Origin of the sequence: Variovorax ginsengisoli, assembly GCF_030811835.1 — a bacterium.
Lineage (GTDB): Bacteria > Pseudomonadota > Gammaproteobacteria > Burkholderiales > Burkholderiaceae_C > Variovorax > Variovorax ginsengisoli_C.
Map to the genome: position 1 here is coordinate 1 of NZ_JAUSRO010000006.1, position 55,922 is coordinate 55,922.

General features: G+C 65.1%; 55 protein-coding genes and 1 tRNA gene (1 of these 56 running past the window's edge). 37 read left to right on the forward strand and 19 right to left on the reverse strand.

Going from position 1 to position 55,922, the window contains the following annotated elements; translation table 11 throughout:
* The coding region (gene bamA, locus J2W36_RS10170) for an outer membrane protein assembly factor BamA (protein WP_307689614.1) at positions 1–1,197 on the forward strand (1,197 nt) is incomplete at its 5' end.
* Positions 1,198–1,258: 61 nt separating this feature from the next.
* Here the strand turns inward: bamA and katG are convergent.
* Positions 1,259–3,511, reverse strand: coding sequence for a catalase/peroxidase HPI (gene katG / locus J2W36_RS10175; RefSeq protein WP_307689615.1), 2,253 nt, complete (start codon positions 3,509–3,511; stop codon positions 1,259–1,261).
* A gap of 230 nt (positions 3,512–3,741) precedes the next feature.
* Between katG and J2W36_RS10180 the strand changes: the two genes are divergently transcribed.
* From J2W36_RS10180 to J2W36_RS10195, 4 genes are all read left to right on the forward strand, one after another.
* Positions 3,742–4,296: an RNA polymerase sigma factor gene (locus J2W36_RS10180; protein WP_307689616.1), complete on the forward strand. Its 555-nt coding sequence runs from the start codon at positions 3,742–3,744 to the stop codon at positions 4,294–4,296.
* A gap of 79 nt (positions 4,297–4,375) precedes the next feature.
* Positions 4,376–5,407 carry a FecR family protein gene (locus J2W36_RS10185; protein ID WP_307689617.1) on the forward strand — a complete coding sequence of 344 codons (1,032 nt, stop codon included), beginning with the start codon at positions 4,376–4,378 and terminating at the stop codon, positions 5,405–5,407.
* A 138-nt stretch (positions 5,408–5,545) separates the two neighbouring features.
* On the forward strand, positions 5,546–7,984 hold the full coding sequence (locus J2W36_RS10190; RefSeq protein ID WP_307689618.1) for a TonB-dependent siderophore receptor: 2,439 nt from the start codon (positions 5,546–5,548) through the stop codon (positions 7,982–7,984).
* Positions 7,985–8,000: 16 nt separating this feature from the next.
* On the forward strand, positions 8,001–9,911 hold the full coding sequence (locus tag J2W36_RS10195) for a PepSY-associated TM helix domain-containing protein (RefSeq protein ID WP_307689619.1): 1,911 nt from the start codon (positions 8,001–8,003) through the stop codon (positions 9,909–9,911).
* Between the two features lie 86 nt (positions 9,912–9,997).
* On the opposite strand, the gene J2W36_RS10200 is transcribed toward J2W36_RS10195, so the two are convergent.
* A tRNA-Asn gene (locus J2W36_RS10200) sits at positions 9,998–10,073 on the reverse strand.
* Positions 10,074–10,324: 251 nt separating this feature from the next.
* Between J2W36_RS10200 and J2W36_RS10205 the strand changes: the two genes are divergently transcribed.
* From J2W36_RS10205 to aspS, 11 genes are all read left to right on the forward strand, one after another.
* The gene (locus J2W36_RS10205; RefSeq protein WP_307689620.1) at positions 10,325–14,227 is read left to right on the forward strand and encodes a DUF3683 domain-containing protein; all 3,903 of its coding nucleotides are present in this window, start codon (positions 10,325–10,327) and stop codon (positions 14,225–14,227) included.
* Positions 14,224–14,664 carry an HIT family protein gene (locus J2W36_RS10210; protein ID WP_307689621.1) on the forward strand — a complete coding sequence of 147 codons (441 nt, stop codon included), beginning with the start codon at positions 14,224–14,226 and terminating at the stop codon, positions 14,662–14,664. Before J2W36_RS10205 ends, J2W36_RS10210 begins: the two co-directional genes overlap by 4 nt.
* Positions 14,664–15,077: a gamma-butyrobetaine hydroxylase family protein gene (locus tag J2W36_RS10215; protein WP_307689622.1), complete on the forward strand. Its 414-nt coding sequence runs from the start codon at positions 14,664–14,666 to the stop codon at positions 15,075–15,077. Before J2W36_RS10210 ends, J2W36_RS10215 begins: the two co-directional genes overlap by 1 nt.
* An 83-nt stretch (positions 15,078–15,160) precedes the next feature.
* Positions 15,161–15,892 (forward strand): bifunctional demethylmenaquinone methyltransferase/2-methoxy-6-polyprenyl-1,4-benzoquinol methylase UbiE, encoded by a 732-nt coding sequence (gene ubiE / locus J2W36_RS10220; protein WP_307689623.1) that lies wholly within the window; start codon positions 15,161–15,163, stop codon positions 15,890–15,892.
* Positions 15,893–15,921: 29 nt separating this feature from the next.
* Positions 15,922–16,959: a Tim44 domain-containing protein gene (locus J2W36_RS10225; protein ID WP_307689624.1), complete on the forward strand. Its 1,038-nt coding sequence runs from the start codon at positions 15,922–15,924 to the stop codon at positions 16,957–16,959.
* A gap of 48 nt (positions 16,960–17,007) precedes the next feature.
* Complete coding sequence (locus J2W36_RS10230) at positions 17,008–17,574, forward strand: ubiquinone biosynthesis accessory factor UbiJ (protein ID WP_307689625.1); 567 nt, start codon at positions 17,008–17,010, stop codon at positions 17,572–17,574.
* Positions 17,571–19,136: a ubiquinone biosynthesis regulatory protein kinase UbiB gene (gene ubiB / locus J2W36_RS10235; protein ID WP_307689626.1), complete on the forward strand. Its 1,566-nt coding sequence runs from the start codon at positions 17,571–17,573 to the stop codon at positions 19,134–19,136. The genes J2W36_RS10230 and ubiB overlap by 4 nt, the downstream gene beginning before the upstream one ends.
* A 13-nt stretch (positions 19,137–19,149) precedes the next feature.
* Positions 19,150–20,592 (forward strand): high affinity choline transporter 1, encoded by a 1,443-nt coding sequence (locus J2W36_RS10240; RefSeq protein WP_307689627.1) that lies wholly within the window; start codon positions 19,150–19,152, stop codon positions 20,590–20,592.
* 97 nt (positions 20,593–20,689) lie between these two features.
* On the forward strand, positions 20,690–21,055 hold the full coding sequence (locus tag J2W36_RS10245) for an FmdB family zinc ribbon protein (RefSeq protein WP_307689628.1): 366 nt from the start codon (positions 20,690–20,692) through the stop codon (positions 21,053–21,055).
* Positions 21,056–21,064: 9 nt separating this feature from the next.
* Entirely contained in the window at positions 21,065–21,685 is a 621-nt protein-coding gene (locus J2W36_RS10250; protein WP_307689630.1) for a DUF502 domain-containing protein, read from the forward strand.
* Positions 21,686–21,723: 38 nt separating this feature from the next.
* Positions 21,724–23,529 carry an aspartate--tRNA ligase gene (aspS, locus tag J2W36_RS10255; protein WP_307689631.1) on the forward strand — a complete coding sequence of 602 codons (1,806 nt, stop codon included), beginning with the start codon at positions 21,724–21,726 and terminating at the stop codon, positions 23,527–23,529.
* 115 nt (positions 23,530–23,644) lie between these two features.
* Here aspS and mqo read toward each other — a convergent pair whose 3' ends face one another.
* Entirely contained in the window at positions 23,645–25,324 is a 1,680-nt protein-coding gene (gene mqo, locus J2W36_RS10260) for a malate dehydrogenase (quinone) (protein ID WP_307689939.1), read from the reverse strand.
* Positions 25,325–25,517: 193 nt separating this feature from the next.
* Here mqo and nudB point away from each other — a divergent pair, with 193 nt between their 5' ends.
* From nudB to J2W36_RS10295, 7 genes are all read left to right on the forward strand, one after another.
* Entirely contained in the window at positions 25,518–25,982 is a 465-nt protein-coding gene (nudB, locus tag J2W36_RS10265; RefSeq protein ID WP_307689632.1) for a dihydroneopterin triphosphate diphosphatase, read from the forward strand.
* A complete protein-coding gene (locus tag J2W36_RS10270; RefSeq protein WP_307689633.1) occupies positions 25,979–26,737 on the forward strand; it encodes an endonuclease/exonuclease/phosphatase family protein in 759 nt (252 codons plus the stop codon). Before nudB ends, J2W36_RS10270 begins: the two co-directional genes overlap by 4 nt.
* A gap of 66 nt (positions 26,738–26,803) precedes the next feature.
* The gene (folE, locus tag J2W36_RS10275) at positions 26,804–27,535 is read left to right on the forward strand and encodes a GTP cyclohydrolase I (RefSeq protein ID WP_370869296.1); all 732 of its coding nucleotides are present in this window, start codon (positions 26,804–26,806) and stop codon (positions 27,533–27,535) included.
* A gap of 4 nt (positions 27,536–27,539) precedes the next feature.
* Positions 27,540–27,962, forward strand: a complete 423-nt coding sequence (locus J2W36_RS10280) for a BLUF domain-containing protein (RefSeq protein WP_307689635.1) — start codon at positions 27,540–27,542, stop codon at positions 27,960–27,962.
* A 9-nt stretch (positions 27,963–27,971) separates the two neighbouring features.
* Positions 27,972–28,805 carry a DUF429 domain-containing protein gene (locus J2W36_RS10285; RefSeq protein WP_307689636.1) on the forward strand — a complete coding sequence of 278 codons (834 nt, stop codon included), beginning with the start codon at positions 27,972–27,974 and terminating at the stop codon, positions 28,803–28,805.
* A gap of 120 nt (positions 28,806–28,925) precedes the next feature.
* Positions 28,926–29,123 (forward strand): CsbD family protein, encoded by a 198-nt coding sequence (locus tag J2W36_RS10290; protein ID WP_307689637.1) that lies wholly within the window; start codon positions 28,926–28,928, stop codon positions 29,121–29,123.
* Between the two features lie 82 nt (positions 29,124–29,205).
* Entirely contained in the window at positions 29,206–29,697 is a 492-nt protein-coding gene (locus J2W36_RS10295) for a BON domain-containing protein (protein WP_307689638.1), read from the forward strand.
* A gap of 133 nt (positions 29,698–29,830) precedes the next feature.
* On the opposite strand, the gene J2W36_RS10300 is transcribed toward J2W36_RS10295, so the two are convergent.
* From J2W36_RS10300 to J2W36_RS10320, 5 genes are all read right to left on the reverse strand, one after another.
* Positions 29,831–30,376, reverse strand: coding sequence for a ferritin-like domain-containing protein (locus J2W36_RS10300; protein ID WP_307689639.1), 546 nt, complete (start codon positions 30,374–30,376; stop codon positions 29,831–29,833).
* Complete coding sequence (locus tag J2W36_RS10305; protein WP_307689640.1) at positions 30,373–30,855, reverse strand: glycine zipper domain-containing protein; 483 nt, start codon at positions 30,853–30,855, stop codon at positions 30,373–30,375. Before J2W36_RS10305 ends, J2W36_RS10300 begins: the two co-directional genes overlap by 4 nt.
* Positions 30,845–31,225, reverse strand: coding sequence for a phage holin family protein (locus tag J2W36_RS10310; protein WP_307689641.1), 381 nt, complete (start codon positions 31,223–31,225; stop codon positions 30,845–30,847). Before J2W36_RS10310 ends, J2W36_RS10305 begins: the two co-directional genes overlap by 11 nt.
* 49 nt (positions 31,226–31,274) lie before the next feature.
* Positions 31,275–31,649 (reverse strand): hypothetical protein, encoded by a 375-nt coding sequence (locus tag J2W36_RS10315; protein WP_307689642.1) that lies wholly within the window; start codon positions 31,647–31,649, stop codon positions 31,275–31,277.
* Between the two features lie 190 nt (positions 31,650–31,839).
* The gene (locus tag J2W36_RS10320; protein ID WP_307689643.1) at positions 31,840–33,156 is read right to left on the reverse strand and encodes a CHASE3 domain-containing protein; all 1,317 of its coding nucleotides are present in this window, start codon (positions 33,154–33,156) and stop codon (positions 31,840–31,842) included.
* A gap of 128 nt (positions 33,157–33,284) precedes the next feature.
* On the opposite strand from J2W36_RS10320, the gene J2W36_RS10325 reads away from it, so the two are divergent.
* Complete coding sequence (locus tag J2W36_RS10325; RefSeq protein WP_257861680.1) at positions 33,285–33,917, forward strand: response regulator; 633 nt, start codon at positions 33,285–33,287, stop codon at positions 33,915–33,917.
* A 79-nt stretch (positions 33,918–33,996) separates the two neighbouring features.
* Here J2W36_RS10325 and J2W36_RS10330 read toward each other — a convergent pair whose 3' ends face one another.
* Entirely contained in the window at positions 33,997–34,449 is a 453-nt protein-coding gene (locus tag J2W36_RS10330; RefSeq protein ID WP_307689644.1) for a response regulator, read from the reverse strand.
* A 250-nt stretch (positions 34,450–34,699) separates the two neighbouring features.
* Between J2W36_RS10330 and J2W36_RS10335 the strand changes: the two genes are divergently transcribed.
* Positions 34,700–36,706: an AsmA family protein gene (locus J2W36_RS10335; protein WP_307689940.1), complete on the forward strand. Its 2,007-nt coding sequence runs from the start codon at positions 34,700–34,702 to the stop codon at positions 36,704–36,706.
* Between the two features lie 20 nt (positions 36,707–36,726).
* Here J2W36_RS10335 and J2W36_RS10340 read toward each other — a convergent pair whose 3' ends face one another.
* The 3 genes from J2W36_RS10340 to gpmA form a co-directional block, all read right to left on the reverse strand.
* Entirely contained in the window at positions 36,727–37,509 is a 783-nt protein-coding gene (locus J2W36_RS10340; protein ID WP_307689645.1) for a HesA/MoeB/ThiF family protein, read from the reverse strand.
* Between the two features lie 29 nt (positions 37,510–37,538).
* Entirely contained in the window at positions 37,539–38,981 is a 1,443-nt protein-coding gene (locus J2W36_RS10345; protein ID WP_307689646.1) for a S41 family peptidase, read from the reverse strand.
* 112 nt (positions 38,982–39,093) lie between these two features.
* Complete coding sequence (gene gpmA, locus J2W36_RS10350) at positions 39,094–39,837, reverse strand: 2,3-diphosphoglycerate-dependent phosphoglycerate mutase (protein WP_307689647.1); 744 nt, start codon at positions 39,835–39,837, stop codon at positions 39,094–39,096.
* A gap of 93 nt (positions 39,838–39,930) precedes the next feature.
* Here gpmA and J2W36_RS10355 point away from each other — a divergent pair, with 93 nt between their 5' ends.
* The 4 genes from J2W36_RS10355 (at position 39,931) to J2W36_RS10370 (ending at position 42,205) form a co-directional block, all read left to right on the forward strand.
* Positions 39,931–40,338 (forward strand): rhodanese-like domain-containing protein, encoded by a 408-nt coding sequence (locus J2W36_RS10355; protein WP_307689648.1) that lies wholly within the window; start codon positions 39,931–39,933, stop codon positions 40,336–40,338.
* A gap of 24 nt (positions 40,339–40,362) precedes the next feature.
* Positions 40,363–40,620, forward strand: a complete 258-nt coding sequence (grxC, locus tag J2W36_RS10360) for a glutaredoxin 3 (RefSeq protein ID WP_307689649.1) — start codon at positions 40,363–40,365, stop codon at positions 40,618–40,620.
* 106 nt (positions 40,621–40,726) lie between these two features.
* The gene (gene secB, locus J2W36_RS10365; protein WP_307689651.1) at positions 40,727–41,182 is read left to right on the forward strand and encodes a protein-export chaperone SecB; all 456 of its coding nucleotides are present in this window, start codon (positions 40,727–40,729) and stop codon (positions 41,180–41,182) included.
* A gap of 24 nt (positions 41,183–41,206) precedes the next feature.
* Positions 41,207–42,205 (forward strand): NAD(P)H-dependent glycerol-3-phosphate dehydrogenase, encoded by a 999-nt coding sequence (locus J2W36_RS10370; RefSeq protein WP_307689652.1) that lies wholly within the window; start codon positions 41,207–41,209, stop codon positions 42,203–42,205.
* A gap of 48 nt (positions 42,206–42,253) precedes the next feature.
* Here the strand turns inward: J2W36_RS10370 and J2W36_RS10375 are convergent, their stop codons facing one another.
* The 4 genes from J2W36_RS10375 to J2W36_RS10390 form a co-directional block, all read right to left on the reverse strand.
* Positions 42,254–42,622 (reverse strand): 6-carboxytetrahydropterin synthase, encoded by a 369-nt coding sequence (locus tag J2W36_RS10375; protein WP_307689653.1) that lies wholly within the window; start codon positions 42,620–42,622, stop codon positions 42,254–42,256.
* 33 nt (positions 42,623–42,655) lie between these two features.
* Entirely contained in the window at positions 42,656–43,294 is a 639-nt protein-coding gene (gene queE, locus J2W36_RS10380; protein WP_307689655.1) for a 7-carboxy-7-deazaguanine synthase, read from the reverse strand.
* 153 nt (positions 43,295–43,447) lie between these two features.
* Positions 43,448–44,284 (reverse strand): segregation and condensation protein A, encoded by an 837-nt coding sequence (locus J2W36_RS10385; RefSeq protein ID WP_307689941.1) that lies wholly within the window; start codon positions 44,282–44,284, stop codon positions 43,448–43,450.
* Positions 44,285–44,302: 18 nt separating this feature from the next.
* Entirely contained in the window at positions 44,303–44,509 is a 207-nt protein-coding gene (locus tag J2W36_RS10390; RefSeq protein WP_307689656.1) for a DUF3460 family protein, read from the reverse strand.
* 72 nt (positions 44,510–44,581) lie between these two features.
* Here J2W36_RS10390 and J2W36_RS10395 point away from each other — a divergent pair, with 72 nt between their 5' ends.
* On the forward strand, positions 44,582–45,049 hold the full coding sequence (locus tag J2W36_RS10395; RefSeq protein WP_307689657.1) for an outer membrane protein assembly factor BamE: 468 nt from the start codon (positions 44,582–44,584) through the stop codon (positions 45,047–45,049).
* A gap of 9 nt (positions 45,050–45,058) precedes the next feature.
* Here J2W36_RS10395 and J2W36_RS10400 read toward each other — a convergent pair whose 3' ends face one another.
* Positions 45,059–45,325: a hypothetical protein gene (locus tag J2W36_RS10400; protein ID WP_307689658.1), complete on the reverse strand. Its 267-nt coding sequence runs from the start codon at positions 45,323–45,325 to the stop codon at positions 45,059–45,061.
* Positions 45,326–45,383: 58 nt separating this feature from the next.
* Positions 45,384–47,495, reverse strand: coding sequence for a methionine--tRNA ligase (gene metG, locus J2W36_RS10405; RefSeq protein ID WP_307689659.1), 2,112 nt, complete (start codon positions 47,493–47,495; stop codon positions 45,384–45,386).
* Between the two features lie 149 nt (positions 47,496–47,644).
* On the opposite strand from metG, the gene J2W36_RS10410 reads away from it, so the two are divergent.
* From J2W36_RS10410 to J2W36_RS10420, 3 genes are read left to right on the forward strand one after another with little or no spacing between them, the layout of a single operon-like run.
* On the forward strand, positions 47,645–48,172 hold the full coding sequence (locus tag J2W36_RS10410; RefSeq protein ID WP_307689660.1) for a gamma-glutamylcyclotransferase family protein: 528 nt from the start codon (positions 47,645–47,647) through the stop codon (positions 48,170–48,172).
* Positions 48,173–48,212: 40 nt separating this feature from the next.
* On the forward strand, positions 48,213–49,244 hold the full coding sequence (locus J2W36_RS10415) for an isocitrate/isopropylmalate dehydrogenase family protein (protein WP_307689661.1): 1,032 nt from the start codon (positions 48,213–48,215) through the stop codon (positions 49,242–49,244).
* 8 nt (positions 49,245–49,252) lie between these two features.
* Positions 49,253–49,972, forward strand: a complete 720-nt coding sequence (locus J2W36_RS10420) for a YceH family protein (RefSeq protein ID WP_307689662.1) — start codon at positions 49,253–49,255, stop codon at positions 49,970–49,972.
* On the opposite strand, the gene J2W36_RS10425 is transcribed toward J2W36_RS10420, so the two are convergent.
* The gene (locus tag J2W36_RS10425) at positions 49,969–51,204 is read right to left on the reverse strand and encodes a patatin-like phospholipase family protein (protein WP_307689663.1); all 1,236 of its coding nucleotides are present in this window, start codon (positions 51,202–51,204) and stop codon (positions 49,969–49,971) included. The two genes, J2W36_RS10420 and J2W36_RS10425, sit on opposite strands and share 4 nt — an antisense overlap.
* 128 nt (positions 51,205–51,332) lie before the next feature.
* Here J2W36_RS10425 and apbC point away from each other — a divergent pair, with 128 nt between their 5' ends.
* The 4 genes from apbC to J2W36_RS10445 form a co-directional block, all read left to right on the forward strand.
* A complete protein-coding gene (gene apbC, locus J2W36_RS10430) occupies positions 51,333–52,424 on the forward strand; it encodes an iron-sulfur cluster carrier protein ApbC (RefSeq protein WP_307689664.1) in 1,092 nt (363 codons plus the stop codon).
* A 37-nt stretch (positions 52,425–52,461) separates the two neighbouring features.
* Complete coding sequence (locus J2W36_RS10435) at positions 52,462–53,412, forward strand: LysR family transcriptional regulator (protein ID WP_307689665.1); 951 nt, start codon at positions 52,462–52,464, stop codon at positions 53,410–53,412.
* A gap of 203 nt (positions 53,413–53,615) precedes the next feature.
* Complete coding sequence (locus J2W36_RS10440) at positions 53,616–54,728, forward strand: BMP family ABC transporter substrate-binding protein (protein WP_307689666.1); 1,113 nt, start codon at positions 53,616–53,618, stop codon at positions 54,726–54,728.
* Positions 54,729–54,790: 62 nt separating this feature from the next.
* A protein-coding gene (locus J2W36_RS10445) for an acyl-CoA synthetase (protein WP_307689667.1) crosses the window boundary here: on the forward strand, positions 54,791–55,922 show its 5' portion. 803 nt of this gene lie beyond the right edge of the window; the window shows 1,132 of its 1,935 coding nt (coding positions 1–1,132); its start codon is at positions 54,791–54,793; the stop codon falls past the right edge of the window.

Genomic DNA, 55,922 nt, shown 5'->3' on the forward strand with positions numbered 1-55,922 from the left:
GAGACGCAGGAAGTGGCGGGCTCGCCCGACCAGGTCGACCTGACGGTGGAGGTCAAGGAAAAGCCCACGGGCAGCCTGCAACTGGGCGCGGGGTATTCGAACACCGACAAGGTGTCTCTGACCTTCGGCGTGACTCAAGAGAACGTCTTCGGCTCGGGCAACTACCTCGGGCTGTCGGTAAGCACCAGCTCGTACAACAAGTCGATTTCCCTGACGGCGACCGATCCGTACTTCACGCAGGACGGCATCTCACGCACGGCCTCCGTGTACTACACCACCAGCCGGCCCTATTACGAGGTCGACGGCAACTACAAGCTCGAACACGTGGGCGGATCGATCAAGTTCGGTGTGCCCTTCTCGGAGGTGGACCGGGTCTACTTCGGTGTCGGCCTGGAGAAGTACCGGTTTGACCCAGGCTCCAACGGCACCACCACGACGGTCGACGGCACCACCTACGACACCGGTGTGCCGCAGGCCTACAGCGATTATTTTGGCTGCGTGCGCAATTCCAGCGGCGTGGTCTCCAATTGCGCCAATGCGGAGGTCTGGGGTGTGCCGCTGACGGTCGGCTGGTCGCGCGACGATCGCGACAGTGCCTTGATACCCACCAAGGGTCGGCTGCAGTCGGCCAACCTCGAAGTCGGTGCGGGCGGCGACATGCGCTATTTGAAGACCGACTACCAGTACCAGCAGTACTTCCCGATCAACAAGCAGTACACGCTGGCGATCAATGGGCAGCTCGGTTACGCCAAGGCGCTCGCCGGGCAGACCTACCCGGTCTTCAAGAACTTCTATGCCGGCGGCCTGGGTTCGATCCGCGGCTTCGAGAGCAATTCGCTGGGTCCGCAGGACAACGTGACTGACGGCGCACTCGGCGGTACCAAGAAAGCGATTTTCAACATGGAGCTGAGCACGCCGTTCCCGGGTGCCGGCAACGACAAGACGCTGAGGCTCTATACGTTCTTCGATGCGGGCAATGTGTTTGCTGAGCGCACCTCGACCCAGACCAATGCCCAATGGGATGCGCAGAACAAACTGCGCGCTTCCGTGGGGCTGGGTATCAGCTGGATCTCGCCGCTCGGGCCGCTGCGCCTGGCCTACGCAGTGCCTATCAAGTACCAGAAGCTCGACGAGGCCAACAACATCGCGGCCGACCGGACCCAGCGCTTCCAGTTCCAGATCGGCACGTCCTTCTGATGTCTGCCTCGGGAGCCTGGGCAGTGCCTGGGCTCCCGAGAGGCAGGTCAAAGGCGTCTGATCACGCGAGATCGAAACGGTCGAGGTTCATTACCTTGGTCCAGGCCGCCACGAAGTCGGTGACGAATTTCGCCTGGCTGTCGGCGCTCGCATAGACCTCGGCAACGGCGCGCAGTTGCGCGTTCGAGCCGAAGACCAGGTCGGCACGCGTTGCGGTCCACTGGCGTTCGCCCGTCTTGCGGTTGCGCCCCTCGTACTGCTGCTCCGTGCTGCCGGCGACCGGCTTCCATTCCGTGCCCATGTCGAGCAGATGGACGAAGAAGTCGTTGCTCAGCTTGCCGGGTGTCCGGGTGAGGACGCCGTGACGGGACTGGCCCACGTTGACGTCGAGCACGCGCAGGCCACCGACGAGCACCGTCATCTCGGGCGCCGTGAGGGTGAGCAATTGAGCCCGATCGACGAGCAGCACTTCGGCCGGCACGCTGTAGCGCGCCTTCACGTAGTTGCGAAAGCCATCGGCTGCTGGCTCCAGAGGAGCGAAGGACGCCACGTCGGTCTGTTCCTGCGAGGCGTCGGTGCGGCCTGGGGTGAAAGGCACCTGGGTGCCGCCGCCCGCGGCTTTCTCCACACCCACGCCACCGGCCAGCACGATCAGGTCGGCGAGCGAGAGCCTTTTGCCGCCGGTCTGCGCAGCGTTGAATTCGCTGCGGATGCCTTCCAGCGTCGCCAGCACCTGCGCAAGCTGCGCCGGTTCGTTGACTTCCCAATCCTTCTGTGGGGCCAGCCGGATTCGTGCACCATTGGCCCCGCCGCGCATGTCCGAGCCACGGAAGGTCGACGCCGACGCCCAGGCGGTCGACACCAGTTGCGCCGTCGTGAGGCCGGACGCCAACACCTTCTGCTTCAACGACTCGACATCCTGTGCGTCGACCAGGGGATGGTCGAGTGCGGGTACCGGGTCTTGCCACACCAGCACCTCGGCCGGCACTTCGGGGCCAAGGTAGCGGGCACGCGGGCCCATGTCGCGGTGCGTGAGCTTGAACCAAGCCCGCGCGAAGGCGTCTGCAAACTGGTCGGGGTTCTCGAAGAAGCGGCGTGAGATCTTTTCGTACGCCGGGTCCATGCGCAGCGCCAGGTCGGTCGTGAGCATCGTTGGTGCCAGGCGCTTGCTGCTGTCGTGGGCGTGCGGAATGGTGCCTGCGCCCGCGCCGTCCTTGGCCACCCACTGGTGCGCGCCAGCCGGGCTTTTTGTCAGTTCCCACTCGAAGCCGAACAGGTTCTCGAAGAAGTTGTTGCTCCACTGGGTGGGCGTGCTGGTCCAGGTGACCTCCAGGCCACTGGTGATGGTGTCGGCACCCTTGCCGGTGCCAAAGCTGTTGCTCCAGCCGAAGCCCTGGTGCTCGATGTCGGCGGCCTCGGGTTCGTGCGAGACATGGTCGGCGGGGCCTGCGCCATGGGTCTTGCCGAAGGTGTGGCCGCCTGCGATCAGCGCCACGGTTTCTTCGTCGTCCATCGCCATGCGCGCGAAGGTGTCGCGGATGTCACGGGCCGCGGCGATCGGGTCGGGTTTGCCGTCCGGCCCCTCGGGGTTCACGTAGATCAAACCCATCTGCACGGCGGCCAGCGGGTTTTCCAGGTCGCGGGTGTGCGCCACCTTGCTGTCGTCGTCCTTCACGAGCACGCCGTGCGCTTCATCGACACCCGGCGAACCCTGCGTATAGCGCACGTCGCCACCGAGCCACTTGTCCTCGCGACCCCAGTAAACGTCCTGGTCGGGTTCCCACACGTCGGCACGGCCACCGGCAAAGCCGAAGGTCTTGAAGCCCATGGTTTCCAGCGCCACGTTCCCCGTGAGGATCATCAGGTCGGCCCAGGAGATCTTCTGGCCGTACTTCTGCTTGATGGGCCAGAGCAGGCGACGTGCCTTGTCCAGGCTGACGTTGTCAGGCCAGCTGTTGAGAGGTGCGAAGCGTTGCTGGCCGCGACCCGCACCGCCACGGCCGTCACCGATGCGGTAGGTGCCCGCACTGTGCCAGGCCATGCGCACGAAGAGCGGACCGTAGTGGCCGAAGTCGGCGGGCCACCAGTCCTGCGAGTCGGTCATCAGGGCGGCGAGATCCGCCTTCAGCGCGGCGAGGTCCAGTGTCTTGAATGCCGCGGCGTAGTCGAAATCACGGGACATTGGATCGGACTTGGACGAGTGCTGGTGAAGCAGGTCGATGCGCAACTGCTTGGGCCACCAGTCCCGGTTGGTTCTGCCTGCGCCTGCCGCCTGGCTGAAGGGGCACTTTGCTTCATTCTTTTCGTTCGCCATGTGGGCTCCTGTGATCGTCGATGGGAAGCTGAAATTCTGTCTCACAAGCGGCGTGCGCGCGAATAGAACCATTCAATGCGTGCGATAGGACGGCGGTGATTCGCGTACCTGACCGATAATTCGGCCGCAGTTCCAGACCGTCGGGACTGTGCCGGGTCAGCCACGCTACGTCGAAGCCAACCTTTGTCTCGAGGACTTCGACTTACCCCTTTTCCGGCCGTGGCCTGCTCGTGTTCGAACGCTATTACCGCGAACTGCTGAACTTTCTTGCGCGAAGTGTGCGAGACCGCGAAACTGCCGCTGAGCTGGCGCAGGAGAGCTTTGCGCGCGTGTACGCCGCGCAGCGAGAAGGCACCACGGTTCGCGATGCGCGCGCGCTGCTCTACAAGATCGCCCGCAACCTGGTCACCGATGGCCATCGCCGTGCACAAGCCCACGGTCAGCCGGCCCCATGCGACATATCGGACGATTCGGCCTCGTTCGATGCGCAGGCCGGCTCCGAATCGCTGGAGCCCGACGTTGCGCTGGCGTCGCGGCAGCGCTTCGAGGCCATCGCTTCGGTCGTCGACACACTTCCGCCGCGCTGCCGGGAAGCGTTCATGCTCGTCAAGTTCGATGGCTTGACCCATGCGGAGACTGCGGCGCGCATGGGCATTGCAGTCAAAACGGTGGAGATGCAGGTCCAGATCGCGCTTGAGCTGTGCTGGACGCGGCTCGAGGCATTCGACGGGATCGCGACCGGCGCGCACCCGTCCCGCACACCCCGGCGCCGCTCCGGACAATGACGAGGGCTGCTCATCTTTGCCGCGCCGCCTACAGGGTGCCACGCCGCGGCCGCGTCTACATCTCCAAGAGAATCCCCCCATGTCCGCCACCGCTCCCCCATTGAAGGACGCTGCCACCGTGCGCCAGCAGGCGCTGGGCTGGTTCGTGCGCCGCCAGGATGCCGCCTGGCGCGGCGAGGATGAGCATGCCTTTCAGGACTGGCTGGCCGCAAGCCCGACGCATGGCGAGATCTATGCGCAGTGTGCCGCGCAATGGCAGGCTTTCGATGGCATGCCGGCCGATCTGGTGGCGGGCATGCGTCGCCAACTGGCGCATGACAAGAAGGCCACGCAGGTGCGGGCCGAGCCTGCGCGACGACGCTTTCTCAAGCCCGCCTTTGCGCTGGGCGCAGCTTTCGCCATGGGTGGCGCAGGCTACGTCGCCTGGCAGCAGATGCTGGCGCAGCCGGTGTGGGTCGAGGCCTTTGCCACCGACCGCGGGCAACAGAAGGAAGTGGCTTTGCCGGACGGTAGCCGGTTGCGGCTCGATACCACCACGCGCGTCGAAGTCCGGTACTTTCGCGACCGCCGCGAAGTCCATCTGGTGGCAGGCCAGGCTGTGTTCGCCGTGCAGTCCGATACAAACCGGCCCTTCGATGTGCTCGCCGGCCCCCTGCGCGTCACCGTGGTGGGCACGCGCTTCTCGGTTCGCCACACGCCGGGTCAGCCGGGTCGCGATGGGGTAAGCGTGGCGGTGGAGGAGGGCAAGGTCAGGGTGGCGCGTGCCGATTCGGCTGCCTATGGTGCGGTTTATCTCATCGCGGGTCAGCGCGTCGGAAGCGATCCCGCGGGCGTGCTCGGCCCGGTTCATCCGGTTTCGGTCGAAGGCATCGCTCCCTGGCGTGAGCAGCGCATCAGCTTCGTCGATGTCCGGCTGGACCAAGCGTTGGCCGAACTGGCGCGCTATGGCGACACCGGGCTTGTGATCCACGACGCCGATGTGGCGGCGTTGCGCCTGAGCGGCACCTTCGATCCATTGAACCGGGCCACGCTTCGGCTGGCGCTTCCGCGCGTGCTGCCCGTGCGCCTGGTCGACCAGGGTGCCATGACCGAGGTGCGGCCCGCACATTGAGCCGCGCGCGCAGTGCTCGCCTCTGGGAATCTGCCGCGATTCTGGGTAAACGATTCTTTTTCGTAAGAACTACAGGGTCACGGGTGTTTTCTGCGTCTTCCCAAGTAGTACCTGTTTTGCTATTTGGAGAATCCCTGAATGAATCGCCTTCTGATGCGACCTGCACCCGTCGCTCTGGCACTGGCCATCGCCTTCTGCACACCCTTGGTTCACGCCCAAACCGGCAGCGCGGCCACCTCGATGCCGATCCACATTGCTGCCCAGCCGCTGGCACAGGCGCTCAACGACTGGGCCCGGCAAACGCGCATCCAGTTGGCTGTCCAGCAGGATGCGGTGGCCGGCAAGGCCGCACCCGCGGTATCGGGACATCTGAGCCCTCGCCAGGCGCTCGATCGCCTGCTCGTGGGAAGCGGACTCATCGGGCGCTTCGAGGGCAATCTGGTGACGGTCGAGCGCGTGCCCGATGGCGACGCCAGGTCGTCCAAGGAAACACTGTCGGAAGTCACCGTCACTGCGGCTGCCGAACGCGGCACCGGCACGGAGGGCACGGGCTCTTACACGACGCATGCGGTCACGGTCGGGAAGGGCGAGCAGGCGCTCAAAGACATCCCGCAATCGATCAGCGTTGTGACGCGTCAGCTGATGGACGAACAGCGGTTGAGCACCGTCTACGAAACTCTGGCGAGCACGACCGGCATCACGCTCGCGCAGAGCCCGCAGGGCGGCAAGTACATCTATTCACGCGGCTTCGACCTGACGACAGTGCAGTTCGACGGCGTGCCCCTGAACCGGGGCATGTACGGTCGTGCCAGCAACTTTGGCGCGAACATGGCCATCTACGACCGTGCCGAAGTGCTGCGCGGTGCGGCCGGCCTGCTGCAGGGCGAAGGCAATCCGGGCGGTGCCGTGAACCTGGTGCGCAAGCGCCCTCTCGCGACGCCCGAGGTCAGCATGGAGATGCGCGCTGGTTCGTGGGATCGCTATGGTGTCCAGTTGGACGCCAGCGGCGCGCTCAACGCTGAGGGCACGCTGCGCGGCCGGGCGCTGGTCGACGTCGACGATCAGCACTCCTTCATCGACCAGGTGAACAGCCACAACAGCACCTTCTACGGCACGCTGGAATACGACGTGTCTGCGGCTACCAAAGTGAGCATCGGCGCCAGTTCGGAAGAGGTGAAGGGCCGACCCTTCCTGAACGGCCTGCCGCGCTACAGCACGGGTGACGACCTGCAACTGCCCCGTTCGACCTATTTCGGCTCGACCTGGAGCCGCCAGGACAGCACCAACCGAGGTCTGTATTTCGACCTGGCGCATGCGTTCAACGACGACTGGAAGCTCAAGCTCACGGCCGTGCACGTCGCCGAAGACCACAACCTGAAGTACGCCGGCGTCAACCGTGCTGTGAACCCGGCCCTGATGCAGAGCGCGAACATCGTCGCGCGTTCGATCGCCGACATCGATGCCTCGGGCATCGATGCGCAGCTCACGGGCCAGTTCGATGCAGGGGGGCGCCGCCACGAGCTTGTCAGCGGGCTGGGCTACACCCGAACCACCAACGACACCATCTACGGCTACAGGACCAACTACAACATCTTCAACGTCGGCAGCTACAACCCGGCCATTCGGGAGCCCTCGGACCAGGAGATCTATGCGAGCACCAAGGAAGCCCGTGAGGGCAAGGCGCAGCAGTTCGGCATCTACAACGCATTGCGACTGCAACTGAGCGATCCGCTCAAGCTGATCGTCGGTGCTCGCGTGAGCTGGTTCCGTACGCGCTGGGACACCATCACCACCGGCACCTCGCCTTCCACGTCGCTCACGGACAGCCGCGAGAACGCCAAGGTCAACCCCTATGCCGGCTTGGTGTACGCGCTGAACCCGCAATGGTCGGCCTATGTGAGCTATGCCGACATCTTCAAGCCGCAGACCGAACAGAATGCGGCGGGTGAATTGCTCCAGCCTATGGTGGGCGCGAACTACGAGGCAGGCCTCAAGGGCGAACTGATGGACGGCCGCGTCAACACCTCGCTGGCCTTCTTCCGTATCGACCAGAACCACCGCGCGCAGGAAGACTACAGCTCCGGCCCCACCTGCCGCAGCGACTACTACTGCTACACCGACGCAGGCAAGGTGCGCAGCCAGGGCGTCGATGCCGAAGTAAGCGGCGAGGTGACGCGCCGATGGAATGTCTTCGCCGGCTACACCTTCACCCGCACCAGGTACCTCAAGGATGTCGCCAGCGAAGGGCAGGCCTTCAACACCTACACGCCCAAGCACATGCTGCGGCTGTGGACCACCTACCAACTGCCGGGCGCGCTGAGTGCCGTGACGCTGGGCGGCGGCGTGAGCGCGCAGAGCGCCAGCTATCGGCAGATCGGAACGGTGCAAGCCGACATGCCAGGGCGTGCGGTCTGGAACGCCTATGCCAAGTACCAGATCAACCGCCACTGGTCGGCCACGCTGAACCTCAACAACGTCTTTGACAAGGTCTACTACAGCTCGATCACGGCGCTTGTCAATGGCAGCTACTACGGCGATCCCCGTCACGTGATGCTGACGCTGCGCGGCACGTTCTGAGACACGGACAAGGCCAATGAAGAGCGGCTTCAGGCAGTCGATGGCGTGGCTGCACACATGGTGCGGCCTCACGGCCGGCTGGGTTCTTTGCGCCATCTTCCTGACGGGCACGCTGAGCGTTTTTCGAGACCCGATCACGCAATGGATGACGGCCAAACCGGTCCTGTCGTCCACGGATGCGGCCGGGGCCGGCGTCGATATGGCCGTCGATCGCGCGGCCGCGTATCTGGCACGGGTGGCGCCCGAGGCGCGCTTCTGGCGCATCGAGCTTGCGTCGCGGCCAGGCAAGGCCATCGAAATGACGTGGCGCTCCGGCAAGACCGACCTGCAGGCGGCCATGCACCCTGACACGGGCGAGATCCTGCCGCAGCCCTGGGGCCGCAAGACCGAAGGTGGCCGGCATTTCATGTCCTTCCACTACACGCTGCATGGCGGCACGGCGGGCTATTGGGTGGTGGGCTGGCTGTCAATGTGCATGTTGGTCGCGCTGGTGTCCGGTGTGGTCGTGCATCGTCGGATATTCAAGGACTTCTTCACCTTCCGCGTCGGCCGGGGACAGCGCTCATGGCTGGACGCCCACAACGTCACCGCCGTGCTCACGCTGCCTTTCCTGTTCATGATCGTCTACACAGGCTTGGCCTTCTTCTACACCAGCTATCTGCCGTGGCCATTGCGCGCGGTGTACGGCATGGACGCCCAAGCCTATGACCGGTTTCAGTCGGAGCTCGACCACCACACCCCGCTGCGCGCACGGCCCCGCAGCGGAACGACGGCCACGCTGCACGCGCTTGCGCCGCTGCGCCAGACGGCGCAGTCGCTCATCGGCCGGCCCGTGCGCCGGATCGTGATCGAGCAGCCCGGCGACACGAACATGCGGGTGCGCATGTTCGGCAGTACAGAGAGTCGCACGTTGGCCGAGGCGACCTTGCTCAATCCCGTGGGCATGGTGGCTTTCGACGGCGTGACCGGCGCCGTGCTGCACGTGCAGCAACCGACGCCGCCCACCGCCTTCTCAAGCGAGCAGATCCATGGCGTCATCGAAGCGCTTCATCTGGTGCGCTTCGGCGGCTGGCCGTTGAAGTGGCTCTACTTCATCAGCGGCCTGATGGGCACGGCGATGATGGCCACCGGTACCGTCCTGTTCATGGTCAAGCGCCGCAGGAAAAGCGAGATGGAGTTCGGGGCCGCCACGGCCACGGTCTATCGCCTCGTAGAGGCACTCACCGTCAGTGCCCTGGCCGGCATCTGCGTGGCGTGCATTGCCTATCTCTACGCCAACCGGTGGTTGCCGGCGGCGATGCCCGCGCGTGACGTGTGGGAGATCCGGGCCTTCCTGGGCGTATGGGCCCTCACGCTGCTGCACGCAGGGGCGCGGCCGCCTGCGCGCGCCTGGGTCGAGCAGCTGTCGCTGGCTGCCATGCTCTGCCTGACGCTGCCGCTGCTCAATTTTTCGACCACACGACAGCATCTGGGCTCCTACCTGGCGATAGGGGATTGGCAGCGCGGCGGTGTCGAGCTGGTCACGCTCGGACTGGGGGCCGTCATGGCCGGGGCGGCCTGGCAGGTACACCGTGGGTGGTCCGGCGAGCCGGCGCCCGTCGCCCGCAACGAGCGAACAAGTCCAAGCCGCCCTGCGGTTGCCATGCGCGACCGTTGGGCCGTGCTGGGACGTGTGTTCGCCGCCAGCATCGGTGGGTACGGTGCGGTCGCGCTGCTTGCGGCGGCCGCGGCCATCGCATTGCCACGCTGGACCGACATGTCGCGTGCCGATGGCGTGCTCGTCGCGACGCTGTTGGGTTTTGTCTTTTACACGGCGGTGGGCATCTGGGCGTTCAGCGTTCGACAGGCAGTGGCCGTCTGGCGCGGCCTGGCCCTGGTCAGCGCCGCTTGCGCTACATTGCTGGCTCTTTTTCGGGACTGGCGATGATCGGCCGTCAACCTGTCGCAGGCCTGCCCATGAAAAAGCCTGCTATCGAGAAATAGCAGGCTTTCCAGTGGCCTTGCGGCCTGAAGTGGCTCCTCGACCTGGGCTCGAACCAGGGACCTACGGATTAACAGTCCGGCGCTCTACCAACTGAGCTATCGAGGAATATTTGGGTTTGAAGCGGTAGAACCGCTTCGCTTGCGGCGGAGCCTGCAAGCAGTGGCGAAGATGTTTCGCGGCACAAATGATAGCCGATATTCCGACGTTTTCTGCCGGCGAACGTCAGATGGGATGCAGAAAGTGCGAACACGGGGCTGCCCATCGCCAAGTCCCCATGCCACACGACGATCGCGGGGTCGCCTAAAATGCCCGGCCCGGCAATGGGCGCGCAGCGTCCGGCCGAGGCGCCCATCCCGATGAATGCTCCCACCGCGTTGACCGCGCTGTTGTCGCAGGCCGCAGAGCCCGCCCGACTGCGCGAAATTCCTTACAACTACACCAGCTTCTCCGACCGCGAGATCGTCATTCGCCTGCTCGGCGAGCGTGGCTGGACTTTGCTCCAGTCGCTGCGCGACGAGCGCCGCACCGGCCGGTCGGCGCGCATGCTCTACGAAGTGCTGGGCGACATCTGGGTCGTCCAGCGCAATCCTTATCTGGTCGACGATTTGCTGGACAACCCGCGCCGCCGCGGTCAGCTGGTCGAAGCGCTGCATCACCGGTTGGCCGAGGTCGGCAAGCGCCGCACGCCAGATGTCGACGCGCAACGCGACGCGCTGGTGGGCGAGCTCGCTGGCCTGGTGTCGCAGGCCATCGTGACCTTCGACGGCATGTTCCGCGACGTTGCCGCGCTGCGCCGCAAGGCCACCCGCGCCTTCCGCCGGCTCACGGCCAAGGACAACATCAAGTTCGATGGGTTGTCACGCGTGTCGCACGTGACCGACGCCACCGACTGGCGCGTGGAATATCCCTTCGTCGTGCTGTGCCCCGACACCGAGGCCGAGATGGCGTTGCTGGTCAAGGGCTGCATCGAACTCGGACTGACCATCATCCCGCGTGGGGGCGGCACCGGCTACACCGGCGGCGCGATTCCGCTGACCTGGAACAGTGCGGTCATCAACACCGAGAAGCTGGAGGCAATGACCGAGGTCGAGCTGATGGCGCTGCCTGGCCTGGACCATCCGGTGCCGACCATCTGGACCGAGGCCGGCGTGGTCACGCAGCGCGTGGCCGATGCGGCCGAGCGCGCAGGCTACGTCTTCGCGGTCGACCCGACCTCGGCCGAGGCTTCGTGCGTGGGCGGCAATGTCGCAATGAACGCGGGCGGCAAGAAGGCCGTGCTGTGGGGCACGGCGCTCGACAACCTGGCTTCCTGGCGCATGGTGACGCCGCAGGCCGAGTGGCTGGAAGTGACCCGCGTGGGCCACAACCTGGGCAAGATTCACGACGTCGAGAGCGCCGTGTTCGACCTGCAGTACTTCGCCGCCGACGGGAAGACGAAGCTGCGCAGCGAACGCCTGGAGATCGCCGGCAGGACCTTCCGCAAGGAAGGTCTCGGCAAGGACGTGACCGACAAGTTCCTCTCGGGCCTGCCGGGCATCCAGAAGGAAGGCTGCGACGGCCTGATCACCAGCTGCCGCTGGATCGTGCACAAGATGCCGGTGCACACGCGCACGGTGTGCCTCGAATTCTTCGGCAATGCCAAGGATGCGGTGCCCAGCATTGTCGAAATCAAGGATTTCATGTTCGCCGAGCAGAAACGCTCGGGTGTGTTGCTCGCGGGCCTGGAGCATCTGGACGACCGCTACCTCAAGGCTGTCGGCTACGCGACGAAGAGCAAGAAGCACGGCGGCCTGCCCAAGATGGTGCTGTTCGGTGACATCGCGGGCGACAACGCCGACGACGTGGCGCGTGCTACCTCCGAAGTGGTACGCATCGCCAATTCGCGCAGCGGCGAAGGCTTCGTCGCCATCAGCCCCGAGGCGCGCAAGAAGTTCTGGCTCGACCGCAAGCGCACGGCGGCCATCAGCCGCCACACCAACGCCTTCAAGATCAACGAAGACGTGGTGATCCCGCTGCCGCGGATGGCCGAGTACACCGACGGCATCGAGCGCATCAACATCGAGCTGTCGCTGCAGAACAAGATCGCGCTGGCCGATGCATTGGAAGACTTCTTCGCGCACGGCAACCTGCCGCTGGGCAAGACCGACGATGCGAACGACCTTCCGGCGGTCGATCTGCTGGAAGACCGCGTGGCCCAGGCGCTGGCCCTGGTTCAGGAGACGCGTGACCTCTGGCGCGGCTGGTTGCAGGACGTCGACGCGCTCTTCCCGCAACTGCAGGACCATTCGCTGCGCGCGAGCTGGAAGACGCAGCTGCGCGCGCCGCTGCAGCAGATTTTCACCGGCGCCGAATTCGCGCCCATCCTGGCCGAATGCACGGCCATCCACCAGCGCGTGCTCAAGGGCCGCGTATGGGTCGCGCTGCACATGCATGCGGGCGACGGCAACGTGCACACCAACCTGCCAGTCAACAGCGACAACTACGAGATGCTGCAGACCGCGCATGCGGCGGTGGTGCGCATCATGGCGCTGGCGCGTTCGCTCGACGGCGTGATCTCGGGCGAGCACGGCATCGGCATCACCAAGCTGGAGTTCCTGAGCGATGAGGAACTGCAGCCCTTCACCGACTACAAGCACCGCGTCGATCCGGAAGGCCGCTTCAACAAGGGCAAGCTGCTGCGCGGTGGCACCGGCGCGGCCCACGGCCTGCAGGCCGACCTGACCAACGCGTACACGCCGAGCTTCGGCCTGATGGGCCACGAGTCGCTGATCATGCAGCAGAGCGACATCGGCGCCATCGCCGATTCGGTCAAGGACTGCCTGCGCTGCGGCAAGTGCAAGCCAGTGTGCGCCACGCACGTGCCGCGGGCCAACCTGCTCTACAGCCCGCGCAACAAGATCCTCGCGACCTCGCTGCTGGTGGAGGCCTTCCTCTACGAAGAGCAGACGCGCCGCGGCATCAGCCTCAAGCACTGGGAGGAGTTCGAGGACGTGGCCGACCATTGCACCGTCTGCCACAAGTGCCTGTCGCCGTGCCCGGTGAAGATCGACTTCGGCGACGTGTCGATGAACATGCGCAACCTGCTGCGCAAGATGGGGCAGAAGAGCTTCCGTCCCGGCAATGCTGCGGCGATGCTCTTCCTGAACGCCACCAACCCGTCGACCATCAAGGCGATGCGCGTGGGCATGGTCGGCATCGGCTTCAAGGCGCAGCGCCTGGCCAACGACCTGCTGCGCGGCCTGGCGAAGAAGCAGACGGCACTGCCGCCGGCCACGCTGGGGCCGGCGCCGCTGAAAGAGCAGGTCATCCACTTCATCAACAAGAAGATGCCGGGCGGCCTGCCCAAGCAGACGGCACGCGCGCTGCTCGATATCGAGGATGCCGATTACGTGCCGATCATCCGCAACCCGAAGGCAACGACATCGGAGACGGAAGCGGTCTTCTACTTCCCGGGGTGCGGTTCCGAGCGCCTGTTCTCGCAGGTCGGCCTGGCCACGCAGGCCATGCTCTGGCATGCGGGCGTGCAGACGGTGCTGCCGCCGGGTTACCTGTGCTGCGGCTACCCGCAGCGCGGCAGCGGCCAGTTCGACAAGGCCGAGAAGATGATCACCGACAACCGCGTGCTCTTCCACCGCGTGGCGAACACGCTCAACTACCTGGACATCAAGACCGTGGTGGTGAGCTGTGGTACTTGCTACGACCAGCTGCAGGGTTATCAGTTCGACAAGATCTTCCCGGGCTGCCGGATCATCGACATCCACGAGTACCTGCTCGAGAAGGGCATTACTTTGGCGAATTCGACGGACGGGGCAGGCGGTGGCGGCTACCTTTACCACGACCCGTGTCACAGCCCGATGAAGCTGCAGGACCCGATGAAGACGGTGAAGGCGCTGGTCGGAAATTCGGCCGGTGACAACGTGCTCAAGAACGACCGTTGCTGCGGCGAGTCCGGCACCCTGGGCGTGACGCGTCCCGACATCTCGACGCAGATTCGTTTCCGCAAGGAAGAGGAGCTGAAGAAGGGCGAAGCGGTGCTGCGCGAATCCGGCAAGATCGAGGCGAAGGGCAACGTCAAGATCCTGACGAGCTGCCCAAGCTGCCTGCAGGGCCTCTCGCGCTACGGCAACGATCTGAACAACGGCTTGCTCGAAGCCGACTACATCGTGGTGGAGATGGCCAACCAGATCCTGGGCGACCAGTGGCTGCCCGAGTACGTGGCTGCGGCCAACCAGGGCGGTATCGAGCGGGTGCTGGTGTGACGGCGGCGGCCTGCGTCCTTTGCGATACGCCGGGCGGACGCCTGGTGTTCGAGGCGCCGGAGTACCGGGTCGTCCATGCGGACGAAGCGGGTTTTCCAGCGTTCTACCGGGTGGTCTGGCGCGCGCATGCGGCTGAATTCACCGACCTGTCGCACGCGCAGCGAGGGCGTTGCATGGACGCCGTCGCCGTCGTCGAGCAGTGCCTGCGCGCCCATTTGTCGCCCGACAAGATCAACTTGGCGGCACTTGGCAATGCGGTGCCGCACCTGCACTGGCACGTGATCGCGCGCTTCGCGACGGACAGCCATTTCCCGGGCTCCGTGTGGGCCGCGGCCGTGCGCGAACGCGGGGCGGCGCAGGAACTGGCCATTGCAGGCAAACTGCCTGCACTCGAACACGACATCGTCCAGCAACTGCTGGCACTCAGGAGTCATTGATGGCAGGTCTGCAGGCTGGCGCGCCGACGCCCCAATCGATCACCGTGCACGGGCAGTCGCGCGTGCTGGAGGTCGGTTTTTCCGATGGTGCGGTTTTTCGCATTCCCTTCGAACTGATGCGCATCTACTCGCCCTCCGCCGAGGTGCAGGGCCACGGCCCGGGCCAGGAGGTGCTGCAGACGGGCAAGCGCGAGGTGGGCCTGGCTGACCTGGAGTCGGTTGGCAACTATGCCGTCAAGCCCGTTTTCACGGACGGCCACGACACCGGCATCTTCTCGTGGGACCTGCTCTACGAACTCGGCGCCAAGCAGTCCGAACTGTGGGCTGAGTACGAACGCCGCCTTGCTGCTGCGGGTGTCGACCGCGATGCGCCCATGGCCGAAAAGGGCGGCCACGCCTGCGCCAGCCATTGATCCTTGCCTTCGGGCGTGCAATGTCCGCCGTGATCGCGGGGTCGTCGGCTTGATGTCGGGCTGCACGCCCTAACATCGGGGGCATGAGCACCACCCATTTCGGCTTCGAAAAAGTCGACGAAAACGACAAGGCGCGCCGCGTGCGCGGCGTGTTCGACTCCGTCGCCACCCGTTACGACCTCATGAACGACCTCATGTCGTTGGGGTTGCACCGCGCCTGGAAGGCGTACACCGTCATGGTGGCCAACGTGGGCGAGGGCTCGCGTGTGCTGGACATTGCCGGCGGTACAGGCGACCTTGCACTGGCCTTCTCCAAGAAGGTGGGCGCCACGGGGCAGGTGGTTCATACCGACATCAATGCCGCCATGCTGAGCACGGGCCGCGACCGGCTGCTCGATGCGGGCGTCTCGCTGCCTACGATGGTGTGCGACGCCGAGAAGCTGCCCTTTGCCGACAACCATTTCGACGTGGTCACGGTGGCCTTCGGCCTGCGCAACATGACGCACAAGGACGTGGCGCTCAAGGAAATGAACCGCGTGCTCAAGCCCAACGGCAAGCTGCTCGTGCTCGAATTTTCCAAGGTAGCCAAGCCGCTGGCCAAGGCCTACGACTGGTATTCGTTCAGCGTGCTGCCTCGCCTGGGCAAGCTGGTGGCGGGCGACGACGCGAGCTATCGCTACCTGGCCGAATCCATCCGCATGCATCCGTCCCAGGACGAACTGAAATCCCTCATGAAAGAGGGCGGTTTCGGCCATGTGGACTATCACAACATGTCGGGGGGCGTGGTCGCCCTGCATGTTGGAATCAAGTGTTGAACCCGAGTTTTTCTGGAAGAGGAGACACGATGAAGAAGTTCTGGTCCGTGATTTTGGTGGGTGCGCTGGCGTTGGGAAGTCTGCAGGCAGAGGCCGCCCGTGTGGGCGGTGGCAAGTCTTTCGGTCGCCAGTCGTCCAACGTGACACAGCGGCAGGCCACGCCGCCGGCAGCCACGCCCGGTGCGCCCGCGCAGAATGCCAACGCTGCGGCTCAGCGTCCAGGCACGCCGCCGGCTGCGGCGGCCGCGCCCAAGCGTCCGTGGGGTGCGATGCTGGGCGGTCTGGCGGCCGGTCTCGGCCTCGCCTGGCTGGCGCATTCGCTCGGCCTGGGCGCCGGGTTCGCCAACATTCTGCTGATTGGCTTGCTGATCGCTGCCGGTTTCATGGCCTGGCGCTTCTTTTCGGCACGTTCGCGCGCTGGCCGCGCCGGCAATGGTGGGCGTGATGGCAACCTGGCCTTCCAGGGTGCTGGCAACGCGCCGATGCCGACGTCCTACAGCGCCGGCAATGTCGGCAACGACGCCTCGGCCCGTCCGTGGGAACGCAATACCGCCTCTTTTGACGCCGAGCCCGCACACCAGCCCGAGCGCAGCGCCGGTGGTTCGTCGATGGCCGGTGCCGCTGTGGCCGGCGGCGCCAGCATGATCGGTTCGGCCCTGGCCGGTTCGCAGTCGTGGGGCATTCCTGCCGGTTTCGACGTCGACGGTTTCCTGAACGCGGCCAAGCGCAACTTCGTGACGCTGCAGGACGCCTGGGATCGCGCCGACGTGACCATGCTGCGCTCGATGATGACCGACGAGATGGTCGGTGAGATCCAGACGCAGTTGGCCGATCGTGCCAGCCATACCGGTGGCCAGCCAAACAAGACCGATGTGGTCATGCTCGACGCGAAGCTGCTGGGCATCGAGGAACTTCCGGACGCCTATATGGCCAGCGTGGAGTTCTCCGGCATGATCCGTGAAGACGCATCAGCGGGCCCGAGCCCGTTCCGCGAAGTCTGGAACATGACCAAGCCGCTCAGCGGTTCGAGCGGTTGGCTCGTGGCAGGCGTGCAAGCCTTGCAGTGATGAGCACCGGATGGCCGCAAGGCCATCCTTAGGCGGGATAATGGGGACATGGCCACACCATCGTCCCCATTTTCTTTTCTCGACGACCTCTTCAGCCGCGTCGGCAGTCGGCTCCAGCCGCCTGCCTGGGCTGTGCATGAAGTCCAGCATCGCGCGGTGCTGTTCCTCAACCATGTGCTGCAGCAGGAACCCGAGGCGCAGCAACGCCTGCTTCGCCAGAAGGGGCGCGTCGTCCAGTTCGAATGGCGTTTCGTCACGATGCGGCTGGTTGCCACGCCGGCCGGTCTGCTCGATCTGGCGCCTGAAGGCGCGGTGCCCGAACTCACGCTCACCGTCACCGAAACCTCGCCCTTGGGGCTGGCACGCTCCACCCTGCGCGGCGACAAACCCGCGGTGCGCATCGTCGGCGACGTGCAACTGGCCGCCGAGGTCAACTGGTTGGTGGACCACGTGCGATGGGACGTCGAGGATGACCTCGCACGCGTGATCGGTGACGTGCCCGCTCACACGATCGGCAATGGTGCGCGCCGCATGGCCGACGCGTTGCGCCGATTCGTCGGCGGCCGCGCTGCCGGCAGGAACGCTGGCGGCACCGGGTCCGCGGGCGTCGAATGAGCCGGTTCTATCGCGGCATCTACATCGTCTGGATCGCATTGCGCTACGGGCTCGACGAGCTCGTACTGACCAGTTTCCAGAAACCGTGGCTGCGCGTGGTGGCGCGCGTCGTGTCGGTGGGCCGCAACCTGGACGCGCCGCGCGGCCAGCGGTTGCGCGAGGCGCTCGAGCGGCTGGGTCCGATCTTCGTGAAGTTCGGCCAGGTGCTGTCGACCCGCCGCGACCTGCTGCCCCCGGACATCGCCGACGAGCTGGCTTTCCTGCAAGACCGGGTGCCGCCTTTCCCCTCTGCCGTGGCCGTGGCCACGATCGAGCGCGCATTCCGCCGTCCGCTGGCCGACATCTTCGTTCAGTTCGACGAGACACCGGTGGCGAGCGCGTCGATTGCCCAAGTCCACTTTGCCACCGTGCGCATGCGCGACGGCCAGGTGCGCGAGGCGGCCGTCAAGGTGCTGCGCCCGGGCATGCGCGGCGTCATGGAAAAAGACCTGGCGCTGATGGCCATGATGGCCGGCTGGGTCGACAGCCTGTCGACCGACGGCAAGCGCCTGAAACCCCGTGAGGTGGTGGCGGAATTCGACAAGTACCTGCACGACGAGCTGGACCTGGTGCGCGAGGCCGCCAATGCCGCGCAGCTGCGTCGCAACATGGAAAAGCTGGAGAAGGTGCTGATCCCGGAGATGTTCTGGGACTTCTGCCATCCGGAAGTGATCGTGATGGAGCGCATGAAGGGTGTGCCCATTGCCCAGCTCGAGCGTTTGCGAGCGGCGGGCGTCGACATTCCGACGCTGGCACGCGACGGCGTCACCATCTTTTTCACGCAGGTGTTTCGCGACGGTTTCTTCCATGCCGACATGCACCCGGGCAACATCCAGGTGAGTCTGGCGCCCGAGACCTTCGGGCGCTACATCTCGCTGGATTTCGGTATCGTGGGCACGCTGACCGAGTCGGACAAGGAGTACCTCGCGCAGAACTTCGTCGCGTTCTTCCGGCGCGACTACAAGCGCGTGGCCGAGCTGCACCTGGAAAGCGGCTGGGTGCCCGTGGGCACCCGCATCGACGAGCTCGAGGCGGCGATCCGCACGGTCTGCGAGCCGTATTTCGATCGGCCGCTCAAGGAAATCTCGCTGGGCATGGTGCTGATGCGCCTGTTCCAGACGTCGCGCCGCTTCCACGTGGAGATCCAGCCGCAGCTGGTGCTTCTGCAAAAGACGCTGTTGAACATCGAAGGCCTGGGCCGGCAGCTCGATCCGGAACTCGACCTGTGGGCCACCGCCAAGCCGTTTCTCGAGAAATGGATGATCGACCAGGTGGGGCCGAAGCGGTTGTTCGCCCAGCTGCGCGCCGAGGCGCCGCGCTACGCCAAGTTGCTGCCGCAACTGCCGCGGCTGCTGCACGAGTTCCTGGAGCATCGGCCTGCCGACAATCGGCGCGAACTGCTGGAGCTGCTGCGCGCGCAGAAGCGGCAGAACCGCGTACTGCAGGGTTTCGTCTACGGTGGCATGGGATTTGTATTGGGTCTGGCGGCGATGCTCGCGGGCATGCGCCTGAATCTTTTCTGAAGGAGATCCCGCCGTGCTGCTGACCCTGGTCGTCGTCTATCTGCTGGCCACGATTGCCATTGGCCTCGTTGCGGCCAGGCGCGTGAAGAACACCACCGACTTCGCCATCGCCGGGCGGCACCTGCCGCTTTTCATGATCGTCACGACGACCTTCGCGACCTGGTTCGGCTCCGAAACGGTGCTGGGCATTCCCGCCAAGTTCATCGAAGGGGGGCTCCACGGCGTCATCGAAGACCCCTTTGGTGCAGGCACCTGCCTGATCCTGGTCGGTCTCTTCTTTGCGGGCAAGCTCTACCGCATGACGCTGCTGACCATCAGCGACTACTACCGCGAACGCTATGGCCGTACGGTCGAAGTGGCGTGCTCCCTGATCATCATGCTGAGCTACCTGGGCTGGGTGTCGGCGCAGGTGACAGCGCTGGGGCTGGTGTTCAACGTGCTGTCGGCCGGCGCGATCAGCATTCCGGCAGGCATGGTGATCGGCGTGGTCTCGATCCTGGCGTACACGCTCTTCGGCGGCATGTGGTCGGTCGCGGTGACCGATTTCATCCAGATGATCATCCTCGTGCTGGGCCTGGCGGTGATTGCCATGTTCGCGGGTCGGATGGCTGGCGGCGCCGACAGGGTGGTCGCTTTCGCGGTGAGCAAGGATCTGTTCAAGTTCTGGCCCGAACCGAGCTGGCATGACATCGTGTTCTTCTTCGCGGCCGCCATCACGATGATGCTCGGCTCGATTCCGCAGCAGGACGTGTTCCAGCGGGTCATGTCCGCCAACAGCGTGAAGGCCGCCACGCGCGGCCCGGTCATTGGCGGCGTCGCCTACATCCTGTTCGCCTTCGTGCCCATGTTCCTGGTGGCCAGCGCCTTGCTCATCATGCCGGAGCAGACGGCAGCGCTGCTCAAGGAAGACCCACAGAAAGTGCTCCCGACGCTGGTGCTCGAACGCATGCCATTCGTGATGCAGGTGCTGTTCTTCGGCGCACTGCTGTCGGCCATCAAGTCGACGGCATCGGCCACGTTGCTGGCGCCGAGTGTCACCTTCACCGAAAACATCTGGCGCCAGTTCCGCCCGGCGGGCACCGACCGTGAAAACCTGCGCACCATGCGCGTCACCACGCTGGTGTTCAGCGCCGCTGTGCTGGCCTACTCGATCCGCATGCAGGGCACGCCGATCTACGAGCTGGTGTCGGGTGCCTACCAGGTGCCGCTGGTCGGTGCCTTCGTGCCGCTGGTCTGCGGGCTCTACTGGCAGCGCGCCAGCACGCAGGGTGCCGTGGCGTCGGTGGTCTGCGGCATCGGCGTGTGGCTGCTGTTCCTGGGGATGCCGTGGGGCGAGCAGTTCCCGGCACAACTCGCGGGTGTGCTGGCGTCCTTTGCCGGCATGGCGATTGGATCGCTGACGCCGCAATGGGTGCCCAACACGCGCACGCCGCACCGCCCACTGGCTGTGGACTGAGCGTGCCGGACTGGCGGGCGGGGCGAGCGGTCCGGGCCGCTATAATTGAGGGCTTTGCGAGCGGCAGCTGCGTCGCTCTTTTCTGTCCCCAACTTCCATGCCTATCTACGCCTACAAATGCAGTGCCTGCGGCTTCGCCAAGGACGCCCTGCAAAAAATGTCCGATGCACCCCTGACGGTGTGCCCGGCGTGCGGGGCGAGCGCGCTCGAAAAGCAGGTCACCGCGGCCGGCTTCCAGCTCAAGGGCTCGGGCTGGTATGTGACCGACTTCCGCGAAGGCGGCGGCAAGAAGTCCGGCGACGCGGCCGGTGGCGATGCCGGCGCACCCGCTGCGGCCGGTACCACATCGGCACCCGCCACGGGGCCTGTTGCTCCGCCCGCGGGCGCATCGGCCTCCAGCCCGGCGCCTGCACCCGCCCCGGCACCTGCGCCCGCACCTGCCGCGTCCACCAAGAACGACTGAGTCCGCGCCATGCTTGCACTCCGCAAATGGTTGCTGTCCGGCTTGCTGGTCATCGTGCCGCTGGCGATCACGCTGGGTGTGCTCAACTGGATCATCGGCACGCTCGACCAGACGCTCTGGCTGCTGCCTGAGGAATGGCAGCGTTGGTTGTACGACCATCACGTGCGCGGCCTGGGCGTGCTGCTCACGCTGGCCATCCTGCTGGTGGTCGGCGCCGTGGCCAGCAATTTCGTCGGCAAGCGCCTGCTGGGCTGGGGCGATGCCGTGGTGCGCCGCATTCCGGTGGTGCGTTCCATCTATTCCAGCGTCAAGCAGGTGTCGGACACGCTGTTCTCCGAGAACGGCAATGCCTTCCGCACGGCCGTGCTGATCGAATGGCCGCGTGCCGATGTCTGGACCATCGCCTTTGTCACCGGTACGCCCGGCAGCGACGTGCAGACCCATCTGGGTGGTGGCGACTACCTGGGCGTCTACGTGCCGACCACACCCAACCCGACGGGCGGCTACTTCGTGATGCTCAAGCGCAGCGACTGCATCGAACTCAAGATGAGCGTGGACGACGCGCTCAAGTACATCGTCTCGATGGGCGTCGTGGTGCCGGGTGGCCCCACGGCGATCGCGACCAAGTAAAACAATGAATCGCGCCCTCTGGGCGCCGGAATCCACTTATGGCCATGCGTTCTCACTATTGCGGTCTTGTGACCGAAGCCCAATTGGGCGAAACCGTCACCTTGTGCGGTTGGGTCAACCGTCGGCGCGACCACGGCGGCGTGATCTTCGTCGACGTGCGTGACCGTGAAGGCTATGTGCAGGTCGTGTGCGACCCGGATCGCGCATCCACCTTCGCCGTGGCCGAAGGCGTGCGCAATGAGTTCTGCGTGCAGATCAAGGGTCTGGTGCGCGCGCGTCCCGAAGGCACGACCAACGACGGCCTCAAGAGCGGCAAGATCGAAGTTCTCTGCCACGAGTTCAAGGTGCTGAACCCGTCTGTCACGCCGCCGTTCCTGCTGGATGACGACAACCTGTCGGAAACGACGCGCCTGACCCACCGCGTGCTGGACCTGCGCCGCCCGGCGATGCAGAACAACATGATCCGGCGCTACAAGGTGACCATGGCAGCGCGCAAGTTCCTTGACGCCAACGGCTTCATCGACATCGAGACGCCGATGCTCGGCAAGTCCACGCCCGAAGGCGCGCGCGACTACCTGGTGCCCAGCCGCGTGCACGACGGCGCGTTCTACGCCTTGCCGCAGTCGCCTCAGCTGTTCAAGCAGTTGCTGATGGTGGCCGGTTACGACCGCTACTACCAGATAGTCAAGTGCTTCCGCGACGAAGACCTGCGCGCCGACCGCCAGCCCGAATTCACGCAGATCGACATCGAAACCTCGTTCATGGCCGAGGAAGAAATCCGCGAGATGTTCGAAGGCATGATCCGCAAGGTATTCCGCGAAGCTGCCGATATCGACCTGCCGGTGTTTCCCACCATGAGCTACGGCGACGCCATGTTCAAGTACGGATCGGACAAGCCCGACCTGCGCGTGAAACTGGAATTCACCGAACTCACCGAGGTAATGAAGCGCGTCGATTTCAAGGTGTTCTCGAACGCTGCCACCATGAAGGGCGGCCGTGTGGTTGCCTTGCGCGTGCCTGGCGGCGGCGCCGAAGGCGGCATGCCACGCAGCGAAATCGATGCATACACCGAGTTCGTCAAGATCTACGGTGCCAAGGGACTGGCTTACATCAAGGTCAATGATGCGGCGGCCGGCCGTGACGGCCTGCAAAGCCCGATCGTCAAGAACCTCGACGATGCCTCGCTCGCCGAGATCATCGCGCGCACGGGTGCCCGCAACGGCGACATCCTGTTTTTCGGCGCCGACAAGGAAAAGGTCGTCAACGACGCGATGGGCGCGCTGCGCGTGAAGATTGGCCACAGCGCCTTCGGCAAGAAGGCGGGCCTCTTCGAGGACCGCTGGGCGCCGCTGTGGGTGGTCGACTTTCCGATGTTCGAGTTCGACGAGGAAGGCCAGCGCTGGTCGGCCGTGCACCATCCGTTCACGGCGCCCAAGGACGGGCATGAAGACCTGATGGATACGGCCCCCGAGAAGTGCATCGCCAAGGCCTACGACATGGTGCTCAACGGCATCGAGATGGGCGGCGGCTCGGTTCGTATCCACCGCGAGGAAGTGCAGAGCAAGGTGTTCCGCGCTTTGAAGATCAGCGCCGAGGATGCACAGGAAAAGTTCGGTTTCCTGCTCGACGCCCTGCAATACGGCGCACCACCGCACGGTGGCATTGCCATCGGCCTGGACCGCCTGGTGATGCTGATGACCGGTGCCGATTCGATTCGCGACGTGATCGCCTTCCCGAAGACGCAGCGCGCGCAGGACCTGCTGACGCAGGCCCCGAGCCAGGTCGACGAGAAGCAACTGCGCGAACTGCACATCAAGCTGCGCAACGTGCAGCCTGCAGCCTGACGAGTAGCCTGCGTCAGGAAGACGGACTCCAATGAAAAAGGGTCGCTGCGGCGACCCTTTTTTGTTGGACCTGACGAGACCGGCGTTGCAACCGGTCATGCAGTTCGGGTGATGATCAGAGCGCCAAGTCCGCGGCTGGCTTGGTCTTCTGTTTCTGTGGCTCGGCTGCGGGCTCGCCGCGCGGCGCGGGTTGAGGTGTGGTTGCCGTCGTTGCCTTGGTTGGCGTGAGGGCCGGCGGGGGCGCCAGTTGCAGAACCTGGCTGGTGGCAGCCCATTCCTCTGCCACCCGTGCCGGGTCGCTGTTGAGCTGCGTGCCATAGCTCGGAACGATCTGGCGGATCTTGGCTTGCCAGGCGGGCGTGGCCAGTTTGTCCTTGAACACCGTCTTCATCAGGTCCAGCATGATGGGCGCGGCAGTGGACGCACCGGGCGATGCGCCGAGCAGGCCCGCGATGCTGCCATCCTTGGCGCTGACGATTTCGGTGCCCAGCTTCAGGACGCCGCCATGCTCCTTGTCACGCTTGATGACCTGCACGCGCTGACCGGCCTGCCAGAGACGCCAGTCTTCCTTTTTGGCATTCGGGAAATACTCGCGCAGCGCCTTGAGACGGTCGTCGTCGGACAGCATGAGCTGGCCTGCCAGGTATTCGACCAGCGCGTACTGATCGACACCGACCTTGACCATCGGCCAGACGTTGTGCGGCGTGGTGCTGGTCAAGAGATCGAGGTACGAACCTTCCTTCAGGAACTTGGTCGAGAAGGTCGCAAAGGGTCCGAACAGGATCACGCGCTTGCCGTCCAGGATGCGGGTGTCCAGATGCGGCACGGACATCGGTGGCGCGCCGACGGACGCCTTGCCATAGGCCTTGGCCAGATGCTGGTCGGTGACGGCCGGGTTGTCCGTGACGAGGAAGGAGCCGCCCACCGGGAACGCCGCGTAATCCTTGGCCTCGGGGATGCCGGACTTCTGCAGCAGGTGCAATGCACCGCCGCCTGCACCGATGAAGACGAACTTGGCATCGGTCTGCGTGGCCGTGCCGTCCTTGAGGTTCTTGTACGCCACGCGCCAGGTGCCGTCGGCGTTGCGCGTGATGTCCTGCACTTCGCTGGAGAGCTTCAGCGCGAAATTCGGCTGGGTCTGGAGATGCCCGACGAACTGACGCGTGATCTCGCCGAAGTTCACATCCGTGCCGAGCGGCGACCAGGTCGCGGCGATGCGCTGCTTGCCATCACGGCCCTCCATCATGAGGGGCACCCACTTCTTGATCTGTTCGGGATCTTCCGAATATTGCATGCCACCAAACAGCGGGCTGGCCTGCAGGGCTTCGTACCGCTTCTTGAGGAATGTGGCGTTCTCGTCGCCCCACACGAAGCTCATGTGCGGCGTGGAGTTGATGAACGAGCGTGGATTCTTCAGAACGTTGTTCTTGACCTGCCAGGCCCAGAACTGGCGCGAAATCTGGAATGCTTCGTTGATCTCGACGGCCTTGACGATCTCGACCTTGCCGTTCTTGTCCTCTGGCGTGTAGTTGAGTTCGGCGAGTGCGGAGTGACCGGTGCCCGCGTTGTTCCAGCCGTTGGAGCTTTCCTTGGCCACGCCATCCAGCCGCTCGACCATTTCCATGGACCAGCCCGGCTCCAGTTCGTTGAGCCACACGCCGAGCGTGGCGCTCATGATGCCACCGCCGATGAGGACGACATCGACCTTGCGGGGCTCCGCCGCGTGGACGGGCAGGGCGGCCACGGCCAGGGAAAGGGCGAATCCCAGCAGCGCCGGGTACGTTTTCTTCAGCATCATTTCATTCATACTTGGTGGGAAACATCCGACTTCCGTAGCGGACTGTGCACGGACGGAAAAGGGAACAAGAAAGCCAAGAAGCTCCTTGATGTCAATTGGTATTTTACCGAGGGCCAATACTTGGGTCGTGCGAAGGGAGGTGGCCTGGGGTAATGTCGGCTGCTTTGTCGGCCTTGGCGATCGATATGCGATGAGACCTTTCAAGATTCCCGAGTCGGTGCTGGTCGTGATCTACACGCCTGCCCTCGACGTACTGCTGATCCGGCGCGCCGATGCGAGCGAGGTGTTCTGGCAGTCGGTCACCGGCAGCAAGGACACACCACAGGAGGCGTTGGCTGTGACGGCCGCCCGGGAAGTGGCAGAGGAAACGGGCATCGACTGTGGCCCCTCAAGCCCGCTGGCTTCGCAGTTGCGCGACTGGGAACTGACAAACATCTACGAAATCTATTCGCGCTGGCGCCGCCGCTATGCACCCGGGGTCACGCGCAACACCGAGCATCTGTTCGGACTGTGCGTGCCCGAGCGTTTCGTGCCGGTACTCGCACCGCGCGAGCACACGCACTGGCAATGGTTGCCTTACCGCGAAGCGGCCGATGCCTGCTTTTCTCCTTCGAATGCCGAGGCCGTGCTCCTGCTGCCACAATTTGCGCGATGACACCGAATCCCAACGCCTTCCGGGTGGCGACCTACAACATCCACAAGGGCGTGCAAGGCATCGGGCCGGCACGCCGGCTCGAGATTCACAACCTGGGCCACGCGATCGAACAGCTGGATGCGGACATCGTGTGCCTGCAGGAGGTGCGCAAGATGAACCGTCAGGGCGAGCGGCAATTCGCGCGCTGGCCCGAGCTGCCGCAAGCCGATTTTCTGGCGCCCGAGGGCTACACCGCGGTCTACGAGACCAACGCGATCACGCGCCATGGCGAACACGGCAACGCACTGCTGACGCGCTGGCCGGTCATCCGCCAGAACCACCACGACATCTCCGACCACCGCTTCGAGCAGCGGGGCCTGCTGCATGTGGTGATCGAGGTCGAGGGCCGGCATATCCATGCCATCGTCGTGCACCTGGGCCTGATCAAGGGCAGCCGCGTGCGCCAGATCGCCCGGCTGCGCGAGTTCATCGACCGCGAAATTCCCCCGGACGATCCAGTCATCGTGGCGGGCGACTTCAACGACTGGGGTGCGCGCATGCGCTATGCGATGAATGCGATGGGCATGCGTGACGCCAGCGACCTGCGCGGGCCTCCTACGCTCACCTATCCGTCGCGCCTGCCGATCACGCAACTTGATTTCATCTACGCGCGCCGGTTGACGCCGCTGGACTCCAGCGTGCCGCGTGGACCGATCTGGGCGCGCATGTCCGATCACCTGCCGCTGCTGACGGATTTTCTGCTATCGAAAGAGTAGCTGTACCGCCTGGGCTGGACGTCGGCGGCAGCAGGCCTTCAGGCCATTCACTGGTACGATATTTGGATGCTTATGAAACTGGACGCAGACACGCAACCCGCTCCGGCCCCCGACGACGAGGGTACGCCCGTGTCGGTGAAGATCCGCGAGCGCCTGCGGGCAGCACGCAAGCGCTTCAACGCCAACGACAACATTGCGGACTTCATCGAGCCCGGTGAAATGGCGGCCCTGCTCGACGAGGTCGAGATCAAGATGAAGGGTGTTCTCGACAGCCTGGTGATCGATGTCGAGCACGATCACAACACCGACAACACCGCGCGCCGCGTCGCCAAGATGTACCTCAACGAGGTGTTCGCGGGCCGGTACGTGCAAGCGCCCAAACTCACGGAGTTTCCCAACGCCGAGCATCTCAACGAATTGATGATCGTTGGGCCGATCACGGTGCGCAGTGCCTGTTCGCATCACTTCTGCCCGATCATCGGCAAGCTGTGGATCGGCGTGATGCCCAACGAGCACACCAACGTGATCGGGCTGTCCAAGTACGCGCGGCTCGCCGAGTGGATCATGGGGCGCCCGCAGATCCAGGAAGAGGCGGTCGTTCAGCTGGCCGACCTGATCCAGGAAAAGACGCAGCCCGATGGCCTGGCGCTGGTCATGGAGGCCGAGCATTTCTGCATGGCGTGGCGCGGCGTGAAGGAGATGGACAGCAAGATGATCAATTCCGTCATGCGCGGTGTCTTTCTCAAGGACCCCAGCCTGCGACGCGAGTTTCTTTCACTGTTGCCACGCAAGGGCTGAAGCCATGCTCGTACGTCTTCTCTACGCCAGCCGTGCGGTCGACAGCAACCCGGCTGCCATCGAGGGCATCCTGACCCAATCCCGCGCACACAACATTCCGTGTGGCATCACGGGCATCCTTTGCTATGGCGGCGGTGTGTTCCTGCAGGCGATCGAAGGTGGCCGTGTCGCCATCAGTGAACTGTATGGTCACATCCAGCGCGATCCCCGTCACAAGGACGTGGTGTTGCTGCACTACGAGGAAATTGCCGAGCGCCGTTTCGGTGGCTGGACCATGGGGCAGGTCAATTTGACGCGGGTGCATGCGGCGACGTTGCTGCGCTATTCCGAGCGTCCCGAACTCGACCCGTATGCGGTATCGGGCAAGGTGTCCCTGGCGCTGCTGGAAGAGCTGATGGCCACTGCCGCGATCGTCGGGCGCAACTGACGCTCGGCTTTGCTGTTCGGCTGCGATTTTTCGAGCGCTCCGACGGCGCGCAAGCCGATCGTCGTGGCGCTGGGCATCGCGCGGGGCGGGCGAGTCGCTCTCGACCGTTGGCTGCTCTTCAGGTCGCTCGACGCATGGGGTGCCTGGCTGCAGGAGAATCCTTCATGGGTGGGCGGCTTCGATTTTCCGTTCGGCCTGCCGCGGGAACTCGTGGTCGCGCTGAATTGGCCGCAGGACTGGCCGACCTTGATTGCCCACTATGCAAGCCTGAGCCGTGCGGAGATTCGGGAGGTTTTCGCGGCCTTCTGTGCCTCGCGACCCGTGGGAAGCAAGTTCGCTCACCGTGCGACCGATGCGCCAGCAGGCGCCAGTCCGTCGATGAAGTGGGTGAATCCGCCCGTGGCGTTCATGTTGCATGCGGGTGTGCCGCGACTGCTGGCCGCCGGTGCCATAGTGCCCGGGCTTCATGTGCCCGGGGCGGCTCTGCCTGGCGGCGCGCGTCGGGTCGCGCTCGAGGCTTACCCGGGTCTGCTGGCGCGTGAGTTGATTGGCCGCCGCAGCTACAAGAGCGACGATGCCGCCAAGCAGACCACCGAGCGCTGGGTCGCCCGGGCCGACCTTCTCAATGCACTCGAGCGTGGCGCAACGCGCCTCGGCTTGCGCCTGTCGGTCAGCCATTCCCAGCGGGACCAGCTTCTGGCCGACGCGCAGGGCGACCTTCTTGACGCCGTCCTGTGCCTGGTTCAAGCGGCCTGGGCGCAAGTCCATTGCGACAGTGCCGGACCTGGGTTCGGGCTGCCTGTGGGTATCGATCCCGTGGAGGGTTGGATTGCGACAGCCTGAGTCTGCGTCTTACACCTCGACGCGCTCCCGGCGGTGGCCTTATGCGGACTCCGAAAGATAGATTGCACTGGGTGGTTTCTTATGAGCCCACTCAATCCAGCAACCTCAAAGGAGTTAACCATGAACAAAGACCAAGTAGAAGGCCGTCTCGATCAAGCCAAGGGCAAGGTCAAGGAAGTGGTCGGCAAAGTGACCGGTAGCGAAAAGCTGCAAGCCGAAGGAACGGTGGACCAAGCCTCGGGCAAGGTGCAAAGCACCTACGGCGACACCAAGGAAAAGGCCAAGGACGCCATCAAGTCGGGCGCCGACAAGCTGTGAGCCTGATGGCCTGCGCTGCTGCGGCCCGCAGTGGCGCAGTCATAGACGCTCGCACGCTTTCCCTACGCACAGGAGGTTCAAAATGAAGATGACAACCGAGTCCACCCGCACGTCCCGAATCTGGATCGCAACCGCTGTGGCCTGCGCCGCGCTGTCGCTCGCCGCGTGCGGCGACAAGTCCAATGGCACCACGGCGGGCGAAAAGGTCGATGCCGCCATTGCCAAGACCGAGCAGGCTGGCGCAGAAGCCAAAGAAAAGGTCGATCAGATGGCCAGCGAGGCGAAGGCAAAAATCGATGCATCGACGGCATCGGGCGAGGCCACCGCTCGCCAAGGTGCGACGCAAGCCAAGGGCGCCATCGACGACGCAGCGCTGACGGCATCGGTGTCCGCAGGGCTCGCCAAGGACCCTGACTTGAGCGCAATCAAGATCAATGTCGACACCAAGGGTGGTGTCGTCACCCTGAATGGACCCGCACCCAGCGCAACAGCCAAGGCACGTGCCGAGGACATCGCGAGGTCGGTGCAAGGCGTCAGCTCGGTCGACAACCGGCTCGAAGTCAAAGCGATGTAGTCGCTTGCGGGAGGGTCCCGGTAGCGCCGGGCATCTCCCATGAAAAAAGCCCGCACAGTCCATTGTGTGCGGGCTTTTTTGCGTCTCATGAAGGCCTGATAAAGCCGCACAGCGGCCCTATCGCTTCAATCGGTCAGCGTTCCAGCCAGTCCTTGAGCTCGTCGGCATGCTCTTCCTCGTCGGCAAGAATCTCTTCGAGCATGCGACGTGTCGTCGGATCCTTGTCGCCGATCAGTGCGACCATCTGGCGATAGCTTTCCACTGCAATACGTTCGGCAACCAAGTTGGCGCGGACCATCGACTGCAAATCCTTGGATTCGTCGTAGTTCGCGTGGCTGCGAGACAGCAGCTGCGACGGATTGAAGTCGGGTTCGCCGCCGAGCTGAACGATGCGTTCCGCAATACGATCGGCGTGGCCCGCTTCTTCGTTGGCGTGGACCAGGAATTCGTCCGCAATCGCCGGCGACGTAACGCCGTCGGCAGTGAAGTAGTGGCGCTTGTAACGCAGCACGCAGACCAGTTCAGTCGCCAGGGCATCATTGAGCAATTTCACGATGTCATCGCGCCAGGGACCATAGCTCGGCGTGACGGCACCATCGTCCAGATGCTGACCGGCTGCACTGATGGCCTTTTCGTCGAGCTGGAGACGGTTCTTGGGTGGGCTTGCAACAGCGTTCATGGTGGATCCTTTCGTGGGGAGTTGTTGTTGTGCATCAACGTGGTCACCAGATCGGCCACGTCGGATGTCTTGAGCACTGCCGCTGCGATGGCTGTGATCGACAGCAATCGCCACGGCTTGACGACGACGAGCAGCGCGCCCACACCTGCGGCGATACCCACGACCTTGAAGGGCCGTTCACGGGCATAGCGCTGCAACAAGGGCTTGGCGAGCTGAGCGGCGGCATTCGCTGGGTGCCTGCGCCACCAGCGTTCGCCAACACGCCGCGCCACGCTCAGCCAGGGAAGGTTGGCGCCGCCGTTGCTGTCAGGTCGATCAAGGGCGCCGCCATGAGCGGGGTCTTCCCCCGGGCCTGCGTCGTACGCATCGTATTCATTGGCGTGGGCGTCACCGCTGTCGCCCCGAAGTTGGCGTACCAGCGCGCGTCGCGAAATGGCCAACCGCTGCTGCGGCGTCAGGACATGGGAGTCAATCGGCATGGCGACCTCCCGAGTTGCGCATGGCGTGGATGTCCGCCTCGATCTGTGCGCGGACATCTTCGAACGCATGGGCGGTCGAAGGACGCGAAGCGACGTAGCCTGCAATCAGGGCACAAATCACCGCCACACCGGGTACCACGGCAAGCACCCAATGGAAACTGCCGTGCAGCACGCCCAGCATGACTGCGATGCCAATCAGACCCAGTGCGAGCATGCCCGCAATGGCAGCGAGTACGCCCGCGACGATGCGGGCGATGGCATTGCGGCCTGCCTGAGAAGCCTCGTCCCGCAGGAGTGCCGCGTAATTGGCCAAGTGCTCGGCGACAAGGTCAGGGTGCCCAAGCACCGTCGAGAAAATTGGATGGAGCATGGGGTCCCGGATAACGAGCCGAACAGAGCGAAGCGAGGGTCAGTGCAGATCAGTAGTCGTCACGACGACGGCTCGCCAGCACGATCAGAGCTGTGATTGCGGCGCCGGCGGCAGCAGCCACCAGGACCGAGCGCACGGGCTGGTCGGAGATGTAGCGTCCGGTCACGTCAGCGGCCTTTTCGAGCCGGCGCTGTGCGCGGGCGCTCGTGTGCGACGCTGCGTCCAGGCCACGCTGCACGGCTTGTTGAACACGCGCTGCAATCTGCTCGACCGCCGGCTCTGCATCGCGACGCAGATCGCGAACCTTTTCGCCGGCTGCGTTCACCGCGTTCTGGGCGTAGGCACGGGTCGCGTCGATCGCTTCGTTGGCCGTCTTGCTGGCTTCATCGGCGAGTTGCGAAGGTGTCTTGGCGCTGGTGTTCATGAGAGATTCCTTTACTGAAAATGATGGAATGGTCGGCAAATCATCTTAGCGACAACAGCAGACCGGGCCGTATCTCAACGACGTGGAACGAGCATAAGCGCTCGGCCCGTCCACACCCTGTCAGCAGCCAGGGGCGCGATTCGTAGGAGAGCGGCGTACGAACGCCAGACCGACAATGAGGGGGCGGTGTTCAGGGCCCGGTTGTAGGCAGGCGTGCGCTCAGGCGGCTGCCTGCTCCTGGCGTCGACACCACCGTCAAGGTGCCATGCGCTGCCTCCACGCGATGGCGCATGCCTGTCAGGCCGTGGGTCGACGGGCGCACACTTTCCGTGTCGAAGCCTTGACCGTCGTCGCCGACTTCGATCAGCACCTGGTGGCCCTGGGTCTTCATCGTGACGGAAGCCTTGGTGGCCTGCGCATACTTGCCGATGTTCGTCAGGCTTTCCTGCACCATCCGGTAAACAGTGAGTTGCTTGGCGTCATCCAGCTCGACAGGCTCGAGTGTCATCTCGACCTGGATGGCCGATCGTTCGGCAAACTCCCGGCCCAGGATCTCCAGAGATGCGACCAGTCCGAGGTTCGACAGCGATGACGGCCGCAGGTCTTCGATGATGCGGCGCTTGAGCGCAATGCCGCTGTTGAGCAACTCGGTCAGGTGCTGCAGCCGCTGGATGGCGTCGGGGATATCGGCCAGGCGCGATCTCAGCCGCGCCACATCGAGCTTGGCCGCAGTCAGCAGCGAGCCCAACTCGTCGTGGAGCTCGCGCGCGAGGTGGGCGCGCTCGGATTCCCGAACATTCTGCAAATGGGTTGCGAGCTCGGCCAGCGTGGCGGTGCGATCTCGCACTTCGCCCTCCAGCGCGTTGCGCTCGCGTTGCAGCACAGTTTGCTGGCGTTGATCGGCCGCGTGCAGGGCAGCCGTCTGACGCAGGTACAGGACAAATGCGATCAGTGCAGCGAGCACTACCGCCGGAATGCCAAAACGGCCGAATGCGAGCGATTGGGCGATCTGCCGCTGGCCGTGCGCCAGCGTCTGGTCGCTGAAAGCCATGAGTGTGGCGACCTGTGCGCGGATGGCCTGCATTTCTTCCCGCCCGACATCGGTCGTGATGACGAACTTCCATGCGTCCTCGTTGTTGCTTTTGCGCAAGCGAACGCTCATTTCCATTTCTGCCAGCTTGCGCGCAACGTGCCCGGCCAGCACTTCGACTGCAGCGGCTTCGCGTGCATCGCTTCGGTAGATTTTGCGCAAGGCGTCGATTCGGTCGTTGACCGAAGCAATGGCCGCGTCGTACGGCGCACGGTAACTCGGCTCGCCTGTCAGCAGGTAGCCGCGCTGGCCCGTTTCTGCATCGACGATGTCCTGCAGCAGTTTGTTGAGGGCCAGGCGTGCCACCTGGGTCTCGCGCACGGCCTGCACTTCCTGGCGCGATTGGCGATAACCTGCCTCGTTGATGCCAATCAAAACCAGTGCGGCCAGGGCGGCCAGCACGAGGTTCAGTGCCATCTTATGGAAAGTTATCCGGCGCATGGGGTCTCCGAAAGAAGCGAGCTCGAGAAATTCGGGAATAATTGGCGCCGACGAGTGCTCAGCATATTGCGCCTCATGGACGCAGACAACGAAGAAAGTAACAGATGATCAAGATCGGAATTGTGGACGACCACGCCATCGTGCGCTCCGGCTTGCGCCAATTTTTCTCCGAGCACGTCGATTTGCGTGTGGCGGGAGAGGCCGCAAGCGGCCGCGAAGCGATCGAACTCGTGCGTACCACGGAACTCGACGTGCTGGTGATGGACTTGTCCATGCCCGGGCAGAGCGGCATCGATGCTCTCGCGATGATTCGCGCCAAGGCGCCTGATGTCGGCATCCTCATCCTCAGCGGCTATCCGGAGGAGCACTACGCGATGAACCTCATCCGCCAAGGTGCAAGCGGCTACCTGAACAAGGAATGTGACCCGATCGATATCGTGAACGCGATTCGCACCATTTCTCTCGGTCGCCGCTATATCACGCCGGCCGTGGCCGAACTGCTCGCACGCCAGCTCGACCGAAAGGATGACGCCGCACCGCACGAACAGTTGTCCGAGCGTGAGTTTCAGGTGTTCCTCAAACTGGCCAAGGGTGAAACCGCGGGCGACATTGCCAAGACGCTGTCGTTGTCGGTGAAGACCGTGAGCACGTACCGCACGCGCCTGATGGAGAAGATGAATCTTTCGTCCAACAGCGATCTGACCTATTACGCGCTGAAGAACAAGCTGATCGACTGAGATCGGTCTTTCCGGCGCCGCCGTCATGGCGGCGACGCCGGCGTATTTCCAGCCACGCGCAAGGCGTCCCAGAACGGCGTCATTGCGCGTTGTCGTTTGACGCGCGCGCAGCGGCCATGACCGCACAGAAGTCGATCAGCGCTTCGATTTCGTTGGATTTGTCGAACACTGCGTCGGATCCCAACTGGGCGCAGCGCTGGCGGATATCGGCAGTGGCATAGTTGCTCAGTACCACGACTTTCTGCCAGCTGTTGCGGGTCGCACATGCCTGCAGCACGCCCAGGCCGCTGCCCTGCTTGAGAAACAGGTCGACGATGACCAGCTCCCAGTCCTGCGCGTGGGCCGTGAGCCATTGGCGCGCCTCATCCTCGGTCGCCGCAAAGCCTATGGGCTTGACTTGTGTGAGCTCCTCGAGCGTGCCCACCAAGTTTTCGCGGATCGTGGGGTTGTCCTCGACGATGTAAGTTTTCAATCTGTAATCCTGTCGCCGAGCCACCCTTGCACATCCCGAAGCGATGTGCCGCGACTGCATACAAATGATAACGAAAGTCGTGTCTTTTCATGCAGGGCGCAAGGGAGTCCCCGTGTAGGCGCTTTCCCACCGGCCGCCGTCGTACCGTAGGTCAACCCGCACAGGGGGTGCCGTGAGGTGCTGACCGGCGCTAGGTGTCGCCGGGTTTAGGCTACCTTCATACTGCTTGACGCAAGAGCTTAGCCATTCTGCGTCAGTTGTCGTCGTCTCACGTAGCTGTTTCGTTGCCTCTCGCCTGGTCAGGATACCCATGAATAAATTCAATATGTCGAGACAGCCACTGATTTTCAAGCTGTTGGCAGGACTGATCGTGCTGCTGATGGTGCTGGTTCTTGTGGTCGTATTCTTTCCATGGGATGTTCTGCGCCAGCCCGTCAACCGCTATGTGAGCGATAAGACGGGTCGCAAGTTCGAGATTACACGCCGACTGGATGTGCATTTGGGGTTTAGAGGTGCAACGATCGTCCTGGACGGCGTTGAGTTCGCCAATCCATCGTGGGCCCGTGATCCTTACCTGGTGCGCACCGACCGTGCCGATTTCGACGTTCGCCTCTGGCCGCTGATTGGGGGCAAGGTCGTGATTCCGCGACTGTCACTGGTGTCGCCGTCGCTCGGCCTTCAGATGGAAGCCGATGGCCGACGCACTTGGGCACTCGGCAAGGACACGGCTGACGAGGGCTCGGTCCCGACCGTCGGCCTGCTGCAGATCGACGGCGGGTCGATCGACTTCCTTGCTTCGCATCTTGGCGTCGATTTGCACGCCGACGTCGATTTTGACTCCGCGCGGGGCGACATGCCGCTTTCCTACAAGATCAAGGGCACGTACCAGAAGCAGCCGCTCAGCGCGACCGGGGCCATGGGCAATGTGATGCAGCTGACGGCGGCTGGGCAACCGCCGTTTCCGCTCTCCATCAATGCCGTGGCCGGCCAGACGCGATTGAAGGCTTCCGGCAGTGTGGCAAGCCTGCAGACTCTCGACGGTCTCACCGCCCAGTTCGATCTGCGTGGGCAGAACCTCGGCGACCTCTATCGGCTGCTGGGCATTGCCTTGCCCCAAAGCTCGCCTTATGCGCTGGCAGGCGATCTTCGCAAGCAGGGAACGCTTTGGACGGTTGCGGCCCTCAAAGGTCGACTCGGTCTTTCGGACATCGGCGGTGAGATGAAGTTCGACCAGGGGCCCAAGCCCGCTTACCTGAGCGGCGACCTGCGCTCGCGCGTCATGGACATGGACGACCTGGGGCCGCTGATCGGCCTGGCGCCGACCGCGCGTTCGGCGAGTGCCATCGAGGGCGTGGCACCCCCTTCGACCGTGCAGGCCAAGCGGCCTGGCGGCAAGGTGCTGCCTGCGGCCACGCTGGACTTCGATCGGCTGCGAGCGATGAATGCCGACGTCAAATACACGGCCGACCGCATCAAGAACGTTCGCGAGATCCCTTTGGACAAAGGCAGCGTGCAGGTCAAGCTCAAGGACGGTGTGCTCACGCTTGATCCCCTCGATCTCGGCGTGGGGGGCGGCAAGCTGGCGGGGGCAATCCGCATCGACGGTTCCAAGAACCCTGCGGACATCCGCGCCTCGCTCGACATCCGTGGCATGCAGCTCGCGCGGCTCGTGCCGAAGCTCGAAACCACCGGCAACAGTGTCGGTCGGATCGATGGGCGCATCAATCTGTCCGGGTCGGGCAACTCGGTGGCCAACTGGCTGGGTGGCGCGTCGGGTGACGTGGCTGTTCTGTCCGGGCGCGGACAGTTCGGCAATCTGCTGCCGGTGTTTGCCACGCTGGTGGGCGGCGACATCATCAAATTCCTGGTGCGCGGCGATCGCAACGTCGAGCTGCGCTGTGCTGCCATCGCGTTCGATGTCAACAAAGGGGTGGCGAGCGGACGCACGCTGGTGCTCGACACCACCAATGCGGTCTTCGTTGGCACGGGCAAGGTCAATCTGGCCACCGAAGGGCTCGACTTCGTGATCACACCGCAACCCAAGGCCAAGAGCATCCTGTCGATCCGCACGCCACTGGTCGTCGGTGGCACGCTGGGCTCGCCTTCGGGTGGTGTCGAAGCCGGTCCTCTGGTCGGTCGCGGCCTCGCAGCGCTTGCCTTGGGCGCCATCAATCCCTTGCTGGCGCTGGCTGCAACCATCGAAACGGGTCCGGGCGAGGATGCGAACTGCAAGGACGTGCTGGCCGATGCAAACCGTCCCACCGCAGGAGCCGCGGCCAATGGTGCGGCCCGCGCCAAGGGAGCCAGGCAACCTTGAACGGTTGCCTGCGGCGGTCGTCAGTCCGTGGACGTGATGGACGTGGCTACAGGCTTGCGCGTGGCGCAGACGCCGCATTGGGGGTCACGTGCAATCCGAAGCGTGTCGAATGCGGTTCGACGGCCGTCGAACATCAACAGGCTGCCGGCCAGCGACGGTGAGATGCCAGCCAGCAGCTTGAGCGCCTCGCTGGCCTGCAGCGTGCCGATGGTGCCCACCACGGGTGCAAACACACCCATCACGGCACAGCGTGTTTCCTCGAAGTCGGCCTGCGGTGGAAAAATGCACGCGTAGCAGGGTGACGTGGCGTCTCGCGTGTCGTACACGCTGAGCTGTCCATCGAAGCGCAATGCAGCGCCGGCCACCAGCGGCTTGCCATGCACCACGCAGGCGTGGTTGACGATGTGGCGGGTGGCGAAGTTGTCGCAACAGTCGACCACCACGTCCGTGCCGGGCAGCAATTGGTCCAGCAGGGCGGCATCGGCGCGCTGCGCATGCGTGACGACGTCGATGGTCGGGTTCAGCGCGCGCATGGCTTGCGCCGCGGAGTCGACTTTGGGCAGGCCCACGCGTGCCGTGGAATGGGCCACCTGACGCTGGAGATTGGTGAGGTCGACCTCATCATCATCGACCAGCGTGATGCGGCCCACACCGGCGGCTGCCAGGTACAAGGCGACCGGCGAGCCCAGCCCGCCGGCCCCGATCACCAGGGCATGCGCCCTGCTGACCCGTTCCTGGCCGTCGATGCCGAACTCCTCCAGAAGAATGTGGCGCGAGTAGCGCAGCAGCTCAAGATCTTCCATGCCTGGATGCCCGGGCTTCAGTCGCTGGCTCAGTTTTCCTTCTTCTCTTCCTTGTTGTCGACGATGACCTGTGTCTTGCTGACCATCACCGGCGCGCCCTTGAGGCGGTTGAGCGCCTGTGTGAGCGGGAAGTCCTTGTCGGAGCCGAACTCAGGCACCTTGCGGTCGGCCGCTGGTTTCTTGGCTTCTTCTTCCAGGCGTTTGCGTGCTTCGTCGCGTGCCTTTTCACGCTCGGGGTCCTTGGCTTCGGGGCCCTGGCCGCTGGCCAGATGCTTCTCGAGGTCGGCCTCGCGCATGCGCAACGCGGCGTACGGGCTGCCCTCGGCGCTTTCATCGATCAGCACGTTTGGCACGATGCCCTTGGCCTGAATCGACGTGCCGCTCGGCGTGTAGTAGCGCGCTGTCGTGATCTTCAGACCCGTGTCAGGGCCGAGCGGACGCACGGTCTGCACGGAACCCTTGCCGAAGGTCTGGCTGCCCATGATGGTGGCGCGCTTGTGGTCCTGCAGGGCGCCGGCGACGATCTCGCTGGCCGACGCGGAACCTTCGTTCACGAGCACGACCAACGGCACCGTCTTGAGCGCTGCAGGCAGGCTCTTGAGCGGATCGGTGCCGCTGCGGCGCTGGTAGAACTCAGGCGCTGCCTTGTAGACCGCTTTGCTTTCGGCCAGCTGGCCGTCGGTGGACACGACGGTGGCGTTTTCCGGCAGGAAGGCGGCCGAAATGGCCACGGCCGCATCGAGCAGGCCACCCGGATCGTTGCGCAGGTCGAGCACCAACCCCTTGACGTTCGGGTCCTGCTTGTAGATTTCGTCGACCTTCTTGACGAAGTCATCGACCGTGCGCTCCTGGAACTGGGACAAGCGGATCCAGGCGTAGCCCGGCTCCATGATCTTGCCGCGGACCGACTGCGTGCGGATCTCCTCGCGGGTGATCGTCACCGGGAAGGTGCGGTTCTCGTCCTTGCGGAAAATCGTCAGGAGCACCTTCGTACCCGATTCGCCCCGCATGCGCTTGACCGCGTCATTGAGCGAAAGGCCGCGCACGGCGGTGTCGTCGATCCGGGTGATCAGGTCGTTGGGCTTCAGGCCGGCACGAAAGGCCGGCGAGCCCTCGATCGGCGAAACGACCTTGATCAGCCCGTCTTCCTGCGAAATCTCGATGCCCACGCCGACGAACCGGCCGGTGGTGCCTTCGCGGAATTCCTTGAACGATTTCTTGTCGAAATACTGCGAATGCGGGTCGAGTCCGGCCACCATGCCGGAGATGGCGTCGGAGATGAGCTTCTTCTCGTCCACCGGCTCGACGTAATCGCTCTTGACCATGCCGAAGACGGCCGCGAGCTGCTGGAGCTCTTCGAGCGGCAGTGGTGCAAGCGAGCCGCGCGCGACCGTCTGCAGGGAAACGGTGGTCAGCACGCCGGCGACTGCGCCTGCGGCAACCCAGCCGGTGATCTTCAATTTCTGGCCCATGTCTATGTGTCCTTGTCGGCTGTGAGACCAATATACACAGCTTGGAAGCAATTTGTCTTCCGGGGTTCCGGTAGACCGCAAAGTAAGTGCAAGTGGGCCGGTTCGCGCGATGTCACGCCTTGCCCTGGGTCGCCACGGCCGCGGCTGCCTTGGCGGCTGCCTCGGCGTCGCCCAGGTAGTAGTGGCGCAGGGGCTTCAGGTCGTCATCGAGCTCATAGACCAGGGGAATACCATTGGGGATGTTCAGCCCGACGATGTCGCTGTCGGAGATGCCGTCGAGGTATTTGATGAGCGCGCGGATCGAGTTGCCGTGCGCAGCGACCACCAGGCGGCGTCCGCTGCGGATGGCCGGTGCCATCGACTCGTTCCAGAACGGCAGCACCCGTGCGACCGTGTCCTTCAGGCACTCGGTCAGCGGCACCTGCTCGGCGGCCAGTTTGGCGTAGCGGACGTCGCCGCGCTCGCTGCGCGGGTCGTTGGCTTCCAGCGGCGGCGGCGGCGTGTCGTAGCTGCGGCGCCAGACCAGCACCTGCTCGTCGCCGTACTTCTTGGCTGTTTCAGCCTTGTTGAGTCCTTGCAGGCCGCCGTAATGGCGTTCGTTCAGGCGCCACGAATGCACCACCGGCAGCCAGGTGCGGTCGAGTTCGTCGAGCGTGTGCCAGAGCGTGCGCGTCGCGCGCTTGAGCACGCTGGTGTAGGCGACGTCGAAGTCGTAGCCCTCGGCCTTGAGCAGCCGGCCGGCCTGCTTGGCCTGTTCCACGCCGGTGGGCGTCAGGTCGACGTCGGTCCAGCCTGTGAAGCGGTTTTCGAGATTCCAGGTGGATTCGCCGTGGCGAATCAGTACCAGTTTGTGCATAGGAGACCTTCGACGGGGGAGTTTGAAAAGGGATGCGACGTACGACGCGATCCGTGCATTCTAAAATCCGTGGTTTGCCCATCAAGGAACATTGTGAAATTCATCGTCGACAACTGGATGCTGATCCTGATTGCGCTCAGTTCGGGCAGCATGCTGGCGTGGCCGCTGATCCGCGGTACGGGCGGCGGATCGCTCACGGCCCAGGGTGCGGTGCAGCTCATCAACCGTTCGCGCGGCGTGATGGTCGATGTGCGCAATGCCGAGGAATACGCCGCTGGCCACGCGACGGGTGCGAAGAACGTGCCATTCGACCAGCTCGAGGCCAAGCTGCCGCTTGCCGTGAAGAACAAGACCGTGCCGCTGCTGCTCATGTGCGCCACGGGCGCACGCGCGCAGCGTGCGGTGGCCGCGGCCAAGAAACTGGGCTACGAACAGGCCCAAGCCGTCGCAGGCGGACTCAAGGGCTGGAAAGAAGCCAATCTGCCGGTTGAAAAAGCCTGAAGCGGCCCTGAACTGGAATTGATCATGCAAACCGTCAAGATGTACACCACCGCCGTCTGCCCTTATTGCACCCGTGCAAAGCAGATCCTCAAGGCCAAGGGGGTCGAGCAGATCGAGGAGATCCGCATCGACAGCGACCCGCAGGCGCGCGCGCAGATGATGGAAATCACCCAGCGCCGCACCGTGCCGCAGATCTTCATCGGCGACACGCACGTCGGTGGCTGCGACGACCTGATCGCGCTCGACGGCCGCGGCGGCCTCGTGCCGCTGCTGCAGTCCTGAACGCAGGCTGACATACCGCCGGGCGATAATCGTCCGTTCACCCGTATCAGTCCACTGCGCCCCAGGCGCAGTCCGGGCTTGTTTTGATTTCGAAAGTGCATTCGCCATGGCCGACCAAGATCCCGTATTCCAGATTCAGCGCGTCTACCTGAAAGACCTGTCGCTCGAGCAGCCCAATTCGCCCGGGATCCTGCTGGAACAGGACCAGCCCACTGTCGACATCCAGCTGGGCGTGGACGCACAGCCCGTGACCGACGGCATCTTCGAAGTGACTGTCTCGGCCACGGTGCAGACCAAGCTGGGCGATCGCACCGTGTTCCTGGTCGAAGCCAAGCAGGCCGGGATCTTCGAAATCCGCAACCTGCCGGAAGACCAGATGGGTCCGATCCTCGGCATCGCTTGCCCGCAGATCGTGTACCCCTACCTGCGCGGCAACGTGGCCGACGTCATCCAGCGTGGCGGTTTCCCGCCGGTGCACCTGGCAGAAATCAACTTCCAGGCGATGTTCGAGCAGCAGCAGGCGCAGGCCGCCGGCCAGCCTTCGCCGATCCTGACGCAGTAACGCGGCAGTCCTCCGTCCGCGCCGATGAAGATCTGCGTCCACGGCGCCGGCGCCTGGGGCACGGCCGTTGCTGTCAATGCGTCCGCGCGCCACGAGGTCACGCTTTGGGCGCGCGATGCCGCCCAGGCCGACGCGATGTCGGCCCAGCGCGAAAACGCCCGTTACCTGCCCGGCCTGGCCTTGCCAGCGTCGCTCGCCGTGCGTGCGGGCGGTATTGTCGAGGCAAGTTCAGGTGTCGATCTCGTCGTTGTGGCCACACCCATGGCCGCCTTGCGCGAGCAGCTCACCGCGCTGCGTGGCATCACCGTACCGGTGGCCTGGCTGTGCAAGGGCGTCGAGCCCGCGCGCGGTGTCGGCACGACGTCGTATGGGCTGCTCGCGCATGAGATCTGGGCGCAGGTGGCGCCTGACTTGATGGCGGGGGTGCTGAGCGGTCCGAGCTTTGCACGCGAAGTCGTCGAAGGCCGGCCCACCGCGCTGGTGGCGGCCAGCCCGCATGCGGCGGTGCGCGATGCGCTGGTCGACGCATTCCACGGCCCGGCGCTGCGCGTGTACGCCAACGAAGACATCGTGGGTGTGGAGGTCGGTGGCGCGGTCAAGAACGTGCTGGCCATCGCCACGGGCCTGTGCGATGGACTCGCGCTTGGCCTGAACGCCCGCGCAGCCTTGATCACGCGTGGCCTCGCTGAAATGACGCGTTTCGGCCTGGCGCTCGGTGCACGTGCCGAGACCTTCATGGGGCTTTCGGGACTGGGTGACCTGGTGCTGACGGCCACCGGCGACCTCTCGCGCAACCGCAAGGTCGGCCTGCTCCTGGCCCAGGGCCGCACCTTGGCAGAAGCCGTCGATTCGCTGGGGCATGTGGCCGAGGGCGTGTATTGCGCCCGTACGGTGGTGCAGCGCGCACGTGGCCTGGGCATTGAAATGCCGATCGCCGAGGGTGTCGTGGCGTTGCTCGACGGCCGTGTGAGCCCGCAGGATGCGGTCGCCGCGCTGACCGGGCGCGACCCGGTGTCTGAGTAAGCCGGTCCGGCGCGCCCCGGCAGGTGCAGGGGCGGCCCCGCACGGTCCCTAGGGCTGGAGCTCCAGTGTGCAGCTGTCGCCGAGCGCCTGGCGCCACACCCGCACGCGCGCCAGGGAGGGCTCAAAGTCAGGCAACGCATCGGCGATGAACAGGCACAGGTTTTCCAGCGTGGGCGGGTGCAGGCCGGGCACGTCGTCCAGCAGGCGGTGATCGAGCTGCTCGCGCACGTCGTCCAATCGCCGGCGCAACAGGCCCAGGTCGATCACCATGCCCGTCGCCGGATCACGCTCGCCCGACAGCCAGACTTCGGCATGGTAGGTATGGCCGTGGATGCGGCGGCTGCCTTCAGTCTCGATGGCACGGTTGAGCGTGTGGGCGGCGTCGAAGAAAAAGCGTTGGCTGAGGGTGAAGCGCATCGTCGGGGAAGTTCTGGGTGAGGCGTGGCTGTTTCAGCGAATGCCGGTGATCTTGTGTGTCTGCACGCTCAGGCGCCAGACGGGCTGTTCCATGCAGGCGGCGATGCACAGTTCGGTGTGGAGGATCCGGTCGGGGCCGTCCATCGGCTGAAGAAATCGCAAGGCGAAGTCGCCGGTACGCGCCATCGTGTCGAGGTCCAGGCCCGGCTGCGGCCATACCAGCTTGAGTTCCTGGCCGCGCTGCTGCACCCAAGGCGCACCTGCCTTGGGGCTGATGCAAAGCCAGTCGATGCCGGCAGGCGCTTCGACCGTTCCGTTGCTCTCCACCGCAATGCGAAAGCGCCGCGCGTGCAGCGCATCGACCAGTGCTGCATCAACCTGCAGCAGCGGTTCGCCGCCGGTCAGCACCACCAGGCGATGGTCGACGTCGCCAGCAGGCCACTGGCTGGCGATGGTGTCGGCCAGCGCGTTGGCGTCTTGGAACTTGCCGCCCAGCGTGCCGTCGGTGCCGACGAAGTCGGTATCGCAGAAGCGGCAGATGGCATCGGCGCGGTCGGCCTCGCGCCCGCTCCAGAGGTTGCAGCCAGCGAAACGGCAGAAAACGGCCGGCATGCCCGCCTGGCCGCCTTCGCCTTGCAGGGTGTAGAAGATTTCCTTGACGCTGTAAGTCATGACGGGTTTATTCCTGCGGGCGTCTGTGGCCGGGCATCGTGTGTCTGAAAAAAAGTGAAAAGCGGAAGGCTGGTCAGCCGGCGCGCGGCACCCCGAGCGGGGATGTCGGCGGTCTGCAGGTCGGTCGGCGAACGTGCGGTGTGCGCGGCATCTTCAAGCTGGCACGTAGGCCAGCCGGACGTAGATGGGCGCAAATGCTTCCGCCTGCGTGATGTCGATCAAGGTTTCCTTGGCAAGTTCCAGCATCGCGATGAAGGTGACCACCAGGACCGGCACGCCACGCGTCACGTCGAACAGCTTCTCGAACTCGACGAAGCGCTGGCCCTGCAATTGGCGCAGCACGATGCTCATGTGCTCGCGCACGCTGAGTTCCTCGCGCGAAATCTTGTGGTGCTGCACGAGCTTGGCCCGCTTCATGATGTCGGCCCAAGCGTCGCGCAGGTCGACCACGTTCATCTCCGGAAAGCGCGGCTTCATCGACTGCTCGATGTAGACCTGCGCCTTCCAGAAGTCTCGGCCATACACCGGCATGGCACTCAGCGCCGCCGCCTGCAGCTTGGTGTGTTCGTACTCCAGCAGGCGCCGTACCAGCTCTGCGCGCGGGTCTTCGGCTTCCTCGCCGTCGGCCGTCTTCTTGGGCGGCAGCAGCATGCGCGATTTGATCTCGATGAGCATGGCCGCCATCAGCAGGTATTCGGCTGCCAGCTCCAGGTTGGTGCGACGCACCTGATCGACGTAGGCGAGGTACTGGCGCGTCAGCCCCGCCATCGGAATGTCGAGGATGTTGAAGTTCTGCTTGCGGATGAGGTAGAGCAGCAGGTCGAGCGGACCTTCGAAAGCTTCAAGAAAGACCTGCAGCGCCTCCGGCGGGATGTACAGGTCGTTCGGCAACGCGAACAGCGGCTCGCCGTAGAGGCGGGCAAGCGCCACCTGGTCCACCACCTGCGGCATCGCGCCGACGACTTCTGCGCCGGAATCGTTGCCGCCCATGGCGGATGCGGCACTCACTTACTTGACTTGGGTCTGATAGACGTAGGGCTGCTGGGCGACCTTGGCCTGGCCGTACTCGTCGAGCAGGCTGCGGTCGACCTGCTTGTCCCACAGCAGGGCGCGGCCGGCGCGCTGTTCGGCCTCGAGCGAAGGCTTCTTGGCCTTGAGTGCATCGATGAACTGGGTGGCATCGGAGGTGTAGTGGGGACGATTGAAGATGGACATAGACTGGAACCCTTTGCGGCCGATTTTACCGGGGATGGCATGGCGCACATGATTTCGAGAAGGATGCTCACCATGGGAGTGCTCAGCGCGCTGCTGGCGTTGGTCGGTTGCGACAACCGTGCCATCAGCGAACTGGAGGAGGGCGTCTCGACCGAGGCCGACGTGCGGGCGCGGTTCGGCCAGCCGGAGAACGTCTGGGAATCGCCGGCAGGGCGGGTCTTCGAATACAACCGCCAGCCGCAGGGCCAGAAGAACTACATGATCACCATCGGCGCCGACGGCAAAATGGCCGCGCTGCGCCAGGTGCTCACGCCTGAGAACTTTGCCAAGGTTCAGCCGGGCATGGCCATGGAAGACCTGCGCAAGCTGCTCGGCAAGCCGGCCAAGGTCCAGCCCTGGGCCCTCAAGCGCGAGACCGACTGGGAATGGCGTTGGGTGCAGCCGCCGAATTCGCCGATGGTGTTTTCCGTGACGCTCAATGACGACCAGCGCGTGGTCCGCAGTGGGTCCTCGCCCGATCGGGGTACGGAAGCACCCTGAACTGCAGGGTCAGGGCGCGGCCCCCCCGCCGGGGAGCACCGCGCCCACGGCACGCCCGCCCAGGCGCGCCGTGCCGATGGCGGCATCGGCGGCCAGGCCGACCGCCGAGGCGCCCACGCTCACCGCAGTGCCCGCCACGCTCACGACGGCACCGCCGACGGCTACCACCGCGCAGCCGCTGCTGAGCACCACGGCGCACAGGCACAGCCCTGTCATCGCGGCACGCGCCGGACGGCGGGCGGCCGCGAGGGTCCGTACGGCAGAAAAAATGGGCATGGTGTGGGGCGTCCTGGCGCAATCCTGGCGAATGTCGGTGGCGGCGTCGCTGGGTGCATCAGTGGATGCGCATGCCGGGCGTGGCGCCGGGCCAGGGTTCCAGCACGTGGATCCCGGGCTGGGCCTTTTCGTCGGCATGGCTGGCAGCCAGCACCATGCCTTCGCTGATGCCGAACTTCATTTTGCGTGGCGCCAGGTTCGCCACCAGCACGGTGAGCTTGCCGGTCAGCTGCTCAGGCTGATAGGCCGAGGCGATGCCGCTGAACACATTGCGCAGGCGGCCTTCGCCCGCGTCCAATGTCAGCCGCAGCAACTTGGTCGAGCCTTCGACCGGCTCGCAGGCCACGATCTTGGCGATGCGCAGGTCGACCTTCACGAAGTCGTCGATGGTGATGGTCGGGGCGATCGCCTCGCCGCCGGGTAGCGTGGCAGGCGTGGCGGCCGCGGCGTTGGCGTCGGTCGCCGCGACGGCAGGCACTTCGGCGGGTTCGAACAGCGTGTCGAGCACCTTGGGGTCGACGCGCTGCATCAGGTGCTTGTAGTCGCTGATCACATGGCCGGCGTGGAGCGCGCCGTCGGCATCCCGCCATTCGAGCGGCGCGATCTTCAGGAACGATTCGACGCTTGCAGCCAGTGCCGGCAGCACCGGCTTCAGGTACAGCGTGAGCAGGCGGAACGCTTCGATGCAGACCGTGCACACGTCGTGCAGACGGGCTTCCATGCCTTCCTTCTTGGCCAGCTCCCAGGGCTTGTTGGCATCGACGTACTCGTTCACGCGGTCGGCCAGCGCCATGGTTTCGCGCAGCGCGCGGGCCGTGTCGCGCCCGTCGTACAGCGCGCGGATGTCCGGCGCCTGGCTGCGCAGGTGGGCAAGCAGTTCGGCGCCGTCCGCTGTCACCGTGCCCAGTTGCCCGGCGAAGCGTTTGCCGATGAACCCGGCTGCGCGGCTCGCGATGTTGATGTACTTGCCCACCAGATCGCTGTTGACGCGCGCGACGAAGTCCTCGGGGTTGAAGTCGATGTCCTCGTTGCGGCCGCTGAGCTTGGCGGCGAGGTAGTAGCGCAGGTGCTCGGGGTTCAGGCCGATCGACAGGTAGCGCAACGGGTCGATGCCGGTGCCGCGGCTCTTGCTCATCTTCTCGCCGCTGACCGTCAGGTGGCCGTGCACGTGGATCGCATCGGGCGCCTTGCGGCCGCTGAAGTACAGCATCGCGGGCCAGAAGAGCGTGTGGAAGGTGATGATGTCCTTGCCGATGAAATGCACCTGTTCCAGGTCCGGGTCCGCCATGTACTCGGTGTACGAGATGCCGTCGCCGCCTGCCTCGATGCAGCGCTTGTCCAGCAGGTTCTTCAGCGAGGCGAGGTAGCCCACCGGCGCGTCCATCCAGACGTAGAAGTACTTGCCCGGCGCATCGGGGATCTCGATGCCGAAGTAGGGCGCGTCGCGGCTGATGTCCCAGTCGCCCAGGCCGCCTTTGCCTTCATCGTCCTTGTAAAGCCACTCGCGGATCTTGTTCTGCACTTCGGGCTGCACGTGGCCGGCGGCGGCGGTCCATTCCTTCAGGAAGGCCTCGCAGCGCGGGTCCGACAGCTTGAAGAAGAAGTGGTCGGAGCTGCGCAGCTCGGGCTTGGCGCCCGACAGCGCAGAGTACGGATTGATCAGCTCGGTCGGCGCATACACCGCACCGCAGACCTCGCAGTTGTCGCCGTATTGGTCCTTCGCATGGCAGTTGGGGCACTCGCCCTTGATGAAGCGGTCCGCCAGGAACATGCGCTTTTCAGGGTCGTAGAACTGCTCGACGCTCTTGGTGCTGATGAGGCCCGCCTTGTCGCGCAGGTCGCGGTAGATCTCTTGCGCGAGCTGGTGGTTTTCCGGCGAGTCGGTCGAGCTCCAGTTGTCGAAGGCGATGTGGAAGCCGTCGAGGTAGGGTTTGCGGCCCGCCGCGATTTCGGCCACGAAGGCCTGCGGCGTGATGCCGGCCTTGTCGGCCGCAATGGTGATGGCCGCGCCGTGCGCGTCGTCGGCGCAGACGAAGTCGACCTGCGCACCCGTCATTCGCTGGAACCGCACCCAGATGTCGGCCTGGATGTACTCCATGATGTGGCCGATGTGGAACTTGCCGTTGGCGTACGGCAGGGCGGTGGTGACGAAGAGCTTGCGCTGGGGCATCGGAGGCGCTTTCTGGGCGAAGAAACGGAAGGCGGAGGGAGCGGCGGCCGACGTGAGCGCTGGCCGGGTGAGCATTTTAGGCGGCGGCGCTCCGGCCTGCCCCCACGGCGCAATAATCCGCCTCTTTGCCTGCGTCCGTCATGCGCACGATGCCCACCGTCCTGAATTTCGCCTACGGTTCCAACATGCTGCTGGCGCGCCTGCGCCAGCGCGTGCCGTCCGCGCGCATGCGGGTGGTCGCGACACTGCCGGGGCACGCGCTGCGCTGGCACAAACTGGGGCAGGACGGCTCCGGCAAGTGCGACGTGCTGGCCGTCGACGATCCGCAGGCGTCTGTGATCGGCGTCGTCTTCGAGATCGCGCTGAGCGACAAACCCCGGCTCGATGCGGCAGAGGACCTGGGCGTGGGCTATGCCGAGAAGGAAGTCGACGTGCAGACCCACGCGGGCCCGGTGCGGGCCTGGGTCTACCACGCTCTGCGCATCGACCCGGCTGCCGTGCCCTTCGACTGGTACAAGGCGCTAGTGCTGGCCGGTGCCCGGGAACATGGATTGCCGCCCAGCTACGTCGACAGGCTCGACGCCACGCCCTCGCGGCCCGACGCGGACCTGGCCCGCGCTGCCCGTAATTTCGCGCTTTTGGGGGCATCGCCCGACGCCGCCACGCAGAGCGCCTAGGATCGACACTTCCAGACCGACCCGCAAGAGAGAGCACGCCATGACCACCCCCATCCCCGCCACCCTGATTCCCGGCGACGGCATCGGCCCCGAGATCGTCGACGCCACGCTGGCCGCGCTCGATGCGCTGAAGGCTCCGTTCGAGTGGGACCGCCAGATCGCCGGCCTGGGCGGCGTGCAGCAAGCGGGCGACCCGCTGCCCGCGGCCACGCTCGACAGCATTCGGCGCACCCGGCTCGCGCTCAAGGGGCCGCTGGAGACGCCGTCGGGCGGCGGCTACCGCTCATCGAACGTGCGGCTGCGCGAGGAGTTCCAGCTCTATGCCAACCTCCGGCCGGCGCGCACCATCATCCCGGGCGGTCGGTTCGACAAGATCGACCTGATGGTCGTGCGGGAGAACCTCGAAGGGCTCTACATCGGCCACGAGCACTACGTGCGCATCGACGGCGACCCGCATGCCGTGGGCATGGCCACCGGCATCAACACGCGCCAGGGCTGCCGCCGCCTGCTCGAATATGCGTTCGAGACGGCGATCGCCACAGGCCGCAAAAAGGTCACGCTGGTGCACAAGGCGAACATCATGAAGGTGCTCACGGGTCTGTTCCTTGAAACCGGCCTGCAGATGTACGAGGAGAAGTACAAGGGCAAGTTCGAGCTCGACACCATCATCGTGGACGCCTGCGCGATGAAGCTGGTGCTCAACCCCTGGCAGTTCGACATGCTGGTGACCACCAACCTGTTCGGCGACATCCTGAGCGACCTGGTGGCCGGCCTGGTCGGTGGGCTGGGCATGGCGCCGGGTGCCAACATCGGCGCCGACGCTGCCATCTTCGAAGCCGTGCACGGCTCGGCGCCCGACATCGCGGGCAAGGGCATCGCCAACCCGGTGGCGCTGCTGTTGGCCGCTGCCATGATGCTCGACCACTGCAAGCTGCACGACCGTGCCACGCGCCTGCGCGAGGCGATCGACGCGACCCTGAACATCGACCGCGTGCGCACCGGCGATCTGGGCGGCACGGCCAGCACGGCCGCCTTCACCCAGGCGCTGGTCAGCCGGATCGCCAACGCCTGATGCCGGCCGTGGACACCCCTTCGTTGCCGGTCTCGTCGTCCGTGCCGGTGTTATCGCTGCTGGAGACCCGCGTGCTGGGCGTGCTGATCGAAAAGCAGCGCACCGTGCCCGACAGCTACCCGCTCACGCTCAATGCGCTGGTTGCGGGCTGCAACCAGAAGACCAGCCGCAACCCGGTGCTCGAGGTCAGCGATGCCCAGGCCCAGGCCGCGCTCGACAGCCTCAAGGGCTATCACCTGGTTGGCGAGAGCAGCGGCGGGCGCACCTTTCGCTACGAGCACAACGCCGCACGGGTGCTGCACCTGCCCTCGCAGTCGGTGATTCTTCTGGCCGTGCTGATGCTGCGCGGGCCGCAGACGGCCGGCGAACTGCGCATCGCGTGCGACCGCATGCACAACTTCGCCGACATCTCGTCGGTCGAGGGCTTTCTGGACGAACTTGCCGAGCGTCCGGCCGGCGCGCTGGTGCTCAAGCTGGCACGCCTGCCCGGCGCGCGAGAAAGCCGCTGGGCGCACCTGCTGAGCGGCACGCCGGCCGAGCAGGCCGCGGGCCCCGAGGCCGCGCCGTCGGCGCACGTCGACATGTCGCTGGGCGAGATCGGCGCGCTCAAGGCGAATGTGCTGCGGCTGGAGGGCGAAGTGGGCGCGTTGCGGTCGATGCTCGTGCGCGTCTGTGCCGAGCTGGGCATCGATCCGATGGCAGAGCCGCCGGACACGGCAGCGCGCTAACGACGCGCCAACCCATCCGGCGCTGCGTGCTCGAGCTTCCAGGCGAAGAAGCGCAGCACCTCGTCGCGCTGGCGCAGCGTGTCGGCACGGCCGAGCGCCATCAACTCGCGCGTGAAGCGGGTGTCGAAGAGCAGGTAGCTCGCGAGCGCGGACGACTTGGCCGCGCCGCCAGGGGTGCTTTCCTGCGCGCTGAACATGCGCCGCAAGACGCCCGGCAGCGCCGCGGTGTGCCGTGCGGCGATGGCGTCGATGCGCTCGGACGGCGAAATCACCAGCAGTTCGATCGGCCGCAGGTGGGTGTGGCGACGGCCCTCGGGTGGAATCAGCGCCAGGGTCTGGTTGATGCGCTCCAGCCTTTCCACGTCCACGGTCAGCGCGTCCAGGAAAATGTTGGAGAGCGCGTGGCCGGCGATCTGCGCGAGTGTCGGCCGGCCGCTGAAGGTGTTGGGGCCTGGTTGCGTCATCGGCTCGTGCAGGCGTCCGGCGCCCACCACCAGTACGCGTTGGGCGCCCAGGTGGATGGCCGAGGCGATGGGTGCCGACTGTCGCATGGAGCCATCGCCGAAGTATTCGGAGTGCGCGTTCATGGCGATTTCGGTGGCCGGGAACACGAAGGGAATGGCCGACGAGGCGAGCAGATGGTCGTGCGTGATGCGCCCCGGCACGGCAATGCGCTGCGAGCGTTCCCAGGGCGGCATCGGCGTGGCCGATTCGTAGAAGGTGAAGTGGGCGCCCGAGCTGTAGCTCGACGCGGTCACGGCCAGCGCCTGCAGGTGGCCGGCGGCCATCAGCTGCGGCAGCCGCTCCAGCGGCACCACGCGGCGCAGCAGGTCGGCCAGCGGCGCGTTGTCCAGCAGCGAGCGCGGCTGCTCGCGCCGCCACCGGGAAAACAGCTGCGCCAGGCCCAGCAGGATGCGCCAGCGCCCCGGCACGTCCAGCCGCGCAAGCGCATCGGTGCGATAGACGTGGTCGGTGCGCAGGCCCTGCCAGATGTCGGCGATGTGACGCACCGCGCCATCGAAGTCGTCGGCGTGGGTGGCCAGCGCAGCGGCGTTGATGGCGCCGGCGGAAGTGCCCGTGATCACATGGAAGGGGTTGCCGTGGCCCTCTGCGCCCGCGGCGCGGCGCAGGTCGGCAATGGCTTCGAGCACGCCGGCCTGGTAGGCCGCGCGCGCACCGCCGCCAGTCAGCAGCAAGCCGGTGGTGCCGGTGGGATGGGCGTAGGCGGTCACGGGCGTTCGGAAGTCTGTCAATGCGATATCGGCAGTTTCGACGGCGGGCTGCAGGGTGGCTGCGACCCTGGCACCTTCTAGGGGCTTGGGTAGCGCACTAGACTACCCGCCATTCAGGAGTTAGAACAATGGCAGTTACCCAAGAGGGCCTGATGGCCGCGCTCAAGGCGGTCGTCGACCCGAACACCGGCAAGGATTTCGTCACCGGCAAGGCGCTGAAGAACATTCAGATCCACGAAGGCGACGTCTCCTTCGACCTCGAACTGGGCTACCCGGCCAAGAGCCAGCATCCGGCCTTGCGCCGCGCGCTGGTGGCGGCGGCCCGCACGGCCGCGGGCGTGGACAACGTGTCGGTGAACATCGTCACGCGCGTCACCAGCCATGCGGTGCAGCGCGGCGTGCAGCTGCTGCCCAACGTGAAGAACATCATTGCCGTGGCGTCGGGCAAGGGCGGGGTGGGCAAGAGCACCACGGCCGCCAACCTGGCGCTGGCGCTGGCCGCCGAGGGTGCGGCCGTGGGCCTGCTGGATGCCGACATCTACGGCCCGAGCCAGCCGATGATGTTCGGCATCGACCGCCGCCCCGAAAGCGAAGACGGCAAGACCATGGAGCCGCTGGAGAACCACGGCGTGCAGGTGATGTCGATCGGCTTCCTGGTCGACCAGGAAGAGGCCATGATCTGGCGCGGCCCGATGGCCACGCAGGCGCTCGAGCAGCTGCTGCGCCAGACCAACTGGAAAGACCTCGACTACCTGATCATCGACATGCCGCCGGGCACCGGCGACATCCAGCTCACGCTCTCCCAGCGCGTGCCGATGACCGGTGCGGTGATCGTCACCACGCCGCAGGACATTGCGCTGCTCGACGCCAAGAAGGGCATCAAGATGTTCGAGAAGGTTGGCGTGCCGATCCTGGGCATCGTCGAAAACATGGCCGTGCACATCTGCTCGAACTGCGGCCACGTCGAACACATTTTCGGCGCCGACGGCGGCAAGACCATGGCCGCGCAGTACGGCATGGATTACCTGGGCGCGCTGCCGCTGCACATCGACATCCGCATGCAGGCCGACAGCGGCAAGCCCACGGTGGTGGCCGACCCGGACGGCGAGATCGCCGGCATCTACAAGTCGGTTGCGCGCCAAGTGGCGGTCGGCATTGCTGAAAAGGCCAAGGATTTCTCGGCCAAGTTCCCGACCATCACGGTCAGCAAGAACACTTGAGCCCTGGGGCAGGGCGTCGTTCGGGCACGCGGGTGACGTGAATATCCTCGCATCGATGCGCTACCTGGTGGCGCTCAACGAGCATCGCCACTTCGGTCGCGCCGCGCTGGCCTGCCACATCACGCAGCCGGCGCTGTCGAACGCGCTGCGGGCGCTGGAGGGTGAGTTCGGCGTGCTCATCGTCAAGCGCGGACGGGCCTTTGCCGGGCTCACGGCCGAGGGCGAAGCGGTGCTGGCCACCGCCCAGCACATGCTGCGCGAACAGGACCTGCTGCGCGAGCGGCTCGACCGTGCGTCGAGCCAGCCCACCGGCCGCCTCCGGCTGGCCGCGGTGCCCACGGCCATCAACATCCTTTCGCGCTTTGCCATCGAACTGCAATTGCGCCACCCCGGCATTGCGCCGACGGTGCTGTCGTTGAGTTCACTGGAAATAGAGACCGCGCTCGACAGCATGTCGGTCGACCTGGCGCTGGGCTACACCGACCGCACGCGCGTGCGCAACGTCAGCTTGGCCGTTTGGCCCCAATGCACCGAGCGCTACTACCTGGTGCAGCGCCAGGCCGCATCGGTGGATGGCGCGACGGGCTGGCACGTGGGCGCGCCCATGACCTGGGCCGCTGCGGCGGCGCTGCCGCTGTGCATGCTCACGCCGGACATGCACAACCGCGCCATCGTCGACCACGCCTTCGAAACCGCGGGTGCTAGCGTGAGGCCCGCGATGGAGACCAATTCGATTCACACGCTGGTCAGCAGCGTGGGGGCCGGCGCGATGGCCGGCGTGCTGCCAGGCGCTGCGCTCGAACTGCTGCAGCACGACGCCGTTTTCGAGGCGAGGCCCTTGACCGAGCCCGCGCTGCACACGCCGCTGGGCTTCATGACGCACGCGAGCGACCGCATTTCGCGCGCCCTGCAGGCGGCACTTGAGCTGATGCAGAGCGAGGAGTGGCTCGCGCAATTGGCGGCAAGAGGTTATTTCCTGACGCGTTGAGTCTGGATACCGGCGCGATGCCAACAGCGCCTTCCAGCCTGCACCATCGACCGAGTCGCGCCGGTTGCCCGGGACGCGGTGGCTGGGCCGTGCGATACGCCGGCGGCAACGAGTTCCGCACCTCCCTAAAATCCGCCCTGCGCGCTGCATTCGCCCCGGTTGCAGCGCGTTGTCTTTTCCCCGGGGCCATGTCGAGGACCACCATGTACAAAAACCTCGCAGCCGCGTTCGCGGCCGCCTGTTGTTTTCTTTCGTTTTCTTCCGCCGCCCAAACGCAGCCCCAGACATCGCCCAAGGGGCCGTCCGTCACGCCTTTGAAGATCGGTTTCGTCTACGTCGCGCCGCTGTCGGATGCCGGCTGGGTGCATCAGCACGACCTGGGGCGCAAGGCCGTCGAGGGCGCACTGGGCGGGCAGGTCAAGACCACCTTCGTCGAGAACGTGGCCGAGGGCACCGATGCCGAGCGCGTCATCCGTGACCTGGCGCAGCAGGGCAATCGGCTGATCTTCACGCCCAGCTTCGGCTACATGGAGCCGACGCTCAAGGTCGCGCGCGACTTCCCCGACGTCAGGTTCGAATCGATCACCGGCTACAAGACGGCAGCCAATGTGTCGGTGGCCAACGCACGCTACTACGAAGGCCGCTACCTGGCCGGTGTGGCGGCCGGCCGCATGACCAAGAGCAACCTGGCGGGCTATGTCGCGGGCTTTCCGATTCCCGAGGTGCTGCAGGGGCTCAATGCCTTCACGCTGGGCATGCGCTCGGTCAACCCCCGGGCCCAGGTCAAGGTGGTGTGGCTCGACGTGTGGTTCGACCCACCGAAGGAGCGCGATGCGGCCATGACGCTGTTCAACCAGGGTGTCGACGTGATCGCCTTCCACACCGGCTCCACCGCGGTGATGGCCGCGGCCCAGGAACGCGGCAGGATGGCCGTGGCCTACCACTCCGACATGCGCCGCGTGGCGCCCGACGCGCAGATCGTCGCCGTCACCCACCAGTGGGGCGGCTATTACACGCAGCGTGCGCGCGCCGTGCTCGATGGCAGCTGGAAAAGCGGCAGGGTCTGGGGCGGCGTGAAGGAGGGGATGATCCGTGTCGGCGACTTCGGCCCCAAGGTGCCACAGGCCGTGCAGGCCGAAGTCCTCGCGCGCCAGAAGGACATTGCAGAAGGCCGGCTGCAGCCCTTTCGCGCGACCGCCGACGTGCGCGACAACGCGGGCCATGTGGTGATTCCCAAGGGTACGCAGCTCTCCGACGATCAATTGCTGGGCATGGACTGGCTGGTCGACGGCGTGCAGGGGCGGCTGGTGCGCTGAGGTGACAGTCGCCGGTGTCTCCGGCAGGTACGATCGATCGTGCTTTTTCAGGAGACAAGACCATGCGCCCCGCAGCGCCGCCATTCGCCGCCTCTTTCCCCGTTCGCTCTCTGGCAGACGTTCGTCGCCTGGAGCAGGTTCCGCTGGCCGAAGCGGTCACGGTGCGCAGCACCTATGAATTGATGCGCAACGCGGCGGCCGCCTTCGGGCCCAAGCCGGCGCTCACATTTCTGCGGGACGCCAATCCCGACACACCGCCCATTCGCTGGAGCTATGCGGAACTGCTGGCCGGCATTCACCAGACCGCCAATCTGCTGCACACGCTGGGTGTCGGCCCGACCGACGCCGTCGCCGTGCTGCTGCCCGGCTGCCTCGACTACCACCTCGCGCTCTGGGGTGGCGAGGCGGCGGGCATCGTCCAGCCGCTCAATCCCTTGCTGACCGACGAAAAGCTGGTCGCGCTCATGAGGGCCGCTGGCGCCAAGGTGTTGATCGCCTATGGCAGCGACGACGAATCGGGCATGTGGTCGAAGGCGCTTCGGTTGCGCACGCAGGTGCCGGGCCTCGCAACCTTGCTGCGTGTCGCGCCGCACGACGAAGCGCCCGACGCCGCGGGCGAACTGCCTGCGGGGGTGGGCGACTTCGGCGCACTGCGCGCAGCGCAGCCCGACGACCGACTGGTCAGCGGGCGCGACATCGCGCCTGAGGACATTGCCGCCTACTTCCACACCGGCGGCACGACCGGTGCGCCCAAGCTCGCACGCCACAGCCACCGCGCGCAGGTGTTCACGGCCTGGGCCTGCGTCCAGCTGCAGGGCCAGGGGCCGCAGGACGTCACCATCAACGGCTATCCGCTGTTCCATGTGGCGGGTGTATTGCCTGCGTCGCTGGCGGCGCTGTCGGCCGGCGTTGAGACCGTGATCCCGACCACTGCGCTGCTGCGCAACCGGGAGGTCATTGCGAACTACTGGCGGCTGGTCGAGAAATACCGGCCGACCTCGCTGTCGGCCGTGCCCACGGTGCTTGCTGCGCTGGCCAATGTGCCGCTGGACGGCGCCGACATTTCGTCGATCCGCTACTGCCGCACTGGGGCGGCCGTGCTGGCGCCCGAACTGGCTGCGCGTTTCGAGCGCCTGTTCGGCCTGCACGTGCACGAAAGCCTGGGCATGACCGAAATGGCCGGCATCTCCACCA

What these genes read in the sequence shown, in the direction of transcription:
- katG (WP_307689615.1), bottom strand. Translation starts at nt 3,511, where the DNA reads ATGGCGAACGAAAAGAATGAAGCAAAGTGCCCCTTCAGCCAGGCGGCA.
- J2W36_RS10185 (WP_307689617.1), top strand. Translation starts at nt 4,376, where the DNA reads ATGTCCGCCACCGCTCCCCCATTGAAGGACGCTGCCACCGTGCGCCAG.
- J2W36_RS10190 (WP_307689618.1), top strand. Translation starts at nt 5,546, where the DNA reads ATGAATCGCCTTCTGATGCGACCTGCACCCGTCGCTCTGGCACTGGCC.
- J2W36_RS10195 (WP_307689619.1), top strand. Translation starts at nt 8,001, where the DNA reads ATGAAGAGCGGCTTCAGGCAGTCGATGGCGTGGCTGCACACATGGTGC.
- J2W36_RS10205 (WP_307689620.1), top strand. Translation starts at nt 10,325, where the DNA reads ATGAATGCTCCCACCGCGTTGACCGCGCTGTTGTCGCAGGCCGCAGAG.
- J2W36_RS10215 (WP_307689622.1), top strand. Translation starts at nt 14,664, where the DNA reads ATGGCAGGTCTGCAGGCTGGCGCGCCGACGCCCCAATCGATCACCGTG.
- ubiE (WP_307689623.1), top strand. Translation starts at nt 15,161, where the DNA reads ATGAGCACCACCCATTTCGGCTTCGAAAAAGTCGACGAAAACGACAAG.
- J2W36_RS10225 (WP_307689624.1), top strand. Translation starts at nt 15,922, where the DNA reads ATGAAGAAGTTCTGGTCCGTGATTTTGGTGGGTGCGCTGGCGTTGGGA.
- J2W36_RS10230 (WP_307689625.1), top strand. Translation starts at nt 17,008, where the DNA reads ATGGCCACACCATCGTCCCCATTTTCTTTTCTCGACGACCTCTTCAGC.
- ubiB (WP_307689626.1), top strand. Translation starts at nt 17,571, where the DNA reads ATGAGCCGGTTCTATCGCGGCATCTACATCGTCTGGATCGCATTGCGC.
- J2W36_RS10245 (WP_307689628.1), top strand. Translation starts at nt 20,690, where the DNA reads ATGCCTATCTACGCCTACAAATGCAGTGCCTGCGGCTTCGCCAAGGAC.
- J2W36_RS10250 (WP_307689630.1), top strand. Translation starts at nt 21,065, where the DNA reads ATGCTTGCACTCCGCAAATGGTTGCTGTCCGGCTTGCTGGTCATCGTG.
- aspS (WP_307689631.1), top strand. Translation starts at nt 21,724, where the DNA reads ATGGCCATGCGTTCTCACTATTGCGGTCTTGTGACCGAAGCCCAATTG.
- mqo (WP_307689939.1), bottom strand. Translation starts at nt 25,324, where the DNA reads ATGCTGAAGAAAACGTACCCGGCGCTGCTGGGATTCGCCCTTTCCCTG.
- nudB (WP_307689632.1), top strand. Translation starts at nt 25,518, where the DNA reads ATGAGACCTTTCAAGATTCCCGAGTCGGTGCTGGTCGTGATCTACACG.
- J2W36_RS10270 (WP_307689633.1), top strand. Translation starts at nt 25,979, where the DNA reads ATGACACCGAATCCCAACGCCTTCCGGGTGGCGACCTACAACATCCAC.
- folE (WP_370869296.1), top strand. Translation starts at nt 26,804, where the DNA reads ATGCTTATGAAACTGGACGCAGACACGCAACCCGCTCCGGCCCCCGAC.
- J2W36_RS10280 (WP_307689635.1), top strand. Translation starts at nt 27,540, where the DNA reads ATGCTCGTACGTCTTCTCTACGCCAGCCGTGCGGTCGACAGCAACCCG.
- J2W36_RS10290 (WP_307689637.1), top strand. Translation starts at nt 28,926, where the DNA reads ATGAACAAAGACCAAGTAGAAGGCCGTCTCGATCAAGCCAAGGGCAAG.
- J2W36_RS10295 (WP_307689638.1), top strand. Translation starts at nt 29,206, where the DNA reads ATGAAGATGACAACCGAGTCCACCCGCACGTCCCGAATCTGGATCGCA.
- J2W36_RS10300 (WP_307689639.1), bottom strand. Translation starts at nt 30,376, where the DNA reads ATGAACGCTGTTGCAAGCCCACCCAAGAACCGTCTCCAGCTCGACGAA.
- J2W36_RS10305 (WP_307689640.1), bottom strand. Translation starts at nt 30,855, where the DNA reads ATGCCGATTGACTCCCATGTCCTGACGCCGCAGCAGCGGTTGGCCATT.
- J2W36_RS10310 (WP_307689641.1), bottom strand. Translation starts at nt 31,225, where the DNA reads ATGCTCCATCCAATTTTCTCGACGGTGCTTGGGCACCCTGACCTTGTC.
- J2W36_RS10315 (WP_307689642.1), bottom strand. Translation starts at nt 31,649, where the DNA reads ATGAACACCAGCGCCAAGACACCTTCGCAACTCGCCGATGAAGCCAGC.
- J2W36_RS10320 (WP_307689643.1), bottom strand. Translation starts at nt 33,156, where the DNA reads ATGGCACTGAACCTCGTGCTGGCCGCCCTGGCCGCACTGGTTTTGATT.
- J2W36_RS10325 (WP_257861680.1), top strand. Translation starts at nt 33,285, where the DNA reads ATGATCAAGATCGGAATTGTGGACGACCACGCCATCGTGCGCTCCGGC.
- J2W36_RS10330 (WP_307689644.1), bottom strand. Translation starts at nt 34,449, where the DNA reads ATGCAGTCGCGGCACATCGCTTCGGGATGTGCAAGGGTGGCTCGGCGA.
- J2W36_RS10335 (WP_307689940.1), top strand. Translation starts at nt 34,700, where the DNA reads ATGAATAAATTCAATATGTCGAGACAGCCACTGATTTTCAAGCTGTTG.
- J2W36_RS10340 (WP_307689645.1), bottom strand. Translation starts at nt 37,509, where the DNA reads ATGGAAGATCTTGAGCTGCTGCGCTACTCGCGCCACATTCTTCTGGAG.
- J2W36_RS10345 (WP_307689646.1), bottom strand. Translation starts at nt 38,981, where the DNA reads ATGGGCCAGAAATTGAAGATCACCGGCTGGGTTGCCGCAGGCGCAGTC.
- gpmA (WP_307689647.1), bottom strand. Translation starts at nt 39,837, where the DNA reads ATGCACAAACTGGTACTGATTCGCCACGGCGAATCCACCTGGAATCTC.
- grxC (WP_307689649.1), top strand. Translation starts at nt 40,363, where the DNA reads ATGCAAACCGTCAAGATGTACACCACCGCCGTCTGCCCTTATTGCACC.
- secB (WP_307689651.1), top strand. Translation starts at nt 40,727, where the DNA reads ATGGCCGACCAAGATCCCGTATTCCAGATTCAGCGCGTCTACCTGAAA.
- J2W36_RS10370 (WP_307689652.1), top strand. Translation starts at nt 41,207, where the DNA reads ATGAAGATCTGCGTCCACGGCGCCGGCGCCTGGGGCACGGCCGTTGCT.
- J2W36_RS10375 (WP_307689653.1), bottom strand. Translation starts at nt 42,622, where the DNA reads ATGCGCTTCACCCTCAGCCAACGCTTTTTCTTCGACGCCGCCCACACG.
- queE (WP_307689655.1), bottom strand. Translation starts at nt 43,294, where the DNA reads ATGACTTACAGCGTCAAGGAAATCTTCTACACCCTGCAAGGCGAAGGC.
- J2W36_RS10385 (WP_307689941.1), bottom strand. Translation starts at nt 44,284, where the DNA reads ATGGGCGGCAACGATTCCGGCGCAGAAGTCGTCGGCGCGATGCCGCAG.
- J2W36_RS10390 (WP_307689656.1), bottom strand. Translation starts at nt 44,509, where the DNA reads ATGTCCATCTTCAATCGTCCCCACTACACCTCCGATGCCACCCAGTTC.
- J2W36_RS10395 (WP_307689657.1), top strand. Translation starts at nt 44,582, where the DNA reads ATGGGAGTGCTCAGCGCGCTGCTGGCGTTGGTCGGTTGCGACAACCGT.
- J2W36_RS10400 (WP_307689658.1), bottom strand. Translation starts at nt 45,325, where the DNA reads ATGCCCATTTTTTCTGCCGTACGGACCCTCGCGGCCGCCCGCCGTCCG.
- metG (WP_307689659.1), bottom strand. Translation starts at nt 47,495, where the DNA reads ATGCCCCAGCGCAAGCTCTTCGTCACCACCGCCCTGCCGTACGCCAAC.
- J2W36_RS10410 (WP_307689660.1), top strand. Translation starts at nt 47,645, where the DNA reads ATGCCCACCGTCCTGAATTTCGCCTACGGTTCCAACATGCTGCTGGCG.
- J2W36_RS10415 (WP_307689661.1), top strand. Translation starts at nt 48,213, where the DNA reads ATGACCACCCCCATCCCCGCCACCCTGATTCCCGGCGACGGCATCGGC.
- apbC (WP_307689664.1), top strand. Translation starts at nt 51,333, where the DNA reads ATGGCAGTTACCCAAGAGGGCCTGATGGCCGCGCTCAAGGCGGTCGTC.
- J2W36_RS10440 (WP_307689666.1), top strand. Translation starts at nt 53,616, where the DNA reads ATGTACAAAAACCTCGCAGCCGCGTTCGCGGCCGCCTGTTGTTTTCTT.